This is a genomic window from Kordia zhangzhouensis, from assembly GCF_001005305.1.
Taxonomy (GTDB): Bacteria; Bacteroidota; Bacteroidia; order Flavobacteriales; family Flavobacteriaceae; genus Kordia; species Kordia zhangzhouensis.
In genome coordinates this window covers 115,344-173,014 of the sequence record NZ_LBMH01000001.1, presented here as the reverse complement: position 1 = coordinate 173,014, position 57,671 = coordinate 115,344, and the positions used below count along the sequence as shown (strand labels likewise).

The window sequence follows — 57,671 nt, the reverse complement described above, 5'->3', positions numbered from 1 at the left end:
ACGCTACGTCTTTCTTTGCGCTGTGAAATAAAAACTAGATGAGACAAAAAATATCCCTAACGATTCTCCTATTCTTTACCTTTATAATAGGATATGCACAAACCAACGGAACTATTGTTGGAAAAGTGCAAGATAAAGAAGAAAACAATGCGCCATTACCTTTTGCAAATATTACTATCAAAGGTACAACAAAAGGAACTACTTCCGATTTTGATGGATTGTATCAAATTCCAGAAGTGGCGCCAGGAACATACACACTAGTATTTAGTTTTGTTGGATATACGACACAAGAAGTTCCTAATGTAGTTGTAAATTCAGGGCAAATTACTAATGTTGATGTTATTTTATCTGCAAATGCAGCTGCTTTAGATCAGGTAACTATTGTAGCAACTACCAGAAAAGTATCGGAGGCAGCAACATTATTAGAACAAAAGAAAGCAGTTGATATCAAGCAAATTATTGGAGCAGAGGAACTTTCAAGAAAAGGTGTTAGTGATGCTGCAAGTGCTGTAACAAAAATATCAGGTGTTTCTAAACAAGAAGGTTCTAGTAATGTTTATGTACGTGGGTTAGGAGATCGTTATTTAAATACTACTTTTAACGGATTGCCTTTACCATCAAACGACATCAATAAGAAAAACGTTGAATTAAGCTTGTTTGCTACCGATGTTATTGAAAATGTTTCTATCAGTAAAGCATACTCTTCCAAGCAGTACGGAGATTTTGCTGCGGGGAATGTTAACATCAACTCAAAAGATTATAAAGGGAAAGGATATTTAGAAGCTTTCGCTGGATCAAGTGTCAACACGAATGCTGTTGGTGAAAATTTTGTAGTGAGTGAAGGTTCTGGGTATTTTGGAGATTATGCACGTCACAATCAAAATCCTTTTGCGGTAGTATTATCTCACGGGATTGACCCTGAGTCAGTTGATGCCCCAATTAATGTAAACTTTGGAATTGCTGGAGGAAAATCTTTTGACTTTGAGAATGGTTCACGTTTGAGTGTTTTTGGTACAGTTTCTTTTGAAAATGGATATGAGTATAGATCGGGAGAAGCAACCGATTTTACTACAGTAGAAAAGAAAACATTTAAAGCTGCAGAAGAGTACGAATATAGTACAACGACTACGGCAATGGCAACTGTAAATTATAAAGTTGATGATAAAAATAAATTGAAATTCAACTCTTTGTTTATCAATAGTTCTACAAACGAAGTTGGATACTTTGGTATTGATGGAACTGGTAGAGATAGAGATGCGATTTTAAATACAGACGAAGGATTTTATCAAATGAATGCGCAGTTTGATCAAAATCAGGTGTTTGTAAATCAGTTGATTGGTAATCATAAATCTGGAAAGTTCGAATTAGATTGGGCAGCTGGATATAACTTTGTGGTAGCTAAACAACCAGATCGTAGACGTATCACTATTGAAAATTATCAATTTGCTTTAGATAATGATCCTAGTACCAATCCAACATTTTATAGTAATGTTGATTATGATAATCAGCGTTATTTTCAAGATATCGATGATACAGAATTTAATGGACGAGTGAACTTGAACTATGAGGTAAATGAAAACGTTAAATTGAATTTTGGATACAACGCTAGAAGTAAGGAACGTAACTTTGAAAACATTCGTTATGGATACGACATTATTGATTCAGATTTTCAAATTACAGATGTAAATAACCTGAATGCAGTGTTTAGTCCAGCAAACATTAGTTTGACTTCAGGTGATGGAATTTATGAAATTAAGGTAATCAATGCGATTCCAGGATTAAGTAATACTAATAGACCGGGACTTCCAGAAAACACATACAAAGGTAATTTAGATATTTTTGCTGGATATGTAGATGCTGAGATCAAAACGGGTAAATGGTTATTTGTGCCAGGGGTTCGAGTAGAATCTTTTGATCAAAGTATTGACTACGATGTAATCAACCTAGGAAACAACGGGAACGCAACAGCAAGTGCGTACGAAAACTTAATTTTACCAAGTTTGAACATCAAATACGAACTGAACGAAGAACAAAACTTACGTTTTTCTGCAAGTAGAACAGTTTCATTGCCAGAATTTAAAGAAACAGCACCATTTGTATACATTGATGTCACAAATAGAATAGGAGGTAACCCTGACTTATTAGGTTCTACAAACCCTGATTTTATCAATGTAAGTGACGTATCATATTCAGATGTATTGAACTTTGACTTAAAATATGAATGGTTTTTTGGAAAAGGAGAAATATTTTCTGTAGCTGCTTTTGCAAAACAAATCAAAGACCCAGTAAACAGAGTAGTAGCTTTTGATGCTACTGGAACGCAACGTTACTTCAGAACAGGAGAGCAAGCTGATGTATATGGTATCGAACTTGAATTCAGAAAAAATATTCTTGAAAATGAGAACGAAGAAACATTATTGTCTGCTGGTTTGAATACTACATTAATGCATACAGAGCAAGATTTATTTGATGTAATTCAAGGTACATACAGTGTTAACTTTAGAAACGATTCAGAACAACTACAAGGTGCATCACCATTTATTATTAATGCTGATGTAAGCTACTCACCAACATTTGGAAGCTACAAGCCAACAGGAAACTTAGTGTTCTCATACTTTGCAGATAGAATTGATGCATTAGGTTCTGGTCAATTAGGAAACATCATCGAAAAATCTGTTCCTACGCTAGATTTTATCATGAAAAATGAAATCTCAGAAAACTTTGAAATTAATTTCAGTGTACGCAACATCTTAAATCCTAAAATCAAGTATATCCGTGAAACCACTGGTGGAGATGTTTTGGTAACATCTACTAACGGAAAAGGAGTTTCAGGATATGAAAGAGGAAGAAATATAGGATTACAATTAAAATACAAATTTTAACAAACACAATTTAAAGATTACAATTAAAACACAAAAACAATGAAGAATCGCTTAATATTTGGATTCGCACTATTAGGAGCATTAGTAATGACTTCTTGTGCATCAGACGATACTGCTGATATCAATATTACTGATAACAGTGTAGTAAACAACACGACAACTAACCCTGGAGGAGGGAACAATGGAGGGCAAACAATCTTTTTATCTGGAACTTATACTACAGATTTAGATTTAGATGCTAACAATACTTACAAAGTAAACGGGTCTTTAATCATGGCTTCAGGAACAACTTTACGTATTCCTGCTGGAATGACAATCGAAGCTTTAGCTGGTGGTGCTGACGTATATGTTGCTATTTCACAAGGTGCAAGAATCGAAGCAATTGGAACAGTTGATAACCCAATTGTTTTTACATCTGATGCATCTGCTCCAGAAGCTGGAGATTGGGGAGGATTAATCTTATTAGGAAAAGCTCCAATCAACTCTGTATCTGGAAATGCTACTTCTACATCTGAGATTGCTAGTTTACCTTATGGAGGAACTCAAGCTAATGATAACTCTGGAATTTTACGTTATGTACGTGTACAATATTCAGGTGGTTCTGCTGACGGACAATCTGAAAACAACGGAATCTCTTTTTATGGAGTAGGAAACGGAACTACTGTTGAATACGTACAAGTATTTGAAGGAAAAGATGATGGAATTGAATTTTTCGGTGGAACAGTAAACGTAAGCTATGCCTCTGTTATCAATGCTCAAGACGATTCTATTGACTGGACAGAAGGATACACAGGAACAATTACTGATGCTTACGTAAAGCACGGAGCTGATCACGATAAAGGAATTGAAGCAGATGGATTCAATACTGATATCGGAAACAATTCAAATCCTATTTATTTCTCTAGCCCTACAGTAAACAATCTTACTATCATTGGGTTAGGTTCTGCAACAAGTAGCGAGGCTATTCGTTTAAGAGCAGGAACAAGAGCAATGTTCAACAATGTTTCTTTACAAGGATATGCTGAAGGATTTGATTTAGATGGAAACGATACAGATAGCCCAACTGGTGCTGGCGTAACAAGTGGAGAAACACAAGTAACAGATATTTTATTTACAGACATCACTTTAAAAGTGAAGAACGATACAGGAGTTTCTTTTACAGATGCAGATCTTATTTCAGGTGACGGAAACGGAACAGGAACTGATTATGCAACTTGGGGAGCTGGTTGGACAGTAGGAAACTAATTTCTACAGTAAATAATACACATAAAAAACACCTTCCATTGGAAGGTGTTTTTTATGTGCTATGCAATAACACTTTTGTTATCAAATGGTTAAAATAGTATATTATTGTGTGAGTCGTCTTTTTCAATTCGGCTTCTTTTGTATATTTGTGATATAATTTTATAAATAGTTAAAACAAATCGTATGATTAAAAATTACTTATTATTAGTAGCATTATTAATATCTTCTATCTCTTTCGGGCAGATTTTAGCGGAAGATTTTGATTATGGAATGACAGACGGAGATCTTACAGCAGTAAGTGGAGGAGCATGGGCGCAACACTCAGGAACTACATTGCCAGTTGCTTATATTGCAACTCCAAGTTTGACAATGGCAGGATACCCTTCTTCAGGAGTTGGAGGACATGTAACATTCAATGGAAGTGGTGCTGAGGATGTGAACAGAAGTTTTGCTACAGTATCTTCAGGAACTGTATACGGAAGTGCTTTAGTAAACATTAGTGCTGTTGGTACTGGAAACTATTTTCTTCACTTTAATTCTGGCGGATTTAGAGCAAGAGTTGGAGCAAGAGATGATGGTGGCGGAGGAGTTCAATTTGGTATTGGAGCAAATACTTCTACATTAGTTTATGGAGCAGCTTCATATAGCTTAAATACGACATACTTACTTGTTTTTTCTTTTAATATTGATACAGGAGATTCAAATTTATATGTGTTATCAGCAGTAACGCCAACTGAGCCAGCAATGCCAGAAGCTACAAGTAATGGTGGAGCTGGGCAAGCAATTTCTGCAATTGCTTTTCGTCAGTCAAGTAACATACCTACAGTACTAGTAGATGGTGTACGTGTGGCAACTAGCTGGAATGAAATTATGAATAACTCATCAACTCCTTCTGTAAGTATTGTAACGCCTGCAGATGGTACTACCTTCGATCCAGGGACCAATAGTGTTGATGTTACATTTACAACTCAAAACATTGATTTAATGGTAGCAGGAAACCAAGTAAATATTACGGTTGATGCAAATCCTACAGATGCTGATGTTTCTAGTCCATACACAATCCCAACTACCGACGGTACTACATATAATGTTACTGTTGAGTTATTGGAAAACAATATGGTTGTTGATACACAAATGGTTTCTTTCTCTATTGCAAGTATTACACAAGTTTCTGATATCACAGCATTACGTGCAGGAACTATTGGAGGTTTTTATGAATTAACTGGAGAAGCAATTATCTCTTACATCGTAACTGAAAACACTAGAAATCAAAAATACATCCAAGATAGTGGTGCAGGAATTCTTATCGATGATACAGCAGGAACTTTAAGTGCTCCTTTAAACATTGGTGACGGTATTGTTGGATTACAAGGACAATTATCTCAATTCAGTGGAGTATTACAATTTGTACCAACGGCTAACGTGCCTGGTGCATCAACTACTGGAAATACATTAACTCCAATTGATGTAACTGCTGCTGAATTAGCAACCAATGGAGAAGTATATGAAAGCCGTTTAATCCGTTTACTTAACGTTACTTTTGATGGTATGGATGCTGGAGGAATGTTTGCAGACAACACAAACTACAATGTAACTGAAAATGGAGGAACGGATATGACAGTATGTAGAGTTTCTTTTGGGGATGAAGATCTTATTGGAACAACAATCCCTGCTGATCCAGCAAATATTACTGGTTTAGGTTCTGAGTTTAATGGAACATACCAAGTTTTTCCTAGATATGCTAGCGATATCGATACTACTTTAAGTACAGACGAGTTTGGAACTACTTCTTTTAGTATTTATCCAAACCCTGCTACAGGAAATACAATTACTATTACATCTGCTTCAAACAATACAAAAGATGTTGAAGTATACAGCATCATAGGTAAAAAAGTAATCAATACAACAATTACAAATACATTAGATGTTACTGGATTACAATCGGGAGTATACGTGGTAAAAATTACAGAAAATGGTAAATCAGCTACTAAGAAATTAGTGATTAAGTAATTCTATTACAAACAATATTTCATACAGAAAGCATCTTGATATTCAAGATGCTTTTCTTTTTAATACAACCTACAAAAGAAGAGAAATAAAGAACTTAATATTCCTGTTATTTTTGAGTATTTTTGCGGTCAAGCTCATACGCTCATGGAATCAAATACTATTTTCAACATCTCGAATGATGCTACTTTTGAAAAGCATGCTTTTCATATATTTCGCCATCAATTTGAAAATAACCGTACCTACCGTTCATTTTGTGATTTGTTGTATGTACATCCTAGCGATGTAAAGAAAATCGAAGAAATTCCCTTCCTGCCAATCCAATTTTTCAAGTCTCACAAAATTGTTTCCAATCAAAAAAACATCCAAGAAGTATTTACAAGTTCTGGAACTACCGGAAATAATACGAGCAAGCATTTGGTAACTGATATTTCTCTATATGAAAAAAGTTTCCAAAAAGGATTTGAATATTTTTACGGAGCTATTGAACAGTATGTTGTTTTAGCGCTTTTACCCAACTATTTAGAGCGAAAAGGATCTTCTTTAGTCTACATGGTGAATGATTTAATAAAACGAAGCAAAAGTGTTGAGAGTGGTTTCTATTTGGACAATATAGAAGAACTTACTAAAAAATTAATTCGGTTAGATAACGAAGGGAAAAAAGTATTATTGATAGGAGTTTCGTTTGCATTATTGGATTTAGTGGAAACCACTCAGTTTCAATTGAAAAATACGATCATCATGGAAACAGGTGGTATGAAAGGTCGTCGTAAAGAAATAATTAGAGCAGAACTACACCAGCAACTTCGTAAAGGTTTTGGAGTAAATGAAGTTCATTCTGAATACGGAATGACCGAATTATTATCGCAAGGGTATTCCAATGGAAAAGGAATATTCAAATCGCCTCCGTGGATGAAAATCCTAACACGTGATACAGAAGATGCACTCACAATTCAACCATATGGAAAGTCGGGAGGAATAAATATAATTGACTTGGCAAATATCAATTCATGTGCATTCATTGCAACTCAAGATTTAGGTAAAGTGTATGAGGACAATACTTTTGAGGTTATTGGGCGTTTTGATCATTCAGATATACGTGGTTGTAATTTAATGATTTTTTAACGCTTTCATTATGAAAGTTTTAAATATTTTTTCGAACTTAAGTATATAAGATTCACATCTTAAATAGTTTAGTTATTTAATAGTTAAAAAGCGCAACATTGTATTCCTACTTTACGCAGTGTTGCGTTATTTTTTATCGGTTTAGAAAAATTGAAAGCTAACCAGTATTAAAACCGTATCTTTAAACAAAGTTAATTTTACTCTCTAACCCTAAAAAAGCGACTCAAACTTTATGCTAAAAAAGGTATATCGCTATGTAAATAATGAAAAAGGAGAACGAGTTTGTACCGATATTACAGACGAAGCATGCGAACATGTTCCTAAAAATTACTTTCTAATTCTTGTAAGTAGTGTCTTAATTAAGCTTGGGGATACTATGAGTAACCCTAAAACAATACTAACTTGGCTTATGAGCTATGTGAGTGCACCTGTTTATTTGATAAGTTTAGTGGTTCCCATAAGAGAATCTGGATCAATGGTGCCACAAGTGGTATTGTCAAATTACGTAAGCAAAAAGGCCATTCGAAAATGGATTTGGGTTTTCGGAGCTGTATTGCAATTTGTAGCCATCGCTTCAATTGGGCTTATTGCTCTGTACTTTGAAGGAGTTGCTGCAGGTTGGCTTATTATTGTAGCTGTGATTATATTTAGTATCTCAAGAAGTTTATCATCACTTTCGTCAAAAGATGTCACAGGAAAAACCATTCCCAAAACACGTCGCGGTCGTTTAAAAGGGTATACGGTTTCTGTTTCAGGCGTGTTAGTGTTGGCAGTTGGGTTATACATTTTATATACTTCGAAAGATGCTGCTGATATAACATTTTATAGTTCTTTGATTTTTTTTGCTGCTGTGATGTGGTTGATTGCTGCATTGGTCTACGCGAGAATTAAAGAATTTCCTGGAAAAACTACGGAAGAAAATCCCAAAAATGAAAGCATACTATCAAAACTCAGTCTGCTAAAAACAGATACACAATTCAGAAACTTTGTCATTGCACGTTCTTTACTACTATGTTCGGCATTAACTGCGCCCTATTATATATTATTGGCACAAAAATATGTAGGAAAAGAAAGTTATCTACTTGGATTATTTATCATTTCTAAAGGTATTGCCTCTATTATCAGTTCGCCAATTTGGGGAAAATGGTCAGACCGGTCAAGTAAAGACGTGATGGCTGTCGCTGTATTAATTGCTTCTGCGTTAGGAATTATCATCTATGGAATTGTTTCACTTGAAAACACTCTTAGAAATGCTAATTGGTTGTATCCTATTGCCTTTTTTGTTTTAGGAATGGCACACGAAGGTGTTCGTTTAGGTCGAAAAACCTATATCGTTGATATGGCAACAGGAAACAATCGAACCAATTATGTCTCGGTGAGTAATACAGTGATTGGATTAATTCTACTCGTTACGGGTGGATTAAGCGCATTAGTCTCTTTAATCTCTATTGAAGGAGTTATTTTAGTGCTATCACTTTTCGGTTTGCTAGGTGCGTACCAAAGCTACCGATTGCCGAATGTAGAAGCGTAGTTTTTTAATTTGATGATTTGAAAATGTATTCTATAATATGTGCGAGAAGCGGAGCGACGAAGCAATCCCGTTCTTTGTTTAAAATGCAAGCTTTACGAAGTCTTAAGACTTCGTAAAACCTAAAATTTCACAGAACTTACTTCACAATCAGTAAGAATTGATTCTTTTTACCGTGTTGAATAGTTATAAATTTATTATCAATCAAGTCGTCTGTAGTTATTGTATAATCTTCTTTTACCTTAGTTTTATTTACTGAAATTGAATTTTGCTTCAACGCTCTTCGCGCTTCTCCGTTGGAAGCCAAAAAGTTTGTTTTGGCAGCCAATGCTGCAATCATATCTAAACCTTCTTCAATATCAGCACGGTCAATTTCTGCTTGTGGAACACCTTCAAAAACGTCTAGTAAAGTTTGTGTATCCAAACGTTTTAAATCTTCTGAAGTCGTTTTACCAAAAAGAATTTTTGACGCTTTAATGGCATTTTCTAAAGCTTCTTCTCCATGCACTAATAATGTTACTTCTTCAGCAAGTCGTTTTTGTAATATGTTTCTTCCTTCATCTTCTTTATGCTCTGAGATTAATTCATCAATGTGGTTTTTGTCTAAAAACGTAAAGATTTTAATATATTTTTCCGCATCTTCATCACTTGTATTGATCCAAAATTGGTAGAACTTATATACCGAAGTTTTATCTGCGTCCAGCCAGATATTTCCGCCAGCGGTTTTTCCAAACTTGGAACCATCTGCTTTGGTGATTAATGGACAGGTCATGGCGTACGCTTTTGCACCTTCATCATTCATACGACGTACCAATTCGGTTCCTGTCGTGATATTTCCCCACTGATCAGAGCCGCCCATTTGTAACAAACAATTGTGTTCTTTGTGCAAATGGTAAAAATCGTATCCTTGAATCAGTTGGTACGTAAACTCAGTAAAAGACATTCCGTTTCCAGTATCGCTCAAGCGTTTTTTTACAGAATCTTTTGCCATCATATAATTTACTGTAATGCGTTTTCCTACATCTCGCGCAAAATTGATAAAAGAAAAATCTTTCATCCAATCATAGTTATTTACCAAAATTGGCGCATTTTCTTCTGTTCCTCCAAAATCTAAAAAGCGTGACAACACACGTTTGATTCCAGCTACATTTTTTTGTAAAATATCTTCAGTCAATAAATTGCGTTCGTCAGACTTTCCTGAAGGATCTCCAATCATTCCAGTAGCACCACCGACCAGAGCAATAGGTTTGTGGCCAGCTTTGTGTAAATGCATTAGCAAAATAATAGGAACTAAGCTTCCAATATGCAAGGAATCAGAGGTTGGGTCAAATCCAATATACGCAGTTGTCATCTCTTTATTCAATTGCTCTTCTGTTCCAGGCATGATGTCATGAATCATTCCTCTCCAACGTAATTCTTCTACTAAATTGCTATTCATTTGTACTGTATTTTTTAAAGCTTCGCAAAGATATAAAAGTGAAAAGAAAAAAAGTTATTTTAGTAGCATGATATTAGTAACAGGCGGAACAGGTTTGGTTGGTGCGCATCTTTTGGCGTATTTAGCAAAGACCGAATCACAGATTAAGGCAATTTACAGAACCAAAGACAAGCTCAAAACGGTTGAAAAAGTGTTTGGGTATTATTTTGATGAGGTGTCTACGTTTTTTGAGAAGATTGATTGGCACGAAGCTGATGTAATTGATATTCCTTCATTAGAAGCTGTCTTTCCTGAAGTGACGCAAGTATATCATGTAGCTGCAATGATTTCTTTTGACCCGAAAGACTTTGATGCACTCCGCAAAACGAATATTGAAGGCACTGCGAATATTGTTAATTTATGTATTGCTCGTGGTGTTCAAAAACTTTGTTTTGTAAGTTCAATAGCAGCAATTGGTGAAAATGAAGACGTGACGATTCCAATTACAGAAGAAACTCATTGGAATCCAGAAGCAGATAATAATGTGTATGCCATCTCTAAATATGGTTCAGAAATGGAAGTATGGCGCGGTTCGCAAGAAGGATTGGATGTTGTGATTGTGAATCCTGGAATTATTTTGGGTGCAGGATTTTGGCGTGGTGGCGGAAGCGGCTCGTTGTTTCGAAAAATTGATAAGGGACTTGACTATTATACACAAGGAATTTTAGCATATGTAGATGTGCAGGACGTCGTTTCTGCAATGATTCAATTGATGGAAAGCGATATTACAAATGAACGTTTTGTACTTGTGGGAGAGAATTGGACGCTAGAAAAGTTTAGTAAAATCACTGCAAAAACATTAGGAGTAAAACCACCACAAAAAGAGGCTGGTGCTTTTCTTTTGGGAATGGCGTGGCGATTGGATTGGTGGCGACAACTATTTACAGGAAAACGCCGCCGATTGACACGACTGACAGCAAAATCTATTCAATCAAAAACAGTATATGACAGTAGTAAACTTCAACAAGCATTACACTTTTCATTTACGCCTTTGGAAGAAACAATTGAACGTGTGAGTAAGCGCTATAGAAAAGAACATTGAAAAAGTGTTTATTCGAGATTGTAAAATTCTATAAAAAGGGTTTTAACATATAAACAAACTACTGTTTTTTCGCTTGTTTAAATTTAGGCTTCTTTTCTGTTATGGAATCATTGTTTCTCTCTTTACGAGCTATTTTTTTAGCATCTTGAATAGAATCTCTTCGTTTTTGTTCTAACTCAATTTCTTTACCAATAGCTTTACGTTCTTTGGTAAGTTTTGCTTGAACAATTCCATAAATTTCATCATATATCAAAGGGTTAGCGGCATAATAATTATTGCTAACTAAAAATTGCAAACTATCTATTTGATGTTTTTGATATACGTATGCATCTAAGTGCATGTAACTTTCTTCTAGTTTTTTGTTGTCTACACCTTTAGCAGCATTTATTAATGTAATGTCGTAGAGAATCTCAGCCATTTTTTCTTTAGAAAGTAAATTGTCTGGTTTTGGAACAGCTTCTTCCTTACAAGAAATAATAGTGATACATAGAATGAATAAACTAATTACCTTTTTCATTTATCTGTTAAATTCTAATTGTTTTACTTGACGTTTCTCTGAAATTTTTCCATTGCTGTAGGCTAAGTTTCCATTAACAAATGTATGGGTAATAACAGAATCAAACGTTGTACCTTCAAATGGTGACCAACCACATTTATACAAAACATTGTCTTTGGTAACTTGATATGATTTTTCTAAATCGACCAATACCAAATCCGCATAATACCCTTCTTTAACAAAACCGCGATCTTTTACTTGAAATAAACGAGCGGGATTGTGACACATTTTTTGAGCAATTTTCTCTAAAGAAATTTTTCCTTGTTTATGTGCTTGAATCATTGCATTGAGCGCATGTTGAACTAATGGTCCGCCTGAAGGTGCCGAAGTGTATACATTACTTTTTTCCTCTAAGGTGTGAGGAGCATGATCGGTAGCAATAACATCAATTCGATCATCTAATAAAGCTTTCCAAAGTTCGGCTCTATCATTAGCTGTTTTTACTGCAGGATTCCACTTGATATGTGTACCTTTTTCTTTATAATCAGCATCGGTAAACCATAAATGATGAATACAAACTTCAGACGTAATTTTCTTTTCTTCTAGCGGAATCGAATTGTCAAATAAATGCGTTTCTTTTCCAGTCGATAAATGAAATACATGCAAACGTGCACCAGTTTTTTTTGCCAAAGCAATAGCACGTGAAGATGATAAGTAGCAAGCTTCTTCACTTCGAATAATTGGATGGAGCTCGATAGGAATATCATCGCCGTATTGCTCTTTGTATTTTGCTAGGTTTTCTCGGATAGTTGCCTCATCTTCACAGTGTACAGAAATTACCATATCGGTATTAGAAAATATTTTTTCTAAAACAGCTTCGTTATCGACCAACATGTTTCCTGTAGAGGAACCCAAAAATAATTTCAATCCAGCTACTTGTGTTGGATCAACTTTTAAAATTTCGTCCAAATTATCGTTTGTTCCACCAAACATGAATGAATAATTTGCAAACGATGTTTCTTTGGCAATATTTAATTTTTCTTGCAGCTTTTCTAAAGTTGTTGTTTGCGGATTTGTATTTGGCATTTCCACAAAAGAAGTAATTCCACCAGCAATAGCTGCTTTTGACTCCGTAGCAATAGTAGCTTTATGCGTTAAGCCAGGTTCTCTAAAATGCACTTGATCGTCAATGATACCAGGGAATACATGTTTCCCAGTAGCATCAATCACTTCATCAACAATGTCAGTAAGATTAGTGTCAATTTTTACAATACGTTCTCCTTCAATGAGAATATCTGCTGTTCGAATTTCACTTTCACTAACGATTTGTGCGTTTTTAAGGAGTGTTTTATGCATGGTGTTTGGTTTTAGTAAACATACTTCTAATTTTCATTTTAATAATCCCAAATACAGCTTCAGAAAATATAGAGCTGTTCATTTTAGATTTGCCTTTGGTTCTATCAGTAAAAATTACCGAAACTTCTTTACTATTAAATCCTAGTTTCCAAGCTTTGAATTTTAATTCAATCTGAAAAGCATACCCTACAAATCGAATATTGTCCAGATCAATAGTTTCTAATACTTTTCGGCGATAGCAAATAAAACCTGCGGTTGTATCATGTATAGGAATTCCAGTAATAAAACGAACATATTTTGATGCAAAATAAGACATAAGTACACGATTCATAGGCCAATTGACTACATTGACACCTTTTACATACCGTGAACCTATAGCAACATCGGCACCTTCATCTTTACAGGTTTTTAATAGTCGAACTAAATCTGCAGGATTGTGTGAAAAATCAGCATCCATTTCAAAAATAAATTCATATTGGCGTGCCAATGCCCAACGAAATCCATGAATATAAGCAGTTCCTAAGCCAGTTTTGGCATTTCGTACCTCTAAAAAAAGTTGATCTGTGTATTTTTGCTGAAGCTCAGTAACTTTATTTGCGGTTCCATCAGGAGAATTATCATCAACTATCAACACATGAAAAGCCTCTTTTTGAGCAAAAACGGCTTCAATAATAGCTTCTATGTTTTCAATTTCGTTATACGTTGGTATGATAACAATTGCTTCTGACATCTTCGTGTATTGGGCAAACAAAAGTAAACAAATTATGCCTTTTGTGAATGAGGTCTTAGATTTTGTGTGAATTTTTTATGTATTATTTAACATACTTTCTAATTTTACCAAATGTTACCATCTATAGAAAGGACATTAATCTCAAAAGATTGGCTCACATTATTGTTTGTCACTATTTTGTGCATACTAGTAATTACACGCTTTATTTACAGAAAACGACTCGGTTTGTTTGTAGGATTTCTATTTTCGAATAAATACCAACACCAACTTCAAGCCAAACAAGAAAAAAATATTAATGGATTTACTTCATTATTATTTCTAGTACAAGTCATTTCATTTTCAATATTTACTTATATAGTGGCTCTTTTCTTTAAACCTTACACAGTAAATACGCCTCTTTTATTTATCAAGATTAGTTCATTTATTCTATTTTTCTTAGTAATTAAATATATTATTGAAAAAATAATTGCAGTAATTTTAGATATCGAATCGTATATTGATGCGTATAACTTTCAGAAAATCAACGCAAGAAATCTTTTTGGCTTATTCTTGCTTCCTGTTAATTTGCTTCTAGTGTATAGTTTTGAAGGAAAAAGAGTTGTATTTTTCTCAGTATTTTTTATTTTTATCGTATATAATCTCATCGTATTATTTCTTCTACTAAAGAATTATCAAAAATTGATAATCAGTAAGTTGTTTTATTTTATTTTGTATCTTTGCGCACTTGAAATTGCCCCCTATTTAGTTATCTATAAATTTTTAATTAAATAACGCAACATTAAATACAGGTTTATGAAGGTAAAAACCATTTTAGTTTCTCAACCAGAACCAAAAATTGAGAACTCGCCGTACTCTCGACTTATCGATAAGCAAAAGGTGAAAATCGATTTTAGGCCGTTTATACACGTTGAAGGTGTGAGTGCTAGAGATGTAAGACAACAGAAAATAGATTTATCTAAGTTTACTGCGATTATCTTGACAAGTCGAAATGCTGTAGATCACTTTTTTAGAGTCGCTGAAGAGATGCGCTTCAAAGTGCCAGACACCATGAAGTATTTTTGTCAATCAGAAGCTGTTGCTTACTATCTACAGAAATACGTTGTGTACAGAAAGCGTAAAATTTATGTGGGTAAACGTACATTCCAAGAATTGTCTCCACTTATTAAAAAGTATAAAGATGAAACATTCTTGTTGCCATCATCAGATGCTTTGAAGCCTGCGGTGCCAGAAACACTAGATTCATTGAGTGTAAAGTGGGAACGTGGTATTTTTTACAAGACGGTAGTGAGTGATTTATCGGATTTACGTGATGTGTACTACGATATTCTAGTGTTTTTTAGTCCATCAGGAATCAAATCATTATTAACAAACTTTCCTGATTTTGAACAAAATAATACGCGTATCGCTGTATTTGGAAATTCAACAGTTAAAGCAACTACAGAGGCCGGATTGCGTGTAGATATACAAGCACCGACACCAGAAACACCATCCATGACTATGGCTTTGGCAAAATATATTGATGAAGTAAATAAGAAATAATTATTGCATAAAAAAATACATTAAAAAGCCTCCTAAACATTTAGGAGGCTTTTTTTATTAGGTGGTAATAACTGGTAATGTTTCTGGACGTGTAGCAAATGCAATTCCAAATGCAATTACAGAAGCAATAATTCCAATTACAAAAACCAAATATGTTAACCGCAATATTTTATATTTTTTATCCAATACTTTTCCTAAAAAGTAAAGATCTTTGGTTAAAGAAGAATATAAATAGTCTTTATCTTGCATTACTTCACCAATTGCCCATTCAAAATCAGGAAGGCTCATTTTGTGAAAGTTTCCGAAGAAAAGTAAATTCACTTTTTTATTTTCTACATCTTTTTTGTCAAACTTTCCTTCGGTTACATTTGGACGAGTTGCCAAAATTGATAAAATCATTGAAACAACTGTAAATAGTGTAAAGATAATCGTGGGTACAATTAAATGTGCATTGTCTGCTTTGTCTAATTTAGAAACCAATGTTGACAATACTAAAGAAATGATAATCGCATTTACAGATAAAAGAATATTGGCTTTTGTATCAGCTATATTACTCAATTCAATATGGTTTTTAAGTGTTACACGAAACATAGTTTCAATTCCACGTTCAGGAATATCTCTTTTGGTCTTTTTGTATTTAAGTTCTGCTTTTTTTTGCTTTAATTTTTTAACTTCTCTAGAAACTTTATTTTTTGACTTTAAAAGTTTGGCTAAATTTTTCCCTTTTCGTTTTTGCCAATTCTTAGCGGCATATGAAGTGTGAAATTTATGTTGTTCTGATAAAAAATTGATATTTTCTTGAAGCCATTCAGCTTCAGAAATGGCTTCATCTTGCGTAAGTTCAATTTCCTTGCGAAGTAACTCTGTCAGTTCATTAAAATTTTTGCTACCTACATGACCACAATCTGCATCACTAATGATTTTTTCAAGGAGAGTTTCTGGTTTTTCTCCCATTTTAGTAATCAAAATCAAGTCGCACACTTTTTTAATATCGGTATTTGAGACATTGTGTTTCTGCAAAAAATCAGTTGCAATAGTGACTCCTTTTTCCTCGTGGTTGGCAAATCCTTCTGTATAACCTATGTCGTGAAACCAAGCCGCAAGCAATACAAGTTTAGCGTCTTCTTCAATCACTTCAAGCCCTTCAACAATTTCCTTTGTTTTACTGACTACAGATTTGGTATGCGATAAATTATGATATACATACGCTTTGTCAAGATTTTGATTGAAATAATCAACGACAAACTTTTCTGCCTCTGCGATAATGTCCATAGAAATATTAAAAATAGTTTAAGTAAAAATACAAAACATTAAGCAATGTTTTGTGAGTATAACGAAAGGTAGATTATTTATTGTGATAGTAGATAGTTTTCTAATTTTATAAACGTAAGAAAATTTGAAGTAAACCGACTATAAATGTTATGAAAACGATACCAGAAATACGACTATTTGGCACTGAAAACTGCCATAAAACAAAGCATTATATAGCGTTTTTTAAAAATAAGAATTTACCTTTCTTGTTTTTTGATGTTTTAAAAAATAAAGAAAGTGCAGAAATTTTGCGAAATCTGTATACCAATAAAAAACTCAATTTTCCAACAATTACTATTGGAACAAAGAAATTGCGAAACCCTCAAGATGAAGTTCTTGACAAATGGTTAAGTAAAAGTTTATGATGACTCTTTTAGAACGAATTCAAAAAATACCTATAGGATATTCGGAAGTATATTATAAACAAGTAAAATATGGAGTGACAAAAAGCGAATTTAATCAAGGAAAGAGCTATAAAATTTACGCAAAAGAACTTGGTGGAACACACTTTATTAGTCTTAATTATTACTGTACGAGCACGAATGAATTTTTGAAACCGTGCGAAATGCCAGCAGAAGACGTTCGTCATTTTTTAGAAAACTACCTGTTGATACCTTACCATTTAGAAAATGAATGATTATCTTTAAGCGACCAAAAAAAAAGCAACCCAATGATACAATCATTACGATTTATAATACTCATTTTTTTATTCATTATTTTCAATGCCTGTGCAACGTTTAAAGCACAATATGCAGAGAAAATGAGTATGAGTCCTTTTCCTGTAGATAAAGAAATAAAACACACGTTTTACCTAATCGGAGACGCAGGGAATTCTCCACTTAATGGTAAAGCAGTAGCGTTGCAAATGCTTGAAAAACAGTTGAAAGAAGCCTCGAAAAATAGCACGACAATTTTTTTGGGAGACAATATTTATCCTGCAGGACTGCCAAAAGAATCAAGCAGTAAAAGAGCTTTTGCAGCTCATCAATTAGACGCACAAACAGCTGTTGTTAGAAAATATGCTGGAAGGACAATTTTTATTCCTGGGAATCATGATTGGTACAACAATGGGTTGGAAGGGTTAAAACGTCAAGAAAAATATGTTGAGGATATTTTAGGAAAAAACACCTTTCTTCCAGAAGATGGTTGTCCTCTAGAAAAGATTCATATTAGTGATGATATTGAACTGATTATAGTCGATACTCAATGGTATATTACCAATTGGGACAAGCATCCTACAATGAATGATGAATGTCAAATAAAAACACGAGAAAAATTCCTAGAAGAATATAGTAGTCTTATTAAAAAAGCTCGTGGAAAAACTACAATTGTTGCGTTACATCATCCAATGTATACAAATGGGCCACATGACCGACAGTATACTTTTAAATCTCACTTATCGCCAATACCAATACTAGGTACTATTAAGAATTTAGTGAGATCAACAAGTGGAACTGCCAATGTAGATATGTCTCATAAGCGTTACAATGAGTTAAGAAAGCGTATTATTACACTGTCTCAAGAGAATGATAAAGTTATTTTTGTTTCAGGCCACGAACATAGTTTGCAATATATTGAAGAAGATAACCTTCGACAAATAGTAAGCGGGTCAGGGTCTAAAATGTCAGGAACACGTAATGTTGGAGGTGGACTTTTTTCGTATGGCACTTTTGGTTTTGCCAGATTGGATATTTTTGAAGATGGTTCGTCACATGTACGTTTTTATTCAGCAATTGAAGATAAAATAGTCTTTGAAACTCAAGTAATTCGCCCACCATCACCAGAAGTAAAAGTAGTATACCCTAAAACTTTTCCTAAGGAAGTAACCGCTTCCATATACACAAAAGAAGAAACAGATATTTCTGGTTTTCACAAATTTTTATGGGGCGAGCGCTACCGAAAACAGTTTAGTACCGAAATAACAGCTCCGACTGTTAATCTTGACACACTTTTTGGTGGATTGAAGCCTGTTCGAATGGGAGGAGGAAATCAATCAAAATCTTTGCGATTGGAAGACAAGAATGGTGCTCAATATGTAATGCGTGCACTCAGAAAACAAGCACTGCGATATTTACAAGCAGTACTTTTTAAAGATCAATATATAAAAGGACAATTTGAAGATACTGTTACACAAGAGCTAATACTAGATATATTTTCTGGGGCACATCCTTACGCTCCATTTGTAGTAGGAAAGCTGTCAGATGCTGTTGGAATTTACCATACCAATCCTACCTTATATTATATACCTAAACAACAAGGACTTGGGAAATATAATGAACACTTTGGAGACGAATTATATATGATAGAAGAACATACTTCTGAAGGACACAGCGACAAAGCAAGTTTTGGATATCAGGATGATATAGAAAGCACAGATGATATGTTGAAAAAACTGAATAAAGATGAAGATGTCATTCTTGACGAAGCGTCTTACATTCGTGCTCGTTTATTTGATATGTTAATTGGTGATTGGGACAGACATCAAGATCAATGGCGTTGGATTGAATTCAGAGAAAATGGACAACGTGTGTTTCGTCCTTTACCGAGAGACCGTGACCAAGCATTCTCTAAAATGTCAGATGGATTCGTACTATCTACAGCAGTTGCCATTGTTCCTACGGCACGTTTATTACGTTCTTACAGTGGAGATTTAGAAGATGTAAAAGGAATGAATGTAGAACCTTATCCTTTGGACATGACTTTAATTCTTCAGTCGGGAAAAGAGGTTTGGGATGCACAAGTCAAAATTATTCAAGAGGGCTTAACAGATGAAGTTATTGATGAAGCCTTTTTAGCATTTCCTGAAGCAGTGAGAGATGAAGATATGCATACAATCAAAAAAAATCTTAAATCTAGACGTGAAAACCTACAAGCAATTTCTGATCGTTATTACAAATTAATCAACGAACTCGCAGTAGTTAAAGGAACCAATAAAGATGATTGGTTCGATGTAGAACGTATGCCTAATGGACACACAAAAGTAACGGCTTATCGAATTAAAGACGGTGAGAAAAAAGATATTTTTCATCAAAGAACGTATTCAAAAAAAGAAACAAGTGAAATTTGGATTTATGGGCTTGATGATGACGATGTCTTTCATGTATACGGCAATGGTAATGATTATATAAGAGTACGCTTAATAGGAGGTCAAAACAATGATATTTATGATATAGAAAATGGAAAAAAACTAACGTATTACGATTATAAATCCAAAAAAAACACATTTAAAACAAAAAAGGGTCACAGAGTTCTTACGGATAATTACGAAACCAATGTGTACAATTATAAAAAATTTAAAAATGGCTCTACGCAAATCTTACCAACGATAGGTTTCAACCCCGACGATGGATTCAAAGTAGGTTTTTCGGCAACGCAAACCAATTATGGTTTTGAACGAAACCCGTACACATCACGTCATAGTTTTAGAGCAGCATATTATTTTGCAACTCGCGGTTTCGATATTGGCTATTTAGGAGAATTTAATAATATTATAGGACGATGGAACTTGCAACTAGGAGTTGATTTTAATAGTCCCAATTATGCGGTCAATTTCTTTGGTTTTGGAAGCGATACACCCAATCCTGAAGCAGATGAAAATGATGGTTTGGATGTTACATTAGATTATAACCGAGTTAAAATTCGAACATTTCGATTTTTACCTGCTTTAGTGTGGCGAGGTCAACTTGGAGGAAGTCTTCGAGTAGGAGTTTCTTATGAAAGTAATGAAATAGAACGAACAGAAGGGCGATTTTTAGATCAAACTTTTCCCGCAAATTCTACCGTATTCGATCAACAGGACTTTTATGGGGTAAATGCAAAATATCACTTTAAAAATGTGGATAACGAAGCGTTCCCAACGATGGGGATGGAAGTGAGCCTCGAAACAGGCTACAAAAATAATGTTAGTACCTCAAAAGGCTTTGGATACCTAATTCCAGAGTTTGCTATTGATCACCGATTAATTGATAGTGGACAACTAGTACTTGCTACCAAACTACGAGGACATATAAACTTTGGAGACGGATTCGAATTTTATCAAGGAGCTACTATCGGAGCTCGTACGGGACTTCGTGGATTTAGAAATGAACGTTTTACGGGAAAAAGGGCTTTTGTGCAAACTACAGATCTTCGTTTAAACTTAAGAAAAGTAAGAACAGGATTAATGCCATTGAATATTGGAGTATTTGGAGGGTTTGACTATGGTAGAATCTGGATTAGTGGGGATACATCCGAAAAATGGAATACTTCTCTCGGCGGTGGAATTTGGATCAATGGAGCTGATATTTTGACTGCAAACTTTTCGTTATTCAACTCAAATGATGGAATGCGTTTTGCCTTTGGTTTAGGTTTTGGCTTTTAAAAAAAAGGCTATGAAATTATTTAGAAATCAAAGAAATAAACTATTGAAAAATAAGAAAATAGGAAACTATCTAGCATATGCAGTTGGAGAAATCATTCTAGTAGTTATTGGAATTCTTATTGCTGTGTCATTGAATAATTGGAATGAAAACCGTAAGGAACAAAAGAAACTATTCAATATTTACAATATTATCAAAGATGACTTAACAAATGATTTACAAGAGATTGATAAAATTCAACGTTTCTACAAATCGGTTGATCCTTTATTTACCAAAATCTTAAATGATTCGGTTCGCCGTATAGATTATATGTTGAATCCACAATACACTTATCTTACGATTGGTTTTCCAGAAATTACTTTTAATAAACGTGGATATGACCAATTGGTAACGTATAATACAGATAGTTTTCAAGATAGTTTACCAACTCATATCATTGAGTTTTATACAGAACGTTTACGAGAAATTCAAATTGACGATGAATTGAGAGCGAATGATTTTAAAGAAAACTATTCGCATTATAAAAATAACTATGAATGGTGGTCAGATCTCATTTCTATGAGAAGTAGCAAAGAATTTGTTGAATATGCGTTAAACGATCCTGATTACAAAAACAGAATTGCTAGTGTATATTTTGTAGCATACAAAGTATTTCTTCCCGAATTGACTGTTTTTAAAAAGCGGGCAGAACGAATTTTAGAAGAAATTGAAAAACGAAAAAAATAGTTTATAGATATTTCGTATTCTTTACGAATAGTTTTTAATGGATTTTATATTATTGAATTTAAAACCGCTCGTCATAATCTATAATCCGTTCATCATAATTTGTAATGTCAAAAGATAAAAACAATCTACTTTTACATTGTAATCAAAAAACAACAGACATGCAATCACTCAGTAAACTTATATTTAAACTAGCACTTTTCTTAGCAGCAATCATTGCGTCCGCTCAAGACATTTCAGGAACATGGAAAGGAGCGTTAAGTGTACAAGGAATGGAACTTCCTTTAGCGTTTAATATTTCAGTAGCCAATGGAGAATACACGACAACTTTAGATAGTCCATTGCAAAATGCGTTTGGAATTCCTATCGATAAAACAACTTTTGTCGATAATAAACTAACCATTACACAAGCACAGATGGGAATGGAATATACCGCAACGTTTTCTGATGGAACTTTTAAAGGAACCTTTAAACAATCTGGGCAAACTTTTCCGTTAGACTTAAAGAAAGGAGAAAAAGCAGTAAAAAAAGAAAAACCTCAGGAACCTAAAAAGCCATATCCATACGCTTCAATTGAGGTTACTTTTGAAAATCCCAAAGCAGATCATATTAAACTTGCAGGGACATTAACTTTACCAAACGATGTAAAAAATCCTCCGGTGGCGATACTAATTTCAGGTTCAGGACCACAAAATCGAGACGAAGAATTATTAGGACACAAACCATTTTTGGTGCTAGCAGACCATCTAACACGTAACGGAATTGCCGTATTACGTTATGATGATAGAGGAACAGCAAGCTCAGAAGGTAATTTCTCTACAGCAACATCTTTTGATTTTGCTACAGATGCTGAAGCTGCAATGACATACTTGCAAACTAGAAACGATGTTGATGTTCAAAAAATTGGCTTTATAGGACATAGTGAAGGTGGATTGATAGCACCAATTATTGCAGCGAGAAACAAGGACGTAGCTTTTTGTGTATTACTAGCTGGACCAGGAGTTGATGGAAAAGAAATTTTATTGACTCAAGGAAAAAGAGCCGCAGAGCTTGAAGGCTATCCTGCTGAAGATATTGCTGCTTCACAAAAAATTTCTACAAAAGTTTATGACATATGTAGAAATTACCAAGGAGAAGCTTCCAAAAACGAAATAGCAGCTTTGTATGCACAATTGCGAACAGAAATGATTTCTGAAAAAGCACAAAAAGAAATGACCAAAGAAGCGATGGACAGACAAGTTGAAATGATTACATCGCCTTGGATGTTGGCATTTTTAAAATACGACCCGCAAACATCTCTGCAAAATGTAACTTGTCCTGTGTTGGCAATCAATGGAGAAAAAGATTTTCAAGTGTTGCCAGAGCCTAATCTTATGGCAATCCAAAAAGGATTAAAACATAATAAAGATGTAACCATCAAACAATTTAAAGACTTAAATCACTTGTTTCAAACATCTACAACAGGAGCATTAAGTGAATATGCTGAAATTGAAGAAACTTTCGCACCAATAGCACTAAACTTCGTTTCTCAGTGGATTAACAAACGATTCTAAAAATCAATCAAAAAGTAAATACGCTTTCTCTTATTGAAAAAGCGTATTTTTTCATCCTATACTTTTCATCCTATGGCGATTTCAAAAAAAATAAATTCACTCATTTTCTGGGTATTACAAATATCAGGTTGGGGATTTATAACCTTTGTCAACATTTGGGTAAAGGCATTTCTCGTTCCAGCAGATAAAGTAAAACCTAGTTATTTTTTCTTAGAAGGAATTTTATTTTTACTTTTTTCGATTCTCCTAACGACTCTTTATAGAAACTATCTAAAACGAATTGATTTTGTTGAAAATCAATCGCAAAAAAACTATATAAAAGCATTTGCCGGATATGTAATCGTTGTATTTTTATTTTCGTTTCTATTACTTTTAGGTTCTTACATAGGATTTGAAGCCATTAATGAAAAGCCTTTAGAACTGTCATTACTAATTGTGCTTTCTACAACATTAAACATTGCTATATTTATCTTTTTCTGGATAGTGATTTATATTTCAGTGAAATTGATAGCTAGAAATCAACGCAATAAAATAGATCGCCTTAAACTAGAGGCTTCCCTAAAAGAATCGCAATTAAATACATTAAAAGGGCAGTTAAATCCACATTTTATGTTTAATAGTTTAAACAATATTCGTGGGTTAATGTTAGAAGATGTTGACAAGGCTCGTGAAATGCTTACACGATTATCTGAAATGCTTCGTTATTCACTTAACATGAATAAAGTAAATGCCATTCAGATTAAAGAAGAACTTGAAACGGTTGATAATTATATTGCACTTTCTAAAATTCAATTAGAAGACCGATTGCAATACGAAAAAAAGATTGATGAATCCTTGCTACAGTTAAAAATTCCTCCCATGATTTTACAAATGTTGGTTGAAAATGCAATAAAACATGGTGTGTCCGATCAAAAAAATGGAGGAAAAATAACCGTAATTGTTACTGATAATACAGAAGAAATTGTACTTCAAGTCAATAATACGGGAACATTAAAATCAGATTCCAACTCTACAAAAATTGGCATAGAAAATATAGAAAAACGATTGGAGTTACTTTATGGAAAACGGGCAGCACTGGTGTTAAAAGAAGTTGAAAATGAAGTACAAGCCATTATTAAAATACCTGTAGATTAAGTATGGAACATATCACAGCAATTATAGTAGAAGACTCGCGTTTGGCACGAAATGAACTAAAGGAACTTTTAAAAAAGCATCCTAAAATTGAGCTAGTTGCTGAAGCAGAAAATGTTGACACTGCTTTTGATTTAATTCATACTAAGCAACCACAAATAGTATTTTTAGACATTAATATGCCAGAAAAAAACGGTTTTGAATTGCTGGAAATGCTAGATAATGTGCCATTGGTGATTTTTACAACTGCATATGATGAATATGCAATCAAATCGTTTGAATACAATGCATTTGATTATTTACTAAAACCAATCAGCCAAGAACGTTTTTCTAAAACAATAGAAAAAGTAATTGTAACCATTGAAAAAGAAAAAACCACAGAGAAACCTTTTGAATTGCATCGTCAGATTTTCATTAAGGAAGGTGAAAATTGTTGGCTTATTCGAGTTTCTGAAATTGCTGTTTTTGAAATTGTTGGAAATTATACGCGAGTGTATTTTGAAAAAAATAAACCGCTTATATATAAATCTCTTAATCAAATTGAAGCGAAATTACCAGAGGAGACATTTTTTAGGGCAAATAGACAACAAATTATCAATTTGAACCATGTTGATAAAGTTATTCCATGGTTTAATGGAAAGCTTAAAGTAGCTATAAAAAATAGCGAACAAGAGATAGAAATATCCCGCAGACAATCATATAAATTTAAAGAATTGTTAGGGTTTTAATCAAAAGCACAGAAATTAATTTTTATGTGTTTTTTTAGAGTCACTTGTAGAATTGTTAATTTCCATCAATTCTTCTTTCGTCAAACGACGCCATTTTCCAACCGGAACATCCAAAGAAACATTCATAATACGTGTGCGCTTTAATTTTACAACGTTATAATCTAAATATTCACACATTCTTCGAATTTGACGGTTCAGTCCTTGAGTTAAAATAATCTTGAATGTATATTTTGTTAGTTGTTCAACTTTGCACTTACGAGTCATTGTTCCCAAAATAGGAATTCCACTCCCCATTTTTTTAATAAAATCATTTGTGATAGGCCTATCTACGGTGACTTCATATTCTTTTTCGTGATTGTTTCGAGCACGCAAAATCTTATTCACAATATCACCATCACTCGTCAAAAAAATCAATCCTTCACTCGGCTTATCTAGTCGGCCAATAGGAAAAATACGAGTTGGATAATTGATATAATCTATAATATTATCTTTTTCAACACGCGTATCTGTTGTACAAACAATACCAACTGGTTTGTTGAAAGCTAAATACACGTGTTCTTCTGTTGCATTAGAAACCAACTTGCCATCTACTCGAACCTCGTCACCTGGGGCAATTTTTGTACCCATTTCAGGTACTTTTCCATTAATAGTTACTCGTTGTTGCTCAATCAATTTATCAGCAGCTCTACGAGAACAGTAACCGGCTTCGCTCAAGAATTTGTTGATTCGTGTTAGTTGTGTATCGCTCATTTATTATGAATAATTCAGTTTGCAAATTTAAGAAAATAAACAGCAATAACGGAACTTGAAGAATACACTAATTTTTCGCAATAAAAGCCTTTAATTGCACGATATTGCCGTTAAATAAATCATAATCATTCGCAGTATCTCCAATTTTATAATTGTCTGATTGTTGCCAAAGGATCCATTCTGTTCCTTCCCAAGCTCCAGGCATAGTAGGTGCAGAAGCAGAGGTGTAATTAGCAATCCACAAAGGATATTTTGCAAAACGAGCATCGTTTAGGTAAGCATTACCTATATTCACATCCGTATAAATCATTGGGACACGATCATATTTTTGTTCCAAAATAGTTAAGAAAGAAAGCAAATCAGATATAATTTGATCTTTTGAAGTCGCTTCAACAATACTTCCTTCCTCAAAATCTACAATGGGAGAAAAAGCAGTTGTTGGCAAATCTCCTAATGCGTTTAAAAAATTATCTGCTTGCGGTTGCGGAGCATCGTTGGTTCGGTAAAAATGATACGCACCTTTAATAAATCCTTGTTGCGTAATAGTGTTCCAATTTTCAGAAAAATTAGGATCTGTGTAGGTAATTCCTTCGGTAGCTTTACAAATCACAAAACTCAAATCCGTATTGTTTGTATTGATATCGTTGATTTCATGTCCTTGAAATTTAGAGATGTCGATTCCTTTTGTAAGTGTTGCCATGTGTTGAAAATTAAGTAGTGATTAACACTCGTGAAGTTACGTAAAATAGAGCGTGTTAGAAAGAAGAAAGAGTTAATCGAGGGTAAATACGTATAAATTTCTTCCTTCTCCGTGCGATTCTTCATCTGTTATGTACACTGTTGAGTCATTTTTAAAACAAATTCCCTCTTTTTGGGATTCGTGATTAAGATCAAATTGTGTTGCTTTTCCACTAAAGAAGTCATCTCCAGTAAAATCTGTGAATTGAAGAATAGTTGTGTGCGATAATAAAACGACTTTTGAACCATCAGGACTTATAGCCGCTGAAGTAATCCAACACTCATTTTTATCACAAGAAGTATACGTGCTAATAAATTTGGCTTCATGCGTACCGGGTTGAGCAGGAATTTTGTACAAATTTGTACGACCATAGTCTTTCTTTACACGACTTTTAGTGAATAAATACAAGTATCCTTGGTAGTAAAAAAAAGATTCTACATCAAAATGGCGATTTTTCTTTTTAGGAGGAAATTTTTTCTGATTGGGAAACGAAAATTCTATTTTTTGAGGAGTTATGTTTTTTTGCCCCTCAAGATCTTCTGCTGCAAGAAAATATATTTTCAAATCTTTTCTTCGATTTCTATTATTTCCGAAATCTCCTATATATACATTTCCTATAGTGTCTTTGGTTAAATCTTCCCAATCCTCATTTTTTCCTTCTATTTCTATAGTTTTGGAAATTTTTCCTGAATCATCCAATACATACAATCGTGATTTATCTCCACCATCATTAATCATATAAAACCCCTCAGTTGTATTTGAAACTTCTACACCTGAAACTTCTTCTAAATCGCCTTGTAAATGGGCAACTAATGTAAGCTGACCATAGTTTGCAGTACAATTTGTAAACAATATAATTATAAATAAGCGTTTTAAAAGTGTTTTTATCATATAATAGAGGGTTTTTCGTAAAAATACAGCTTTCCTTACGGAAGCGGAAATTTTGTAAGTCAATTAAGAATAGTTTAAGATTTGACGAAATCGTACATTTGTCAAAAAATAAGGTATAATTCAGCTTTTCAGAAAAACATTCCTTAATACTAATCAAAAATGACAAAAATGCAGAGTGTTGATGTTCTTATTGTAGGTGGCGGCGCAGCAGGTTTTTTTACAGCAATTAATATTGCAGAAAAGTATCCTGAAAAATCAGTAGTTGTTTTAGAAAGAGGAAAAGAGTTTTTAACAAAGGTTAGGATTTCTGGAGGCGGAAGATGCAATGTGACGCATGCTTGTTTTGACCCAAAAGAGCTAGTGCAATATTATCCACGTGGAGAAAAAGAGTTGCTCGGTCCTTTTCATCAATTTTGTTGTGGCGATACCATGGGTTGGTTTGAAGAACGTGGCGTAGCTTTGAAAATAGAAGAAGATGGAAGAATTTTTCCTAAAACAGACTCTTCTGCGACTATTATTGATTGTTTTTTACGAGAAGCAAAAAAGTACCAAATAGACTTACGAAAGAATTATGCTGTAAAAAAAGTTTCAAGAAACAATGATTATTGGGAAGTATCTACCAATCAAGAAACAATTAAAGCAGAAAAATTAGTATTGACCACTGGAAGTAATCCAAAAATGTGGAAAATGTTAGAAACATTGGGACATACGATTGTTCCAGCAGTTCCATCACTATTTACATTCAATATAAAAGATCCACGAATCAAAGATTTACTCGGAGTTGCCACCGAAGCAAGTGTACAGGTAGTAGATACCAAATTAATGTCAAATGGACCGTTACTCATTACACATTGGGGAATGAGCGGTCCAGGAATTCTAAAACTTTCAGCATGGGGTGCACGACTTCTGGCAACAAAAAATTATCACTTTCAAATTCAAGTGAATTGGTTAAACTATACAGAAAGAGCAGCATGTTTGGACCAAATCAAAGAATATAAACTAACATTAGCCAAAAAAACAGTTCAAAAAAACAATCCGTTTGATATTCCTAAACGCTTGTGGCAACGTATTGTAGAAGCTTCAAACATAAAAGATACAATGCGTTGGGCAGATTTGAACAAGTCGCAAAGTGAGACATTAGCAAGTCAGCTGACAGAAGCTATTTTTGAGGTTACAGGTAAAAGTACATTCAAAGAAGAGTTTGTAACTGCAGGTGGAATTGATTTAAAAGAAGTCAATTTTAAAACATTTGAGAGTAAAATACACAACAACCTTTACTTTGCAGGAGAAATTCTAAATATTGATGCGATTACTGGTGGTTTTAACTTTCAAAACGCATGGACGGGAAGTTATATAGTTGCAAATCATATGTTTGCATAACAAGAACTTTGTAAAATAGCGACTTAGCTCTCGGAATTCAAAAAAATAGCATATCTGAAAAAGTCTTATACAATAACTGTATCTTTGCACAAATTTTGAAATCATTCATGGAAATAGCAGCATTTCTACCTAAAACGTACACGCATACTAAAGAGCAAGGAAGTGTAACTTGGAAATCCCCTAGTAATATTGCATTGATTAAATATTGGGGGAAAAAAGATTCACAAATTCCTCAAAACCCTTCCATAAGTTTTACATTGGATGCATGTGCTACAACTACAAAGCTTTCGTATACAAAAAAGCCCATAAAAAGTAATGATTTTTCTTTTGATTTGATTTTTGAAGGAAAGCAAAAAGACGATTTCAAACCTAAAGTTCATACATTTTTTCAAAGAATTGAGTTGTATCTCCCTTTTTTAAAAGAATACCATTTCACAATTGAGACTTCGAACTCATTTCCTCACAGTAGTGGAATTGCTTCTTCAGCTTCAGGGATGAGTGCTTTAGCCTTGTGTTTAATGAGTTTGGAGAAAGAATTGAATCCAACAATGACAGCCGAATTTTTCAAGCAAAAAGCATCATTTTTATCGCGATTAGGTTCTGGAAGTGCAAGTAGAAGTATTGAAGGAGATATAGTTGTTTGGGGAACGCATAAGTATACTGAAGGAAGTTCAGATTTGTATGGAATCAAGTATCCGTATAAAGTACACGATGTTTTTAAAAACTATTATGATACTATTTTATTGGTTGATAAAGGAGAAAAACAAGTTAGTAGTACAGTCGGACATAATTTAATGCACAATCATCCGTTTGCTAAACAACGATTCGATCAAGCGCATGAAAACTTAACCAAGATACAATCAATCTTAGCAGAAGGAAACTTGGATAAATTTATCAGCCTTGTAGAAAGTGAAGCGTTGACCTTACATGCTATGATGATGACTTCTACACCGTATTTCATTTTGATGAAACCGAACACGCTAGAAATCATCAATCGAATATGGAAGTTTCGCCAAGAATCAGGTACGCATGTGTGTTTTACATTAGATGCAGGAGCCAATGTGCATGTGTTGTATCCTGAATACGAAAAAGATACTGTGTATCCATTTATTCAAAAAGAATTACTAAATTTTTGTCAAAAAGGACATCATATCTGCGATAGAGTAGGTTTTGGTGCAAAAAAAGCGTAATTTTACATTTATAAAAGCCTCAAACTGAAGTGCAAATGAAAGGACCACTTTTCTATTCTAAAATATTACTTTTCGGAGAATATGGAATCATCAAAGATTCAAAAGGATTATCTATCCCTTATAATTTCTATAAAGGAGCATTAAAAATTGATGAGAATCTTTCTGTGGAAGCGGAGAAATCTAACGAAAGTCTTCAAAAATTCGCAAATTATTTAGAAGCTTTGGATGCTCATCTTGTTCAATTCGATATTGAAGCATTAAAAAGTGATTTGGACAAAGGAATGTACTTTGATTCGTCTATTCCTCAAGGATATGGAGTAGGAAGTTCTGGAGCTTTAGTTGCATCTATATATGATAAATATGCTTTTGATAAAATTACGGTTTTAGAAAATCTCACACGCGAGAAACTACTCAAACTAAAAGAAATTTTCGGAGCAATGGAATCATTTTTCCATGGAAAGAGTTCTGGATTGGATCCTTTAAATAGTTACTTGAGCCTTCCAATTTTAATTAACTCTAAAGATAATATAGAGCCAACAGGAATCCCTTCTCAAAACGAGGCTGGCAAAGGAGCCGTGTTTTTATTAGATAGTGGTATTATTGGAGAAACTGCTCCAATGGTACATATCTTTATGGAAAATATGAAGCAAGAAGGTTTCCGAAAAATGCTAAAAGATCAATTTATTAAACATACGGATTCGTGTGTAGAAGATTTCTTAAAAGGCGATATCAAGTCACTATTTGGAAATTTAAAATCATTATCTAAAGTAGTATTCAACAATTTTAAACCAATGATTCCTACACAATTTCATGAACTATGGAAAAAAGGAATTGAAACGAATGAATATTACTTAAAACTTTGCGGTTCTGGTGGAGGCGGATATATCCTTGGATTTACCGAAAACATCGAACAAACAAAACAAACACTAAAAGATTACAAACTCGAAGTAGTCTATAACTTTTAAAGTATAGACGCACATGCTATCAAGGAAGCAAAAGCTATTTATCTACAAACTATTCAGCTTATTTTCCGTTGTAAGAGGTTACAATATTTTGATTATTGTAATTGCGCAATATTTAGCAGCAAGATATATTTTGGCGCAAGGAAGGACATTCTCAGAAATTATTTTTGATATTCACTTTTTTGCTTTAATTCTTGCTTCTGCTGTAGCCATTGCTGCAGGTTACATTATCAATAACTTTTATGATGCGGAGAAAGATTTAATCAATCGTCCTAAAAAATCAATGCTAGATCGATTGGTGAGTCAACAAACTAAACTCAGCGTTTACTTTACGCTTAATCTAATCTCAGTTATCATTGCAAGTTTTATTTCAATACAAGCAGTCATATTTTTTTCAGCGTATATTTTTGGAATTTGGTTTTACTCACATAAACTAAAAAAAATTCCACTGATAGGCAATCTTACTTCGGCAGTATTAGCTATTACACCTTTTTTTGTCGTATTTATCTATTACAGAAATCTAAATAGTGTCATTTTTGTACACGCTACATTTTTATTCTTGCTGATTCTAATTAGGGAATTCATCAAAGATTTAGAAAATTTAAAAGGAGATTTAGCTCAAAATTATCAAACGATACCGGTTCTTTATGGAGAAAAAACCTCTAAAGCTATCATTACTTTTGCTGCAAGCATAGCCGTTTTAGTAACCATTTATCTCATCTCTATGTATGATACAGGATATATGCTGTATTATTTCTACGGAAGTAGCATTTTATTAATTAGTTCAGTATTTATATTGTATCGTGCTACTACCAAATCACATTACTTATTACTTCACAATATTTTAAAATTCGTTATAGTTTCAGGCGTTTTTAGTATTCCTCTCTTAAATATCGATGTGATTTTAGACAAAATAACTACTGTTTTGTGATATCATATTTCTTGTTTATCAATTTTGTTAAAGCAAGATAAGTGTATGCATTTTCTAGTTGAAAAATGGTAATTTGTAATAAAAACATCGCATGTCATTATCACACGAACTTAAAGTTGCATTGGCACAAATTGCTCCCGTTTGGTTAGATAAAAACGGAACCTTACTAAAAATCAAACACGAAATTAAGAATGCCGCTAAAAATGGTTGTGAATTGATTGTTTTTGGAGAAGCTTTGTTGCCGGGTTATCCTTTTTGGATAGCTCATACCAATGGAGCTGAATTTAATAGTACAGTTCAAAAAGAAATTCATAGACACTATGTGCAAAATTCAGTGCAAATAGAAACAGGAGATTTGGATGAAATTTGTGAACTTGCCAAGTTACACTCTATAGCAATTTACCTAGGAATTATGGAACGTGCTGCAGATCGAGGAGGTCATAGCATATATTGTTCATTGGTTTATATTAATCCTACTGGAGAAATACGATCAGTTCATCGAAAATTAATGCCAACCTATGAAGAGCGACTTACTTGGGCAAGTGGTGATGGAAATGGTTTGCAAGTACATGCGTTAAAAGATTTTACAGTTGGCGGACTGAATTGTTGGGAAAATTGGATGCCTTTGCCAAGAGCTGCTTTATATGGAATGGGCGAAAACTTACATATTGCTGTTTGGCCAGGAAGCGATGTAAATACCAAAGATATCACGCGCTTTATTGCTCGCGAATCTCGTTCGTATGTAATTTCTGTATCTAGTTTAATGCGAAAAACAGATATTCCGGAAACCATTCCAAACGTTGACAAAATTTTAGCCAACATTCCAGATGAACTCGCTAATGGAGGATCGTGTATTGCGAGTCCAGATGGAGAATGGTTGGTGGCTCCAATACTGCATGAAGAAGGGTTAATCATTGCTACTTTAGATTTTAATAAAGTATTGGAAGAACGTCAAAATTTTGATGCTGTAGGTCATTATTCAAGACCAGATGTAACGCAGCTTATTTTAAATAGAGAACGTCAAAGCACAATTAAAATTAAGGGATAGTTTATATTTTGATTTTGAGTAAATTAAGAGATTATAATTTGCTTGTAGAATAATTGAAACTACATTCGTTTATCGCAAATTAAAAAGTATCTTTGCAAAAAATTATAGTATATATACAATGGCAAAAGAACGACAAGGAAAGAGCAAAGCTACCTCTGGAAAAAAAGAATATAGCGAAAAAAAATCTTTTCAGGGAAAGAAATCTGTAGATGGAAAAAGGCCAGTTTACAAGAAAAAATCAACAACAAAACCGAAATCTTCAAGTAATCCTGATGAGGTGCGGTTGAATAAATATATCTCAAACTCAGGTGTGTGTTCTCGACGTGAAGCTGATATGCACATCTCTATTGGAAGTGTTACCGTTAATGGGAAAGTGGTTACAGAAATGGGATATAAAGTGAAAATTACAGATGAAGTTCGCTTTGATGGACGAGTAATTAACCCTGAAAAACCTACCTATATTTTGTTGAACAAACCCAAAGGTTTTTTGGTCACAACAAAAGATGAAAAAGGAAGAAAAACGGTCATGGATTTGATTGCTCAAGCAACAACTGCGAGAGTAGTTCCAGTAGGACGTTTGGAACGACAAACAACAGGCTTATTGCTGTTTACAAACGATGGAGAGCTTGCTCGAAAATTAACAGATCCACAAAAAAATGTACGTAAAATATTTCATGTAGAGCTAGATAGAAATTTAAGTCAGGCAGATTTCAATAAAATCAAAGATGGTATTCGTATTAGAGGAGAAAAATTGGAAGTTGATGAAATTTCTTGGATTCAAGGAGCAACCAAAAGAGAAGTTGGAATCAAAGTAAGTTCTGGAAGCAATGGAATGATAAAAGCAATTTTTGAAAGTTTATCGTATACAATATTGCGTTTAGATCGTGTAGTTTTTGCAGGCTTAACGAAAAAAGATTTGCCGCGAAGTCATTGGAGAAATTTAACAACTCAAGAAATCATTAATTTAAAGAACATATAAATAAATTGTAGTCAAATTTATTGCTGAAACCTCTCAATTTTTGGGAGGTTTTTTTATTGTCAATAGGTTTCGCAAATGTATTTTTTAATCATGTGGGGAGTAATTTTTTTTAGGGTTTTTCCTGTCTCTGGATGAAGTCCGAAGGAAGTAAAAAATTCCAGTTCTCCACTAGCGGATTTTTGATACCATAAATTTTCGCTTCCGTCTGGCTTAAAAAAAGCATATTCACAATCAGGATTTACTTTTCTAAAATACCGAACCCGATCTTTTTTGAACAATTTTAAATTTGACAATCCGTACTTCTCAACATCAAAAGGAACTTCCACATATCGGTCATTTTCCCAAACCATCCATCGTTGTTTATTAATAACTACCAAAGAAAAAAAACCGATAATCACAAACAGGCAAAAAATCAAAGTCACCTTATTCTTCTGAATGACAATTTTTAATTTTTCTCCCATTGACACCTCTTTTTTTATTTTCTTTTTTAGAAATCCGCTATCAATAAAACGTTCATTCTCATGTAACTCCTGAGTTATTTGATTGGAATTCTTCATCACAAAATCAGCATAATTTTCATAATCTAAATACTTACATAAACAGTTTGCTACAGGAGCTTTCAATTCAACAGGTTCATCTTTTTGCGCTGCCTTTAACTTATTCCGTAGACTTTTTTCATGATACTGAAAGTGGCATTCTTCCAACATAAAATCTGAAATTCTCTTCGACAGTCCAGTGACGGACATATTCACTCCAGTTTCTTCTTTCTCATCTTTTTTGGCTTTATCAAAAGCACTAATTATTAAATCTCTATGCATGACTTATAGTTTTAGGTTTTCATATCTATCCGTAAAAGTGAGCATACATTTTGTGTAAAAAACAGGGAAATTAATTTCTACAATCTTTCCCAAACCTTTCCTCAGTCTTTCCATTTTTTCCTGTGATTCCTCCTTTAATTTGCTTCAGAAATATTTCTCAAACTGAGGATTAAATCAACTTGATCTCCTGCATTTAAGACTCAGTTTACCTTAGAGACAATCTGTACTAGAAGAACTTTCTGGAAGTAGTTTTTCTGTTGCAATCATCTCTTCACTTCCAAGAAAACACAAGAAATCGGCGCCATTTCAATTTCGCTGTGTTGCTGAATCTATGATACGCTGAGTATACCTCGGACGGCAACACGTATGTCCAATTTTAAACTCTAACAAAATGAAAAAATTCAGTTTAATTATACTTACGGTTTTCCTCAATTGCGCATTATTTTCTTGTACACCAAACTCGGTTGCAGAAGATGAAATTCACTTTGAACAGCAAGCTACAGAAGGCGATGATGGAGAAGTTTCAGATGATGGTGGAAACGAAAAACCAACGGGAAGTTAATATATAATGTAAATATATTTTTACTATTTTAGAAGGATGAAACTACTGCCAGCGACATCCTTCTTTTTTATTTTAATCGTATATATAATCACAGGTTGTGAGAGAGAATTAAAGCAAACAACGAAGAAATCTAAAATAGTATCTTACTATGAGAATAAGTCTTATAATAGTGTAGATGTTAAAGAATATGATAGTGCAATTGTATACGCACAAAAAATGCTCTATCACGCAAGAAAAGAAAAATCAAATACTTCAATTAGAGACGCATATTACAGACTTTATTTGGCATTTAACAGAAGCAACCGAAAGGATTCCGCAAAACAGTATGTAGATAAATATTGTGATATAAGTATAAAAAATGCTGATACGCTTCAAATAGCAAAGGCTCTCTATTATAGAGGGTTATTTTATAGAGATGTTGACAGTGTTGATTTAGCATATCAAAATTTAGCTGAAGCTAAGAAACTATATGCGAAAAAGAAAGATAGTATATACGCAGGGAAAGCTTCTTTAGAAATCGCCAATATTCAAAAAAGGATAGGAAATTTTTATATAGCACAACTCGTGGCACAAGACGGGATTAAGTACCTTGAAAATTTAAACGATGGGAAAACTCTTAGCGGATTATACCACGTTCTTGCAGTAATTTCAAAGGAAAATAACGAATATGAAGAAGCTCTAAAAAAGAACGATTCCTCTTTAAAAATTGGACAAGATACAACCTATACAATCAGAGCAAGAGCAACTAATATTATTGTTTATAAAGAAACCCGTGCAAACATATTTACACTTCAACAAGAGCCAGATAAAGCGATTGCAATTTATAAATCACTTTTAAAAGAGGTTAAAAATAGTAAAGCAATTCCTCGTATAGAAAGTAACTTAGCTAGAGCTATGTATATAAAATTAGGGTTTAATGCTATTTCAGATTCACTGCTTGAAAAAGCGTTAGATTCAGCTAAAAAGACGGACAACCTTTCTTTACAAATTAGTGTCAATAAAAAATTAGCAGAACTCTACAGTGAGAAAGATATTTCTGTTTTTATAAACTATATCGATGAGGCTATTAACAAGGCTAAAGAATTGGGAAATTTATCATCAATTTATGAGATGATGGAATTTAAGCTTGAAAAATTACCTCAAATTCAGATAAAGGAAGATTTTAAAAATGAATTTTTTAAAGTCAAGCGTAAATTAGAAAACAAGCGTAAGTTCTTTAATTCGTTATATATTAGTAATAAATTTGATTTTGATGATTCAGAAAGCAAAAGAATTCGAGCTGAAAGAGAAGCGATGGAAGAAAGGCAAAGAGCTACTGATAACCAAAATAGCATCTTAATTCTGGCTCTAGTTTTAATACTTGTTCTTGTTGCAATCTTCTTCATCTATCAAAAAATTAAACGTCAACATAAGATAGAAAAAGTGGATACTGTTCATCAAACTGAAGCTCGAATTTCAAGCAAAGTACATGACGAATTGGCGAATGATATTCATAATTTAATGGCGCAATTGGAAACATCCGATCCAGAAAAAGAGTTTGTGTTAGACAAGCTAGATACTATTTATAATAATGCACGCGATATTTCAAAGCAAAATAGAAGTGTGGAAACCGGTGAAGGATTTGCAGAAGAAGTCACAAATTTATTCCGAAGCTATCAATCAGATGAGGTAAATGTACTTTTAAAACGGTATGATATCGCAATTTGGACACAAGTGTCTTCTCATATAAAAGTTACTATTTATCGAGTATTACAAGAATTGTTGACAAACATGAAAAAGCATAGCAATGCCGGACTTGTAGTGGTTTCAATTGAGAAAAAAAACAAAGAATTATTCATTCAATATATCGACAACGGAAAGGGCTTTTCTAAGAAGATTTCAAAAAATGGATTACAAAATGCGGAAAACCGTATTCATGCCATTCAGGGAACTCTTACTTTTGATACACAACTTGAAAAAGGTTGTAAGTTTAGTATTAATGTTCCAATATGATAGATAACTTATGTTTACAAAAGTTTTAATTGCCGAAGATATGGACGATATTAACGCTGGTGTCTTGAAAGCACTTTCCGAATTGGAAATAGCTACAATAGATCAAGCTCAATATTGTGATGATGCAGACTTAAAAGCAAAAAGAGCCCGAAAAGATAATGTTCCTTATGATTTACTCATTACCGATTTATCGTTTGTAAAAGACCACAGAAAACAAAAATTAAGTTCTGGGGAAGAATTATTGATTAAACTTAAAGAAGAACAACCCGCATTAAAAGTCATCGTCTATTCTGTGGAAGACAAATTACAACGTGTTCGTAGGCTTTTTCAAGAATACGACATTGATGCTTATGTATGTAAAGGCAGAAAAAGCTTGTTAGAACTTAAAAATGCCATAAAAGCAATTTCAGGAGGCGATACGTATCTGTCGCCAAAAGTACGTAATGCATTAAGTCCTAAAACCGCTATGGAGATTGACGACTATGATATTGGCTTATTAAAACTACTATCCAAAGGAATGAGCCAAGACGAAATCGCTTCTGATTTGAAAAAAAGAAGTATTTCGCCTAACAGTTTAAGTTCAATTGAAAAACGCCTTAGCAAACTCAAAATTTACTTTAAAGCAAATAATGCAATTCATTTAATAGCCAATGCTAAAGATCTTGGGCTAATCTAAAAAAATCTTTATAAAGAGGCTACATAATTAATCAGCTTTGCAAAATCGTCTGCATTCTTAAGCTTTAATTTTTGTGCTTTAATGTATTTTTTGATTTCTTTTTCTTTCTGAGGAAAAAGCTCGATAATGTCTTTTTTTCGCGGATCAACTTGAGTCAATTCTCCGTTCTGAACAATATAAAAATAATCGTACTGTGTGAATTTTGCCTTTCGATCTGCTTGATTGGCAGTTTGTGCTTTTTCGTTTGGTGAAAACACACATTTTTTACGAAGCAAAAGTTTTACATCATCTTGATCGCTTAACACAACAAAATACCCTTTTTTTGTCGCACCTTCTTCATTTGTAAACTCAAAGATTTCTATGGTAGTATCTTCGTATACAATTTTGGAATCGTCTAATTTCATTAATGCTTCCGATTCTTTTCCTTCTCTAGGATACAATTCAATTTCATTGGTATATGTATTAAAGCGCATCATGATATTTCCATAGGATGTATCTCCCACATATAACTTTGCCAGTTTATAGTTTTCGTCTAAGTAAGGACTTCCTTGTACATTGTTCCAATCAATTTCATAAGGTATTTTTTCTCTAGTATTCATAATCTTGAATAATTGATCATATATCTGAGAGGTAGTTTCAAATTGTCTTGGAGAACCATCAATCTGTGCAAATGTGGTTGTTGTAAAAGCAAAAAGTAATGTAATTGGTAAGAGACGTAATGATTTCATGATCTGGTAATTATAATGGTTATAACATAAAATTACAGAAAAAAAATGAAAGAAGGTTTATGAGGATTGCTTTATGTTTCTTTGGCAGTAGTCTTAAATAATACTTCATATATTAAATAGCCATACATGAGGATGTACTCTAAAGCTACAAAAATTAAGTTTTCTTGGTAAGAATCCTTACTGTAGGCGGTATAGCTAAGCATGATAGTAAAGGACCAAACTACTGTAAAGCGATATTTTGTATAAACACTTAAAAACAATAGCGTAGCTAAGTACCAGGGATGCATGGTAGTGGTGGCAAAAAAATAAAAAGAAAGCCCTAAAAGCATAGCTGTTATTGTTTTTTGAAAATTCGTATTATCTCTAAAAAAACTCAGAGTAAGTACGAGCAGCAGCACTATTATCGGTGTGATTTTTCCGATTGTTGCGATGGTATTCCAACCTACTACCTGATAGCCAATCCAACGGGCTATATAATAGAAACTAGCGTTAAATTCGAAGTTTTGAAACCACAAGCCTACTGTTTGCTGGTAGTTTTCTATAAATTGAAAAGAAATAAAAGGCAAAAACAATAGAAAAATAGTGCCAATTACGATGAGATAAAATATACTAAGATTAAAAACTCCTTTTATAATAAACTTGAAATTTTTTTTATAAAATGCTGAAACTTTGTATTTGGTAAACCATTGAAAAAATAATGGTAAAAACAGTAATGGAATTAATTTTACAGAAACAGAAAAGGCGAGTAAGATTGCTGCTAATTTCCACCAACCTTTGTGAAGCCAATATAAACTCCATACTAAAAAGAAAATCATTACGCCTTCAAAATGTAAGTTTCCTGTAAGCTCAATGATAATAAAAGGATTGAGCATATATGACCCAATGCTTTTTACTGGTAAATTAAGACGTTGCAATAATTTTGTGCCAACATACAAGGTTCCGATATCTGCTAATATGATAATTACTCGTAGTACTATAACTGAGCCTAAAATACTTTTTCCAGCAAAAATTCCTGCAATAGCAAAACATAATTGATTGATAGGAGGATAATTAGTATAATGAGAGGCGCTTAATTCGCCCATGCCATTAAAAAGTTCATGAGCTTGCGCAATTGGTGCTGAATCACTTGCTATCAAATCTTTTGGTAAATATAAATAGGGATTCCAACCTTCTAACAACATTCTTCCGTCCCAAATAAAACGATAAAAATCTTGTGATAAGTTGGGAATACTTCCTATAAAAATTAACCGAAAAAAAACTGCAATACCTGCAAGTCCTAAAAAGGATAGTTTTTCTATGCGAAGTAATCCTAAAAAACATGCAAATACAATACTGTATAAAGATAGTAGTAATGTCGTATTCGTTCGCTCTAATGGATAGCCAATATAATAATACACAAAGACACTGAGTAGTACAAAAAGACCAGTGATTTTATGATATTTTACCAAAGATGCAATCACACTTTGGAACGAATCGAATTAAAAAACACAAAAGCAAAACCTAAGAAAAGCATCAAGTGAAAAGGGAACAAACCAAAATCATTCAACGGATAAGCACTGTACATGCCAAATAAAAAATAAATCATTAATAACGCTTCAATGATAGTATTGGCAGAAACTTTTTTCTTAATGTATTTATTGTTTTTCCATGAATCTTTTAAGCTCTTAATGTTGAATTTTGGCGTTCGTACAAATTCACTGCGTTTTCCCATATGACCTTCTAAAACAGCTACAGAATTATGAACTGAAAACCCCATCGCTACAGAAAAGAAGGTAAAGAACATTTTGATATAATCTATAAAATTAACAAATCCGCCACCTTGTACACGTTTGAATGGAAACCAAAAGCAAACAAAAAAGATGATAGTACTGATAATAAAAAAACTAGAAATCGTAAAGTAGATTTCTAAGTGACCATACGAGTTTTTAATATACAACATTGGAATACTCAAAATACCTACAATCAATACATTCAAGAACATAGTACTATTTAACAAATGTAAGATTCCATGAACTTTGGTTTTAAAAGATATGTTTTTTGAAGAAATAACACGTTTTACCATCTTTCGAAAGTTTTCTGCGCCACCTTTATTCCAGCGAAATTGTTGAGAACGTGCTGCACTAATCACAACAGGTAATTCTGCAGGTGTTTCAACATCTTCCAAGTATTTGAACTTCCAGTTTTTCAATTGCGCTCGATAACTCAAGTCTAGGTCTTCCGTTAGCGTATCGCCTTCCCAATTTCCAGCGTCAATGATACAGGTTTTACGCCAAATTCCAGCTGTCCCGTTAAAATTGATAAAATGCCCTTTAGAATTTCTTCCTACTTGTTCCAATGTAAAATGGGCATCAAGCGCAAATGCTTGAATTTTGGTAAGTAATGAATAATCTCTATTCAAATGTCCCCAGCGTGTTTGCACAACCCCAATACTTTGATCTTTAAAATAGGGAATGGTTTGCTTTAACCAGTCACTTTTTGGTAAAAAATCAGCATCAAAAATGGCAATAAACTCTCCTTTGGCATCATTTAATCCTTCTTTTAACGCACCTGCTTTAAAACCAGTTCTATTTTCTCGGCGAATATGTTGAATATCCAATCCTTGTTCTTGAAGTTCTTTAATTTTTTCTGCAGTTGAAATTACAGATTCATCAGTAGAATCATCCAATACCTGAATTTCTAATTTATCTGTTGGATAGTCAATCAGAGCAATATTATCCAACAAGCGTTCCATTACATACAGTTCATTAAACACAGGAAGTTGAATGGTTACATAGGGAACTTCGTTTGGATTGTTCAAATCAAAACGTGGTGCGTTATCATTTTTTTTCTTTGCTTTTAAATAATTGATAAGCAAGTTTAATTGTGCTAAACTATACATCAATATCATAATCAAAGCAATTCCATAAATAGCCATTACGACAAATGACAGTGCTAGTTTGAAAAATTCTGCATCAAAATCCATCTATTTAAAACTATATTTAAATATCCAACCTAAAATTTTTACGCCAGCAAATATAGTACCTTTTACGGTTCCTGAAACTTTTGAGACACCAATTCTCCTTTTGTAGCGTACAGGAACTTCAATATAAGATAATTTCTGTTTCAAAGCTTTAAGCTGCATTTCAACTGTCCAACCATAGGTTTTGTCTTCCATGTTTAGTTGTAAAAGCTTTTTATATTTAATTGCTCTAAAAGGGCCTAAATCTGTGAATTTTGCTCCAAAAAATAATGTCATCAAAAAAGTGGCTAACCAATTACCAAATACTTGTTGCGGTGTCATAGAGCTACTTTCTCGTAACGATTTTACACGTGCACCAACCACAAAATCGATATCATTTTCAATAATAGGTTCCACAATTTTTGTCAAATCTTCAGGATAATCCGAATAATCGCCATCTAAAAAAACGACAATGTTCGGTTGCTCACTTTGAGCAGCAATATAGTCCATTCCTTTGAGACAGGCATATCCATAGCCTTTTTGTGGCTCTTTTAAAACAGTGGCACCTACAGCTTTGGCATTAACTTCAGTATTATCGGTTGAGTTATTACTTACCACAATAACTTCGTGTACTTCTTTGGGGATTTCCTGAATCACACTTGCAATAGAATCTTCTTCATTGTACGCAGGAATGATAACTTTTATGATCATATTTTATTTTTTGGCTGTTGACCTCATAGTTTTAGGAATTTACATGTTCCAGTACCTTTTTATATAATTTTCTATGTAAAAAAACTATATTCAGTTTAAGTGCACCAATAGTACTTACCATTTTAAGAAAATTGAGATGTAGCGATTAATTTTTCAATTCTACCGTAAGTCCCAAATGCTGTTTTCTTTTTTAAAACTTGCTAAATCGGTCCATTCACCTATTTTTTTTCCGTTTAGATATTTTTCTGCTCTAACTAATTCTTCATTTTTATAACGTAAACAGTAACCATTTTTTTGATTATCTTTTAGCTGACATTTATGGTTAACCTTTTCATTTTCATCATAAAAAAGCCACCATTTGCATTTTTGGCCTTCTAAAAAATGTCCTTCACTTAATTTTTTACCGTTTTCGCGATAAAAGTACCAATATTTAACAGCTTTTCCATCTTTGTAATGGCCTTCTTTGGAAATTACACCATTTGTATGATAAAATTTCCAGTATTTGATTCGTTTTCCATCCCGAACCCATCCTTCTGCTTTTAGCTTTCCATTAGCATGATAGCTTTTTTTATATTCTTTTTCAATGCTTCCGCAGATAGAGATGCTGATACAAAAAATGAGGAGTGCATATTTCATAATGTGATACTTTTAGTTTTAACTCTTTTTTGAAGATTGAAAACAGTGTTGGTTTTTCCTATTTATTTTCCTCAAGCATTTCAAACAAATTCACATCATTTCCTAAAATTACTTCAGGAATTTCATGACGTGTTTTTCCATCATTTGGAGCATTTTCTAATTTTAAAACACCACGAGGACAAACCGCACTACAAATTCCGCAACCAACACAAGAAGCACGAACAATATTTTGTCCTTTTTGAGCATAAGAGCGTACATCAATTCCTTGTTCGCAGTATGTGGAACAGTTTCCGCAGGAAATGCATTGCCCGCCATTGGTCGTAATCCTAAACTTTGATTTGAATCGTTGAACGATGCCCATATAGGCAGCTAGAGGACAACCAAAACGGCACCAACTACGGTTTCCAAGAATTGGGTAAAAACCTGTTCCTATAACACCTGCAAAGATAGAGCCGATAAAGAAACCGTACCATTCGTTAATTTTATATGCATTAATTCCTAAAAATGTATGATTATTTGGATTGTTTGGTGTAGCAATAATGTCATACGTATTCATTCCAACAACAATTGTCATCACAATTGCAAATATCAAAATTGGATAAATGGTCCAGCGTTCAATTTTCCAAGCAATTAAGCGTTTGTCAGATAATTGTCTGTACGGGTCGCCGAGTGTTTCTGCCAATCCTCCGCAGCCGCAAACCCATGAACAATACCAACGTTTTCCATAAAAATAGACCAATACCGGAACCACGACCAACGAAAGAATAAAGCCCCAAAAAAATAAAAACTTTCCTAAATGGCCTGCTTCTAAGTAGTTCTTGACATTCCAATCGGTTAAAAAGTTATAATCTAGTGGCCAAGCATTTTTTAAGTCTACGCCAGGAAGATCAAATAATGGTAAAATTTCAACCAATAAAAAGGCAAATATAATTTGGAAAAAGAGTACGCTAGCTGTTCTAACAATTTGATATTGATTATGACGATACTTAATGAACATACGAATACCCATAACAATCATTGAAACGGTATATAAAATTCCATATAAAAACCATTGGGAAGCAGAACCATTTTTAATGAAAATACTTTTTAGTGGATCTACAATATTTGTCCAGTTTGCAATGATATAAGGATAAAAGTATAGCAAAACGTAAAATGATACTAAAAACCCAAAAACGATGATACCAACCCAACCACGGTTGATGGCATTGTTAAAATAAATTCCGTTGTTTTTAATACCGGGAATTGGTTTTAAAAATAATCCTGTAATGATATACATCAAGGAACCTATAACACCCAAACCAAATGTGAGAAATAAAAACAATACTTTGTTGTTCGTTATAATTCCAGTAGCAGAACGTTCAGTAATGTCAAAACGAGTATATTTATTATCATAAAGAACATATTCTCCTGCCAGTTGACGGTTAATTTCGTTTATTTTATCAGTAAGATCTTTTTCAAAGTTTTCTTCGTATTCATAAGTTTTATTGGAGGTATACATCCAATTTGTTCCATCATGTAGCAACTTTGCCTTATTTTCAGAAAGCGATTGATTTATAATTTCTTGCGAATATATAACCTTGCCTTCTTTGGTAGCTGCAGAGAGTACACGTTCTTTTTCTACAGAAGAAATTCCACGCTCTTTTGTAAGATCGTCTGTAATGCGAGTATTGTACTTATTTAAAAGTATTTTTACATCTTCCATAAAGGAAAATTGATTTGGATAAGTTTTATTGAGCAATCCATTTTCTTTAGCAACAACAGTAAGTGTCTCGCTAACTCGAGATTTTTTGCCGCTAAATGCTTCTTCAATGGAAGAAGAAGTTAGCGTATAAGATCCCATAAAAAGTGTTGTGATAGATAATAACACAGACACAATGAATATATAAAGGCCAGTAATTCGAATGAATTTCATAACGTGTTTTTTAGGTAAGATTAGTAGCTGAATATGCGTTTCCAGTTTCTTTTTTTAAGTGTAATTTGTGTTTGTTGTTCAGTATTGAATTTTGTAATAATTTCTTTCTCATGTTGTTTGTAGAATTCGGGATCAAAATTTGCATCAGCTAAGTGTTCTAAAACATAATCTACAGAACGTTTTTCATTAAGCCATGTATTAAAAGAGTGGTGACGCAATCGAATTCCGAATGTATTAATACCAATAAATTCTCTGGAATTTTTATCAAAACTGACGTGAATGCACTTTTTTCCATCTTTGTGCTCCCAATAAAAACGAGCTTCGTTTTCCTTCGGTTTGGCCCAAACCCAACCATACGTTTGGTACTCAATATCCAAAAACTTAGCCGAATTAAACCAATGTCCTGGAGTATACTCTTTTGGGTTTCCACAAATAGTTTGAGCCAATGTTTCTCCCATCATTCGTCCTGTGTACCAAACTGCTTCAATAGGTCTGCGCTCGCCAATAGCTTCATGTTGTTCAGCACAATCACCAATTGCATAAATATCTTTAACATTGGTTTCAAGCATACGATTCACTTTGACACCACGACCTAATTCAATATTTGACCCTTTTAGAAAATCTATGTTGGGAGAAACACCAGCAGTAAGACCAACAATATTACACTCAATTTCCTCTCCAGTTTCTTTAATGATGATAGATTTTACTTTACCATATTCATCAGCGTTAATTTCTTGTAAGTTTACACCCAAGCGAAGATCGATATGATGTTCTCTGATATGTCTATTAATCATTTCTGATTCTTCCGCGGGTAATACGCCGTTCCAAAAACTTTGTTCTCTCACTAAAAAGGTAACAGGGATATTTCTGCTTTGTAACATTTCAGCAAGCTCAATTCCAATTAAACCACCGCCAACAATGACAGCTCGTTTACATACTTTATTATTTGGAGCATATTTTTCTAAACTTTCTAAGTCTTGTTTATGATACATGCCCATAACACCTTCCAAATCTTGTCCTGGCCAACCAAATTTATTTGGTTTAGAACCAGTAGCAATGATAAGTTTATCATATTTCATTGTTTCTCCAGTATCAAAAACCAACTCTTTGGAAGTTTCATTTACTTGTGTAACGTATGCTTTTTTTAGTTCGATTCGATTCTTTTTCCAAAACCAATTTTCGTAAGGTTGTGTATGTACAAACTTCATGTGTCCCATATAAATGTACATCAATGCAGTACGAGAGAAAAAATATTCAGTTTCAGCAGAAATAATAGTAATTCGTTTATCGGAAAGCTTTCGAATATGTCTAGCAGCTGTTACACCAGAAATTCCATTCCCTATAATTACAATATGTTCCATAAAATAGTGGTTGGGTTTTTAAATTCAGCTTACGCAGAAATGATTTGTAACGTGAATTCTGTCGTCTCTAAAGTTAAGAACTTAAATTCGACAAGGAATTTAGAATAATTATAAATTAAAATTCAATTGTAAGGAATTTGATAAAAGTACAACCTGTTTTGTTTTTGAAAATCAGCGTAATAGCTAAAAAAATAATTTTGAAAACTTTGTAAGTTATCGGAAGTTTTATGGACTTACATTTCATCACAAACTCAAAAAATGATTCAAAAAAATGGCTATGAATTATAAAAAAATCACATTTATTTTACTGTTTATCACTAGTATTGGGTGGACGCAGAATATCACAAGCTTCTTTAAAGAAACAGATGCTTTTTTTAAAGAATATGTGCAAAATGGTCGTGTTAATTATAAAGCAATCAAAGAAAATCCAGAATCATTGCAGAAAATTCTAGCAATGACCAATTCGCTATCTGTTACTAAAAATGATGCAAAAACCTATCAAGCGTATTGGATTAATATTTACAACTTGTCTGTAATTAAAGGAATTATAGATAATTACCCTGTAAAATCTCCCTTAGACATCAAAGGTTTTTTTGACATAACAAAACATGTTGTAGGTGGAAAAAAAATCACATTGAACGATATTGAACATACATTATTACGCAAACAATTTCATGATGCACGTTTTCATTTTGTATTGGTATGTGCAGGATTAGGTTGCCCGCCAATTATTAATGAAGCGTATATGCCAGAAACACTTGAGTTGCAATTAGAAAGACAAACTCGAATAGCTTTGAACAGAGAAGATTTTATCAAGGTGAATACCCAAAAAAGACGTGTACAACTCTCTGAAATTATGAAATGGTATAAAGAAGACTTTACCCAAAATGGAAATGAAATCAAATTCATAAATCAATATCGCACAGATAAAATTGATGAAAAATCAAAAATAAGTTACTATCCCTATAATTGGAACTTGAATGAAATTGAGTAGTCTGTAAAGCTATAACTACATTCAAGTTTAAAAAATATACAAACCAAAAAACTATACTAAATTAATTCAAAATGAATCCACAAAAACTATTCACAATCGTATTATCTTTATTGTTTATAAATGTCATCTTTGCTCAAGAACAAGAGGAAGAAACGACCGATAATAAAACAAACATTCAAGAATATACGCCTTCTAAACTTTTAAAAAAGGGACAATGGGATATTAAATTCTTCAATAGTATTTATACACAAACGGAACGAACAGATGCAGGAAGTAATTCTGTTACGATTCCAAGAGAAACCTTTTTTACAAATACTACAGAAATCTACACAGGAATCAGTGACAATCGTCGCATAAATATTGGATTTATCTTTCAAGTGCGATCTAATACGTTTGGAGGTGCGGGAGCATTAGATGTATTTAACTTTAGAGATAATAACACTTCTCGAAGCGGATTAACAACCATAGCTCCTTCTATTCGAGTACAACCTTTCAAAAATATATCAACATTTTCTTTTACAAGTTCTGTATACTTCCCTGTATTTAAAGACAAAGCGAATGCACCTTATTTAGACAAACGAAGTATTTTTTGGGAAACAAAGTTCTTTTATGATAAAACTTTTGGGCAAGACAAGTGGCAACTGTTCACTCAAATAGATTTTGGATTTAACTTTGGAGAAAAAGCATCGGATGCTGACCCAGCTTCAGAGAATGTTAGTGAGCGCTTTGCTAATAATAGTTTATTTGTACCTTTTGGAGTATTCTTGAGTTATTTTCCTTCTACTAAATCAACTGTTTATGTAAACACAAAGCAAGCTTTTTTAATTGATCTTGGAAACGACTTTTCCCAAAACTCTACCTCTTTAGGAGTTGGTACAAAATACCAGTTAAGCGAAGTGTTAAACGTTGAAGCTTCTTTTGATAAATTTGTAAGAGGGCATAACTTTCAAGGATTAGGACAAACTTTTAGCATCGGATTGAGAGCTATCTTTTAAGAATATAGTACATTAGGAGTCTAAAGCTATTGATATGAAATTTAGACTCCTCTGTATATTTTTTGGCTTATTACAAATGTCTTGTACAAGCCAAATACGAAAAGTAAATGGCGTGAGTTTTGTCGCTTCTCGCGATACGATTACACAGACACATGTTACGCCTGTAATTAATGTAAACGCCAATTATGCTGCAATCATGCCTTTTGGTTTTATGCGAGAGCTATCAAGTACAGAAATTATTCATAATACTGATAGACAGTGGTTTGGAGAAACTAGAAAGGGAGCCAAACAATATGCTGAACTACTTCAAAAGAATGGGATTAAGATTATGATTAAACCACAAATTTGGGTATGGAAAGGTGAATTCACAGGTTTTATTGAAGCTACATCAGAAGCAAATTGGAAGCAATTAGAATCTTCATATGAAAGTTTTATTCTAGAATATGCTCGCTTGGCTCAAGAAATTAATGCAGAAATGTATTGTATAGGAACCGAATTGCACAAATTTGTCGCAGCTCGACCAAAATTCTGGAGCGAACTCATTACAAAAGTAAAAAAAGTGTATACGGGAAAATTAACTTATGCAGAAAACTGGGATTCGTTTGCAAAAGTTCCTTTTTGGGAACAATTGGACTTTATAGGAATTGACGCTTATTTTCCATTAAGTGAAGCTCAATATCCTTCCATTGAAGACCTGCAAAAAGGATGGCAGCTACACAAGGAAAATATACAAAATTTGGCACAAAAAGTACAACGAAAAGTATTATTTACTGAATATGGATACCGAAGTATTGAGTATACCGCCAAAGAGCCTTGGGATGCTTCTCACAAGGGAAAAACACTAAACTTAAAAAATCAAGAAGTAGCATTGCAAGCCCTGTACAATGAATTTTGGAAGGAAGAATGGTTTGCCGGTGGTTTTATTTGGAAATGGTTTCATCACTATGAAAGATCGGGAGGCAAAGAAGATTTTTTCTTTACTCCACAAAATAAACCTGCAGAGGAAATTGTACGAAATACATATAAACTACATCAGTAATTTAAAAAATGCTGTTAATTAAAAAATCATCTTGTATCATCCTATTTTTTTTGTGGTTCATCTGTAGCTTTGCTCAAGAAAAACCACAAGAAATTGTGTACGATGTCAAATTTCAAGGACATAAAAAAAATAAGGAACATTTTCTTAAACGATATGTTAGTGTTCGTAATGGTGATGTGTTAGATTCTGCACGATTAGAAAAAGATGTCATTTTATTAAAACGTTTGGCAGGTGCTTCACATGCTTATTACCAAGTTTTCCATTCACACGATAATTTATACAATGTATTTTACAATGTAGAAGAAAATTTTACTCTGATTCCCAATGTGAATTTTTGGACAACAACCAACGAGCAATTTGCATATAAAATTGGGTTGTATGATTACAATTTTTTAGGAAGAAATATCGCTTTTGGCGGATTTTATCAAAATAACGGTTTTGATTCGTACGGAATCAATTTGCGAGCGCCCAATCTTTTCACAAGAAATGTTGGTGTCGCTATAAATTTTCAAAATTGGACAAGCGAAGAGCCTTTGTTTTTTAATGGAGGTTCTGCCAATTATAAGTACAGTAATACATCATTTGAAGTATTAGCGTTGTATCAGCTCAACTTTAAACATCGTTTGCAGTTTGGGATAAACATATTTACAGAAGAATATGATTATTTATCAGGACTTACGTCAGATATGATTCCGAGAAATTTAACTTTAGACAAGCAGATGTTAAAACTTGTTTATGAATATGACAATTTAAACTATTATTATCAGTATATAGAGGGAGTTAAGAATACTTTTTATGCTCAACATGTAATTACTGAAAATGACTTTCAAGATAACTTTTTAATTGCTTGGAGCGATTTTTTATACTTTAAGAGAGTAGGAGAAAGAGGAAACTGGGCCAATCGTATTCGTTTTGGAGTAGCATCTAACAATTCAAGTCCGTTTGCTCCTTTTTCGGTTGATAATAATTTGAATATTCGTGGAGTTGGAAATATTATTGATCGCGGAACTGCCAGTTTGGTGCTAAATACAGAATATCGATATACACTATACGAAAAAGACTGGTTCATTATGCAAGGAAATACATTTGTTGATGCAGGAACATGGCGAAATCCAGGAGGAAGTTTTAGTGATTTTACCGATAGTAGAAATCTACGAATATATCCAGGTGTTGGACTGCGTTTTATTCATAAACGAATTTTTAATGCTATTTTTCGAATAGATTATGGTTACGGAGTTACTAAAAATGCTAGCCGCGGAATCGTTTTTGGAATTGGACAGTATTTTTAAATGAAAACTTTAAAAAGCAAATTCACTAAATTTGTTAGAAACCAAAACTTCGACGATGAAAACTATCTTTTCTTTATATGTACTATTGCTACTAATTTTTACAAGCTGCCAAATTTCCAGTGATAACAACCGTCAAAGCGACATTATCTTTCACCCGTCACATTTGAAAGAACGGAAAAATACACCTTTTAGCGCTGCAGTAGAAACTCAAAATTTATTGTTTTTGTCAGGTCAAATTGGGAAAGATCACCTCAAAGGAACACTAGTAGAAGGTGGTATTGAAGCGGAAACCAAACAAGCAATTCAGAACATAAGTGAAGTGCTGGCACGACACAATTCATCGCTTGATCGTGTGGTAAAATGTACCGTAATTTTGTCTGATATAAACGATTTTGCAGCATTCAATAACATTTATGTACAGTATTTCCCTAACAAACCTGCTCGTACTACATTTGCTGCAGGCGGATTGGCGGCTGGTGCAAAAATTGAAATTGACGTAATCGCAGCAAAGTAAGATGCAACTTATGTAGCTACATATTTTTTATAATATGAATGTAGCTCTTCCGGTGAAGCACCTTTAGATTTTTTGAAATGGATTATGGCAAAATGATATTGTAATTTCCAAGTGCCTTTTTCACGATATTTTCTAGCAGAAGTTATTACATTTTTGGGAATCACTGTAAATTCATCTTCTGCATATAAGCGATGAATAAATTCACAGTCTTCGTAAATAGAATACTCTTCATTAAACCCTTTTAACTCGTGAAATAAGGATTTTACGATGAATAATGATTGATCACCTCCACGACACCAAGAAACGTTGAAACGCGTAAAGAATTGCGAAACGAGTAACACAGGATGCCATGAGTCGAATTTCATCCGAAAACAACCTGCTTGGTGCCCTTTAGATACTTTTTGAAGCATATATTGATCAAAATGTTTGGGAGGAAGTGTATCTGCATGTAGAAAGTACAGGATTGTAGCGGTTGCTTTATGTGCGCCATAGTTCATCTGTTTGGCACGTCCTTTTTCAGATTGAAAGAGTTGTATGTGTGTAGTTGTAGTGTCTGTTTCAACTAGTTGATCAATACAGCGTTTTTTATGATGATTGTTTGTTCTATTGTAGTGAGAAATAAAGTCTGAAATAATTTCCACAGTTGTATCAGTACTTCCACCATCAATCAAAAGAATCTCATGATGTTTGTATCGCATTCGCAATAGTAATTGTTCAAGAAGCGTTGCAATGTTTTTTGCTTCATTGAACACTGGAATGATGATAGAGATTTTTTCTAAAGGCATTTTCATTGTTCATTCAAACTCCAATTGTATTCTTTGTATGATATAGTTGCGTTTGTATCAATTTGAAGAGAACTGTATTGATTAAGAAAATCAATTAAAGAACCATTTTTTTCGAAATCTTTTTTAAACCACTTAAAAATTTTAGAAAGTTCTAATTGATTCTTTGTAATGGTATTTCGTTTAGTATCAGCTACAAATTTTTTGGTAACTGTTGTTAATTGTGTTTCTAACTTTGTTGCTGTAAATGCTTCATTGAGTAATGGTGGGCATGAAAAAGAAGCACAATTGATTGCAAAATGAATTCTTGGTTCGTTCATGTTGCGAAGTATATCATGTTCTATTTCATCCAAATTATATACTTTGTCTCCAATTTTCCATCGACGTTGTTTCCAAGGATTACGAATTTCTTTGATTCCTTTTCGAGCTGGATAACTATCCAAAATCAAATCGATGGTCATCGCATTGTACGCATTGATCCAGTATGCGAGTTTCTCTTCTTTTGTCCAAACGTCTGTCGGTTGGTTGTCACCCAAATCATATAAATAGATCTGTAGTTTTCTGCGATCTTCTTTTAATCCTGCATAATTTACCAAACCTTCTGAAGAAACATATTTTTGAAGAAGTTCATTCCAAACTGTATGACTAAAGTGTGTGTTTTCAAAAGTTGTTGTAAACTCACGAGTTCCGTTGTAAACAATACTATCTGGAGTCGTTATTGTCTGATTATTTTTAATATTGAGAGCATCATTCTTTGCGGTTTTGTCATGTTGTACAGTAACAGAATCAATAATAGTTTTAGTGACCTCAGAGGTTTTTATGGTTGAATTTTCAATTGTTTTTTGTTGTGTTCCGCAAGAAATTATAAACATCAAACAGAAAAAGAGGAAACTATATTTCATGTGAATCTTTTTTTAAACGGATTGGATACATTTCTTGTTGAAGAAAATCTTTTGGGAAATTTTCATCATTGGTAAAACCTAACTCAATATCACGCCCATTTTTCGGAATGTAATCAGTACCAAACAGATAATCCCAAACGCTTAAGGTTAGACCAAAATTTACACCATATTTTTTCGGTAATTTTTTGCTGTGATGCCAGATGTGCATTTTTGGATTGTTAAATATGTATTTAAGCAAACCATAATCCCACCCTAAATTAGCATGATTCAAGTGTCCAATAGCAATCGTGAAAAAGTATACAAATGCAGCATGTTCTATATTGAAGCCACCTATAATAGTTATGGGAATGTATAGTATAGATTTGTATACAATAGTTTCCATCCAATGATAACGTAAATGAGCTGCAAAGCCCATTTCTTTGACAGAATGATGTACTTTGTGAAAATTCCATAGAAAATCTACCCTATGCAATAGTCTGTGCGTATTCCACTGAACAAAATCAGACACAATGAAAAAAATTGACAACGCGGCCCAAGTAGGGAGTTGTTTCATATCAAAAAGTTGAAAATCGTTAAAAGATAATCCAACAATTCCTAAAAAATCATTCATTATGGCGACAGTAGTGTCAGAGAGAGCGGCATAGAGAATAATGTTGAATATGAAAAAGTTAAAAAACATGTAGAAAGTATCTAGCCAAAAATCTTTTCGAAAAATAGATTGATTTTTCCGCCAAGGAAACAAAATTTCCAAAATCCAAATAATCAAAGAAATTGCAATCAGACCGTAGAAGTAATTTTCTACATCTTGAAAAAATATTTGTCCTTGAAAGTAATTCCAGTAATCGCTATACGATTTTTGTATGATTTCTAAATACTTTTCCATAGTCTTACAAAGATACAGGTTAAAATTGATACTTTACACCAAATTGTGCTTTCCAACGAGAGTTCTCAGTATCAACTACCCAAGGTGTAGTGTCTTGTATATTAAATTGATATGTTGGTTGGTTGTTTTCAATTCCTTGGAAGTTTAACAAGCTAAAGCTAGAGTTAACAACATTAGGAACAAATACGAGTTTTCCCCAATCTCTATTAATTAAGTTTAGGACATTAAATACATCTAGCGATACACTGATTCGATGTGTCCCTTTAAGCTTAATTCCGTATTCAAAACGTGCATCCAATCGATGATTCCAAGGAGTTTTAGCTCCATTTCGCTCTGCGTATTGTCCGCGACGCGAACGTAAGTAATCATTGTTATTAATGTAGTTATTTAAATTTTCCCATTGCTCTTCAGCGGAAACAAGTACGGTTCCATTCCCATCTGTTATGTCTATTAAATTGATTTCACTTTGGTCATTCGGAATATACACTAAGTCATTTCTTGAAGAACCATCTCTATTTACGTCTCCTTGATTTACAAATGAAAAAGGGCTTCCTGAAGTACCGTTATATAACATAGATACTAGTAAATCGCTCTGATTGGAGATGTTAAACTGATAATTGTGAGCAGAAACAATTTTATGACGAAGATCAAAGTTTGAAAATGAAAGTTCGGGATTATTAGAGTTAATTGCCTGATTCCACTCAAAGTTAGCCGCAGGAGAATTTCGTACTGTACTTGAAATATCTTTACTTTTTCCGTAAGTGTACCCTAAATAACCATTATACTGATCTGTTTTTTTGGTTAGACCAAGTGTAAAGTTATAACGATATCCTTTGTTTGTATTGGTAAGTAAAAATACATTAGTAAAATTAGGATTGATTTTAATAGTTTCTCCTGTCGCAGTATAGTACGAACGATTATCTGCACCAGAAAATGTTGCGGTTTCTTCTTTTCGGTTGATGGATTTAAAGAAAATTCCATTAATCACATTGGTGTAGCTTCCTTCTACAGAGAGCCCGAAATTATGAGGCAACTTAAAATCTATTGCCATATTACTTTTCCATTCACGAGGGAGTTTAAAGTCGTTGTCTATGAGGTTAATTTCTGTTAATCCAGGTTGTTGACTTGCCAAATCTTCTACGTTTTCAACGATAGGCGTTTCACCAGTAGGACGAATATCAACATTAAAATAATCAGTTCCTGAAATATATTCTGCATAAGCAAACCATAAGTATGGAATGCGACCTGTGAAGAATCCTGTTCCGCCTCGTACTTTTATATTTTTGCGATCGTTTATATAATAATTAAATCCTATTCTCGGATTAATTTGTGGAGTTGTATTGATTGTATTTTCAAAACGACTAAATTCAGGTGTGTTTTTTACTTCCTCACTTATTGGCAACTCATCTAATAGTATTTGGTTATCCAAACGAATTCCAGCAAAAACACTTAAGTTGTCATGAAAGCGGATGCGGTCTTGTATGTAAAAACCAGTCGTAAGAATGTCTAAAGTTGCGGAAGGCGTATTGCTTACAAAGTCAAAATTATTATTTGAAGTTCTATATACGCCTCTAATTCGTGAAGGTCTGTCGTTTATAAAATTTTCAACGGATGAATATTGCCAACGTCCATTCCAAGCAGATAAAAATCCGTAATCAATATCGTTGTATTGCAATAAAGCTCCTATTGAAAATGTGTGTTTGTTTTTAATGTATGTGAATTTATTTGTTATTTGGAATGTGTTAAGGTTTGTGTTATATACAGAAGCTTCTCGGTATGTTCCTGCAAAAATTCTATTGGAAGCATCTTGAATTAAGAGATGCGGAAACACACGCCCGTCAAATTCTCTATCTTCAGTTACTTTGTTGTATCCCAAGGATAAAGTATTTGAAGTGTTGTTATTAAAGTTTGCATTCCATTCTGTAGTTAAACTATTCGCAATGCTATTGTGGCGATATCCTTGATTTCCAAAGTTAAATATTGATTCGTTCCATTCTAGATTATCAGAAAAACTGTTTACATAGTTATTACGTATTGTAAGTTTATGTTTGTCTGAGATGTTGTAATCTAAGCGAGCAAAAATTTTAGTGCTTGCTGTTTTTAAATCGGCATTTGTATATGTTCCGGGATCGTAATTGTAACGAGATTGTAACGTTTCGGAGATTAATTGAACTGTAGCAAAGTCAATATTGGAAGTAGAACTGCCAGGAGCATTTAAAAGAGGAAGGCTGCTTAATGCTTGCTCTACATTGATAAAATAAAAGAGTTTGTTTTTTTTAAGAGCTCCGCCAATACTTGCGCCGATTTGTAGGTCATAAAAGTTATTTACTTCTTGGCGTGCTCCATTGGCGTATTTTCCAACAAATATTTGATTATTTCCAAAACCATAAATATCTGTTTTTGTAGTATTTGTTCCATTTTTAGTAACTAAGTTAATATTAGCTCCTGTAAAGTTTCCAATACTTACATCAAAAGGCGTTGTTTTGACAGAAAGTTCTTTAATTGCTCCAAAAGCGATTGGTTGAGTTTTAGATAGGCTTCCAGGAGTTCCATTGGCAGAAGATCCTGCAGCACCACTTGCAGGCTCTTGAAAACCAACAACATCATTATTCGCAACACCATCAATGTTTAAATTATTGAATCGGTTGCTCGCACCGGCAAACGAATTTAAGTTTGCTTCAGGAAGTGTTCGGGTTAAGTCTTGAATGCTTCTGCTGATAGTAGGTGTTTGTGCAATTGTCTTTTTAGATATTAGCTGTTCATTATCTTTTTTTAGAGTAGATTTATCTACTTTTAAAGTAATAGTAGCGAGTGCTTCATCTTCTTCTATAAGTATAAAATCTTTTGTAGTCGTTGCTCCTAAACTTATAGTAATGTTTTCTAGAGTTTCTGAACGATACCCTAAAAAGCTAACTTCTATTTTATAGGTGTTTCCAGGAGGAAGATTCGTAACCGCATAAAATCCAGATTCTTGAGAAATGCTTCCGTATTTAAAGTTGGTGGCAGTGTCTGTTATACTAATATTAGCAAAAGCAATTGGTTGATTTTTTGAATCACTTATTTTGCCTTCTAAACGGCCAGTGGTTTCTTGAGAAAATAATGCAAAAGAAAAGAGTAAGCATAACATTGTTATGCGTATAGTAACGTACTTCATGTAATAATGTAATTTGTAGCCTATAGTCTATTCGTAAACGTTTACCTTACAATTTTGAAGCGTTTTATTTGCATAAAAAGAAAAATAGAGAATAGGCTGTAAGAGAAAAAGCTCTTACCAGTAATTTAAGTATGCCTTGATAAGAGCTTTCTTGATTTTTTAACAGCATCCGCCGCCATCGTAGTGATAGGTAGACTCTGAGATGAAAATATCATCTCTTCCCAAATCGGCCAATGCCTGTGCAGTTTTATCACAAATAGCAATTGGTTGATTTTTTAATAAAACATGCCCTTTTTTGTCGTCAAAGTACTCTTCAGAGCCAAAGTAAATAGCAGCTCTTCCAGTAAATATACATGGTCCGTCGGCTGGCATAGGATCTTTAATTGCAGCAACTTCGATAGACTCTATATAAATCAACTCATCTGTTGGATAATTTTTCGGATCAAGAATACGATATGGTTTTCTTGCGCGAATTTCAATAGTTCCAAAACCAGCATCTGTAAGCATTTTTACATATTCAGCAATCGGCAAACTTCCACTGAGACATAAAGCACGTAGGCGTTCGTCATTACGCAGGGTTTCATTCATTGGTTGTTCGCAAGTTGGATCACTCATAACAAGTTTTCCGTGCGGCTTTAAAACTCGATACATTTCTGAAATCGCTTTTTTTAGGTCGTCTGTTTT

50 protein-coding genes (1 of these 50 only partly in view) are annotated in these 57,671 nt (G+C 33.5%); 29 read left to right on the top strand and 21 right to left on the bottom strand.

What is annotated here, in order from left to right:
- Nucleotides 1–38 precede the first annotated feature (38 nt).
- The 5 genes from AA088_RS00810 to AA088_RS00790 all read left to right on the top strand — a co-directional run bounded on the left by AA088_RS00810 (nucleotide 39) and on the right by AA088_RS00790 (nucleotide 8,790).
- Entirely contained in the window at nucleotides 39–2,882 is a 2,844-nt protein-coding gene (locus tag AA088_RS00810) for a TonB-dependent receptor (protein WP_046743029.1), read from the top strand.
- Nucleotides 2,883–2,921: 39 nt separating this feature from the next.
- Nucleotides 2,922–4,127: a multidrug transporter gene (locus AA088_RS00805; RefSeq protein ID WP_046743028.1), complete on the top strand. Its 1,206-nt coding sequence runs from the start codon at nucleotides 2,922–2,924 to the stop codon at nucleotides 4,125–4,127.
- A 183-nt stretch (nucleotides 4,128–4,310) separates the two neighbouring features.
- Nucleotides 4,311–6,137, top strand: coding sequence for a T9SS type A sorting domain-containing protein (locus tag AA088_RS17500; protein ID WP_052752736.1), 1,827 nt, complete (start codon nucleotides 4,311–4,313; stop codon nucleotides 6,135–6,137).
- Nucleotides 6,138–6,281: 144 nt separating this feature from the next.
- Entirely contained in the window at nucleotides 6,282–7,259 is a 978-nt protein-coding gene (locus AA088_RS00795; RefSeq protein WP_046743027.1) for a LuxE/PaaK family acyltransferase, read from the top strand.
- 232 nt (nucleotides 7,260–7,491) lie between these two features.
- Entirely contained in the window at nucleotides 7,492–8,790 is a 1,299-nt protein-coding gene (locus tag AA088_RS00790) for an MFS transporter (RefSeq protein ID WP_046743026.1), read from the top strand.
- Nucleotides 8,791–8,926: 136 nt separating this feature from the next.
- Here AA088_RS00790 and tyrS read toward each other — a convergent pair whose 3' ends face one another.
- A complete protein-coding gene (gene tyrS, locus AA088_RS00785; protein WP_046743025.1) occupies nucleotides 8,927–10,225 on the bottom strand; it encodes a tyrosine--tRNA ligase in 1,299 nt (432 codons plus the stop codon).
- 67 nt (nucleotides 10,226–10,292) lie between these two features.
- Here tyrS and AA088_RS00780 point away from each other — a divergent pair, with 67 nt between their 5' ends.
- Nucleotides 10,293–11,306 carry an NAD-dependent epimerase/dehydratase family protein gene (locus AA088_RS00780; protein WP_046743188.1) on the top strand — a complete coding sequence of 338 codons (1,014 nt, stop codon included), beginning with the start codon at nucleotides 10,293–10,295 and terminating at the stop codon, nucleotides 11,304–11,306.
- Nucleotides 11,307–11,364: 58 nt separating this feature from the next.
- Here the strand turns inward: AA088_RS00780 and AA088_RS00775 are convergent, their stop codons facing one another.
- From AA088_RS00775 to AA088_RS00765, 3 genes are read right to left on the bottom strand one after another with little or no spacing between them, the layout of a single operon-like run.
- A complete protein-coding gene (locus AA088_RS00775; protein ID WP_052752735.1) occupies nucleotides 11,365–11,823 on the bottom strand; it encodes a DUF4296 domain-containing protein in 459 nt (152 codons plus the stop codon).
- Nucleotides 11,824–13,158, bottom strand: coding sequence for a dihydroorotase (locus AA088_RS00770; protein ID WP_046743024.1), 1,335 nt, complete (start codon nucleotides 13,156–13,158; stop codon nucleotides 11,824–11,826).
- Complete coding sequence (locus AA088_RS00765; RefSeq protein ID WP_046743023.1) at nucleotides 13,151–13,888, bottom strand: polyprenol monophosphomannose synthase; 738 nt, start codon at nucleotides 13,886–13,888, stop codon at nucleotides 13,151–13,153. The genes AA088_RS00770 and AA088_RS00765 overlap by 8 nt, the downstream gene beginning before the upstream one ends.
- A gap of 111 nt (nucleotides 13,889–13,999) precedes the next feature.
- On the opposite strand from AA088_RS00765, the gene AA088_RS18805 reads away from it, so the two are divergent.
- Together AA088_RS18805 and AA088_RS00755 are read left to right on the top strand one after the other, a co-directional pair.
- The gene (locus AA088_RS18805; RefSeq protein WP_046743022.1) at nucleotides 14,000–14,659 is read left to right on the top strand and encodes a DUF4271 domain-containing protein; all 660 of its coding nucleotides are present in this window, start codon (nucleotides 14,000–14,002) and stop codon (nucleotides 14,657–14,659) included.
- Between the two features lie 21 nt (nucleotides 14,660–14,680).
- Nucleotides 14,681–15,427 (top strand): uroporphyrinogen-III synthase, encoded by a 747-nt coding sequence (locus AA088_RS00755; protein WP_046743021.1) that lies wholly within the window; start codon nucleotides 14,681–14,683, stop codon nucleotides 15,425–15,427.
- 57 nt (nucleotides 15,428–15,484) lie between these two features.
- Here AA088_RS00755 and AA088_RS00750 read toward each other — a convergent pair whose 3' ends face one another.
- The gene (locus AA088_RS00750) at nucleotides 15,485–16,699 is read right to left on the bottom strand and encodes a Pycsar system effector family protein (RefSeq protein WP_046743020.1); all 1,215 of its coding nucleotides are present in this window, start codon (nucleotides 16,697–16,699) and stop codon (nucleotides 15,485–15,487) included.
- Nucleotides 16,700–16,848: 149 nt separating this feature from the next.
- On the opposite strand from AA088_RS00750, the gene AA088_RS00745 reads away from it, so the two are divergent.
- The 7 genes from AA088_RS00745 to AA088_RS00715 all read left to right on the top strand — a co-directional run bounded on the left by AA088_RS00745 (nucleotide 16,849) and on the right by AA088_RS00715 (nucleotide 25,231).
- The gene (locus tag AA088_RS00745; protein ID WP_046743019.1) at nucleotides 16,849–17,103 is read left to right on the top strand and encodes a glutaredoxin domain-containing protein; all 255 of its coding nucleotides are present in this window, start codon (nucleotides 16,849–16,851) and stop codon (nucleotides 17,101–17,103) included.
- A complete protein-coding gene (locus AA088_RS00740; RefSeq protein ID WP_316931665.1) occupies nucleotides 17,100–17,375 on the top strand; it encodes a peptide methionine sulfoxide reductase in 276 nt (91 codons plus the stop codon). Before AA088_RS00745 ends, AA088_RS00740 begins: the two co-directional genes overlap by 4 nt.
- Before the next feature lie 33 nt (nucleotides 17,376–17,408).
- Nucleotides 17,409–21,098, top strand: a complete 3,690-nt coding sequence (locus tag AA088_RS00735; RefSeq protein ID WP_046743017.1) for a metallophosphoesterase — start codon at nucleotides 17,409–17,411, stop codon at nucleotides 21,096–21,098.
- A gap of 10 nt (nucleotides 21,099–21,108) precedes the next feature.
- Entirely contained in the window at nucleotides 21,109–21,822 is a 714-nt protein-coding gene (locus tag AA088_RS17495; RefSeq protein WP_156168336.1) for a DUF6090 family protein, read from the top strand.
- 158 nt (nucleotides 21,823–21,980) lie between these two features.
- On the top strand, nucleotides 21,981–23,372 hold the full coding sequence (locus AA088_RS00725) for an alpha/beta hydrolase family protein (protein ID WP_046743185.1): 1,392 nt from the start codon (nucleotides 21,981–21,983) through the stop codon (nucleotides 23,370–23,372).
- 72 nt (nucleotides 23,373–23,444) lie between these two features.
- The gene (locus AA088_RS00720; protein ID WP_046743016.1) at nucleotides 23,445–24,506 is read left to right on the top strand and encodes a sensor histidine kinase; all 1,062 of its coding nucleotides are present in this window, start codon (nucleotides 23,445–23,447) and stop codon (nucleotides 24,504–24,506) included.
- Between the two features lie 2 nt (nucleotides 24,507–24,508).
- Nucleotides 24,509–25,231: a LytR/AlgR family response regulator transcription factor gene (locus tag AA088_RS00715; protein WP_046743015.1), complete on the top strand. Its 723-nt coding sequence runs from the start codon at nucleotides 24,509–24,511 to the stop codon at nucleotides 25,229–25,231.
- A 15-nt stretch (nucleotides 25,232–25,246) separates the two neighbouring features.
- Here the strand turns inward: AA088_RS00715 and rluF are convergent, their stop codons facing one another.
- The 3 genes from rluF to AA088_RS00700 form a co-directional block, all read right to left on the bottom strand.
- Nucleotides 25,247–25,981: a 23S rRNA pseudouridine(2604) synthase RluF gene (rluF, locus tag AA088_RS00710; protein ID WP_046743014.1), complete on the bottom strand. Its 735-nt coding sequence runs from the start codon at nucleotides 25,979–25,981 to the stop codon at nucleotides 25,247–25,249.
- A gap of 67 nt (nucleotides 25,982–26,048) precedes the next feature.
- Entirely contained in the window at nucleotides 26,049–26,681 is a 633-nt protein-coding gene (locus AA088_RS17490) for a GH25 family lysozyme (protein WP_052752733.1), read from the bottom strand.
- 72 nt (nucleotides 26,682–26,753) lie between these two features.
- On the bottom strand, nucleotides 26,754–27,611 hold the full coding sequence (locus AA088_RS00700) for a hypothetical protein (protein ID WP_046743013.1): 858 nt from the start codon (nucleotides 27,609–27,611) through the stop codon (nucleotides 26,754–26,756).
- A 168-nt stretch (nucleotides 27,612–27,779) separates the two neighbouring features.
- Between AA088_RS00700 and AA088_RS00695 the strand changes: the two genes are divergently transcribed.
- From AA088_RS00695 to AA088_RS00670, 6 genes are all read left to right on the top strand, one after another.
- A complete protein-coding gene (locus tag AA088_RS00695) occupies nucleotides 27,780–28,991 on the top strand; it encodes a BaiN/RdsA family NAD(P)/FAD-dependent oxidoreductase (protein ID WP_046743183.1) in 1,212 nt (403 codons plus the stop codon).
- 107 nt (nucleotides 28,992–29,098) lie between these two features.
- Complete coding sequence (locus AA088_RS00690; RefSeq protein WP_046743012.1) at nucleotides 29,099–30,181, top strand: diphosphomevalonate/mevalonate 3,5-bisphosphate decarboxylase family protein; 1,083 nt, start codon at nucleotides 29,099–29,101, stop codon at nucleotides 30,179–30,181.
- Between the two features lie 35 nt (nucleotides 30,182–30,216).
- A complete protein-coding gene (locus tag AA088_RS00685) occupies nucleotides 30,217–31,146 on the top strand; it encodes a mevalonate kinase family protein (protein ID WP_046743011.1) in 930 nt (309 codons plus the stop codon).
- Between the two features lie 13 nt (nucleotides 31,147–31,159).
- Entirely contained in the window at nucleotides 31,160–32,074 is a 915-nt protein-coding gene (locus AA088_RS00680) for a geranylgeranylglycerol-phosphate geranylgeranyltransferase (protein ID WP_046743010.1), read from the top strand.
- Nucleotides 32,075–32,165: 91 nt separating this feature from the next.
- Complete coding sequence (locus tag AA088_RS00675; RefSeq protein WP_046743009.1) at nucleotides 32,166–33,122, top strand: carbon-nitrogen hydrolase family protein; 957 nt, start codon at nucleotides 32,166–32,168, stop codon at nucleotides 33,120–33,122.
- Between the two features lie 118 nt (nucleotides 33,123–33,240).
- Nucleotides 33,241–34,101 (top strand): pseudouridine synthase, encoded by an 861-nt coding sequence (locus tag AA088_RS00670; RefSeq protein WP_046743008.1) that lies wholly within the window; start codon nucleotides 33,241–33,243, stop codon nucleotides 34,099–34,101.
- Between the two features lie 59 nt (nucleotides 34,102–34,160).
- Here AA088_RS00670 and AA088_RS00665 read toward each other — a convergent pair whose 3' ends face one another.
- Complete coding sequence (locus AA088_RS00665) at nucleotides 34,161–34,919, bottom strand: hypothetical protein (protein WP_046743007.1); 759 nt, start codon at nucleotides 34,917–34,919, stop codon at nucleotides 34,161–34,163.
- Between the two features lie 391 nt (nucleotides 34,920–35,310).
- Here AA088_RS00665 and AA088_RS18120 point away from each other — a divergent pair, with 391 nt between their 5' ends.
- Genes AA088_RS18120 through AA088_RS00655 form a run of 3 tightly spaced genes read left to right on the top strand, consistent with a single transcriptional unit; the run spans nucleotide 35,311 to nucleotide 38,149 of the window.
- Nucleotides 35,311–35,481 (top strand): hypothetical protein, encoded by a 171-nt coding sequence (locus AA088_RS18120; RefSeq protein WP_156168334.1) that lies wholly within the window; start codon nucleotides 35,311–35,313, stop codon nucleotides 35,479–35,481.
- Between the two features lie 36 nt (nucleotides 35,482–35,517).
- Nucleotides 35,518–37,473, top strand: a complete 1,956-nt coding sequence (locus AA088_RS00660; RefSeq protein ID WP_046743006.1) for a sensor histidine kinase — start codon at nucleotides 35,518–35,520, stop codon at nucleotides 37,471–37,473.
- Between the two features lie 10 nt (nucleotides 37,474–37,483).
- The gene (locus tag AA088_RS00655) at nucleotides 37,484–38,149 is read left to right on the top strand and encodes a helix-turn-helix domain-containing protein (RefSeq protein WP_046743005.1); all 666 of its coding nucleotides are present in this window, start codon (nucleotides 37,484–37,486) and stop codon (nucleotides 38,147–38,149) included.
- Nucleotides 38,150–38,157: 8 nt separating this feature from the next.
- Here AA088_RS00655 and AA088_RS00650 read toward each other — a convergent pair whose 3' ends face one another.
- The 7 genes from AA088_RS00650 to AA088_RS00620 form a co-directional block, all read right to left on the bottom strand.
- Nucleotides 38,158–38,877: a hypothetical protein gene (locus AA088_RS00650; RefSeq protein ID WP_046743004.1), complete on the bottom strand. Its 720-nt coding sequence runs from the start codon at nucleotides 38,875–38,877 to the stop codon at nucleotides 38,158–38,160.
- 71 nt (nucleotides 38,878–38,948) lie between these two features.
- Nucleotides 38,949–40,337 (bottom strand): mannosyltransferase, encoded by a 1,389-nt coding sequence (locus tag AA088_RS00645; RefSeq protein ID WP_082106496.1) that lies wholly within the window; start codon nucleotides 40,335–40,337, stop codon nucleotides 38,949–38,951.
- Complete coding sequence (locus tag AA088_RS00640; protein WP_046743003.1) at nucleotides 40,334–41,839, bottom strand: cellulose synthase family protein; 1,506 nt, start codon at nucleotides 41,837–41,839, stop codon at nucleotides 40,334–40,336. Before AA088_RS00640 ends, AA088_RS00645 begins: the two co-directional genes overlap by 4 nt.
- Complete coding sequence (locus tag AA088_RS00635) at nucleotides 41,840–42,526, bottom strand: glycosyltransferase family 2 protein (protein WP_046743002.1); 687 nt, start codon at nucleotides 42,524–42,526, stop codon at nucleotides 41,840–41,842.
- Nucleotides 42,527–42,685: 159 nt separating this feature from the next.
- Complete coding sequence (locus tag AA088_RS00630) at nucleotides 42,686–43,162, bottom strand: toxin-antitoxin system YwqK family antitoxin (protein ID WP_046743001.1); 477 nt, start codon at nucleotides 43,160–43,162, stop codon at nucleotides 42,686–42,688.
- Nucleotides 43,163–43,220: 58 nt separating this feature from the next.
- Nucleotides 43,221–45,074, bottom strand: coding sequence for a 4Fe-4S binding protein (locus AA088_RS00625; protein ID WP_046743000.1), 1,854 nt, complete (start codon nucleotides 45,072–45,074; stop codon nucleotides 43,221–43,223).
- Nucleotides 45,075–45,094: 20 nt separating this feature from the next.
- On the bottom strand, nucleotides 45,095–46,435 hold the full coding sequence (locus AA088_RS00620) for an NAD(P)/FAD-dependent oxidoreductase (RefSeq protein WP_046742999.1): 1,341 nt from the start codon (nucleotides 46,433–46,435) through the stop codon (nucleotides 45,095–45,097).
- A gap of 277 nt (nucleotides 46,436–46,712) precedes the next feature.
- On the opposite strand from AA088_RS00620, the gene AA088_RS00615 reads away from it, so the two are divergent.
- From AA088_RS00615 to AA088_RS00595, 5 genes are all read left to right on the top strand, one after another.
- Nucleotides 46,713–47,429 (top strand): DUF547 domain-containing protein, encoded by a 717-nt coding sequence (locus AA088_RS00615; protein WP_046743181.1) that lies wholly within the window; start codon nucleotides 46,713–46,715, stop codon nucleotides 47,427–47,429.
- Nucleotides 47,430–47,500: 71 nt separating this feature from the next.
- A complete protein-coding gene (locus AA088_RS00610) occupies nucleotides 47,501–48,424 on the top strand; it encodes a hypothetical protein (RefSeq protein WP_046742998.1) in 924 nt (307 codons plus the stop codon).
- 34 nt (nucleotides 48,425–48,458) lie between these two features.
- Nucleotides 48,459–49,463 carry a glycoside hydrolase family 113 gene (locus tag AA088_RS00605; RefSeq protein WP_046742997.1) on the top strand — a complete coding sequence of 335 codons (1,005 nt, stop codon included), beginning with the start codon at nucleotides 48,459–48,461 and terminating at the stop codon, nucleotides 49,461–49,463.
- An 8-nt stretch (nucleotides 49,464–49,471) separates the two neighbouring features.
- Nucleotides 49,472–50,752: a POTRA domain-containing protein gene (locus AA088_RS00600; RefSeq protein WP_046742996.1), complete on the top strand. Its 1,281-nt coding sequence runs from the start codon at nucleotides 49,472–49,474 to the stop codon at nucleotides 50,750–50,752.
- Between the two features lie 55 nt (nucleotides 50,753–50,807).
- On the top strand, nucleotides 50,808–51,266 hold the full coding sequence (locus AA088_RS00595; protein WP_046742995.1) for a RidA family protein: 459 nt from the start codon (nucleotides 50,808–50,810) through the stop codon (nucleotides 51,264–51,266).
- A gap of 8 nt (nucleotides 51,267–51,274) precedes the next feature.
- Here the strand turns inward: AA088_RS00595 and AA088_RS00590 are convergent, their stop codons facing one another.
- The 5 genes from AA088_RS00590 to arsM form a co-directional block, all read right to left on the bottom strand.
- Entirely contained in the window at nucleotides 51,275–52,051 is a 777-nt protein-coding gene (locus AA088_RS00590; RefSeq protein WP_046743180.1) for a TIGR04283 family arsenosugar biosynthesis glycosyltransferase, read from the bottom strand.
- A 2-nt stretch (nucleotides 52,052–52,053) separates the two neighbouring features.
- Nucleotides 52,054–52,950 carry a DUF547 domain-containing protein gene (locus AA088_RS00585; protein WP_082106494.1) on the bottom strand — a complete coding sequence of 299 codons (897 nt, stop codon included), beginning with the start codon at nucleotides 52,948–52,950 and terminating at the stop codon, nucleotides 52,054–52,056.
- On the bottom strand, nucleotides 52,940–53,833 hold the full coding sequence (locus AA088_RS00580; protein WP_046742994.1) for a sterol desaturase family protein: 894 nt from the start codon (nucleotides 53,831–53,833) through the stop codon (nucleotides 52,940–52,942). Before AA088_RS00580 ends, AA088_RS00585 begins: the two co-directional genes overlap by 11 nt.
- Before the next feature lie 19 nt (nucleotides 53,834–53,852).
- Nucleotides 53,853–56,987: a TonB-dependent receptor gene (locus AA088_RS00575; protein ID WP_082106492.1), complete on the bottom strand. Its 3,135-nt coding sequence runs from the start codon at nucleotides 56,985–56,987 to the stop codon at nucleotides 53,853–53,855.
- Between the two features lie 159 nt (nucleotides 56,988–57,146).
- On the bottom strand, nucleotides 57,147–57,671 hold the 3' portion of the coding sequence (gene arsM, locus AA088_RS00570) for an arsenosugar biosynthesis arsenite methyltransferase ArsM (RefSeq protein ID WP_046742992.1). Its footprint extends 444 nt past the window's final position; 525 of the gene's 969 nt are visible here — the last part of the coding sequence; its start codon lies off the right edge, out of view; its stop codon occupies nucleotides 57,147–57,149.

Bases quoted from the DNA above. Each gene is read 5' to 3' on its own strand.
- AA088_RS00810 (WP_046743029.1), top strand. From the start codon at position 39: ATGAGACAAAAAATATCCCTAACGATTCTCCTATTCTTTACCTTTATA.
- AA088_RS00805 (WP_046743028.1), top strand. From the start codon at position 2,922: ATGAAGAATCGCTTAATATTTGGATTCGCACTATTAGGAGCATTAGTA.
- AA088_RS17500 (WP_052752736.1), top strand. From the start codon at position 4,311: ATGATTAAAAATTACTTATTATTAGTAGCATTATTAATATCTTCTATC.
- AA088_RS00795 (WP_046743027.1), top strand. From the start codon at position 6,282: ATGGAATCAAATACTATTTTCAACATCTCGAATGATGCTACTTTTGAA.
- AA088_RS00790 (WP_046743026.1), top strand. From the start codon at position 7,492: ATGCTAAAAAAGGTATATCGCTATGTAAATAATGAAAAAGGAGAACGA.
- tyrS (WP_046743025.1), bottom strand. From the start codon at position 10,225: ATGAATAGCAATTTAGTAGAAGAATTACGTTGGAGAGGAATGATTCAT.
- AA088_RS00780 (WP_046743188.1), top strand. From the start codon at position 10,293: ATGATATTAGTAACAGGCGGAACAGGTTTGGTTGGTGCGCATCTTTTG.
- AA088_RS00775 (WP_052752735.1), bottom strand. From the start codon at position 11,823: ATGAAAAAGGTAATTAGTTTATTCATTCTATGTATCACTATTATTTCT.
- AA088_RS00770 (WP_046743024.1), bottom strand. From the start codon at position 13,158: ATGCATAAAACACTCCTTAAAAACGCACAAATCGTTAGTGAAAGTGAA.
- AA088_RS00765 (WP_046743023.1), bottom strand. From the start codon at position 13,888: ATGTCAGAAGCAATTGTTATCATACCAACGTATAACGAAATTGAAAAC.
- AA088_RS18805 (WP_046743022.1), top strand. From the start codon at position 14,000: ATGTTACCATCTATAGAAAGGACATTAATCTCAAAAGATTGGCTCACA.
- AA088_RS00755 (WP_046743021.1), top strand. From the start codon at position 14,681: ATGAAGGTAAAAACCATTTTAGTTTCTCAACCAGAACCAAAAATTGAG.
- AA088_RS00750 (WP_046743020.1), bottom strand. From the start codon at position 16,699: ATGGACATTATCGCAGAGGCAGAAAAGTTTGTCGTTGATTATTTCAAT.
- AA088_RS00745 (WP_046743019.1), top strand. From the start codon at position 16,849: ATGAAAACGATACCAGAAATACGACTATTTGGCACTGAAAACTGCCAT.
- AA088_RS00740 (WP_316931665.1), top strand. From the start codon at position 17,100: ATGATGACTCTTTTAGAACGAATTCAAAAAATACCTATAGGATATTCG.
- AA088_RS00735 (WP_046743017.1), top strand. From the start codon at position 17,409: ATGATACAATCATTACGATTTATAATACTCATTTTTTTATTCATTATT.
- AA088_RS17495 (WP_156168336.1), top strand. From the start codon at position 21,109: ATGAAATTATTTAGAAATCAAAGAAATAAACTATTGAAAAATAAGAAA.
- AA088_RS00725 (WP_046743185.1), top strand. From the start codon at position 21,981: ATGCAATCACTCAGTAAACTTATATTTAAACTAGCACTTTTCTTAGCA.
- AA088_RS00720 (WP_046743016.1), top strand. From the start codon at position 23,445: ATGGCGATTTCAAAAAAAATAAATTCACTCATTTTCTGGGTATTACAA.
- AA088_RS00715 (WP_046743015.1), top strand. From the start codon at position 24,509: ATGGAACATATCACAGCAATTATAGTAGAAGACTCGCGTTTGGCACGA.
- rluF (WP_046743014.1), bottom strand. From the start codon at position 25,981: ATGAGCGATACACAACTAACACGAATCAACAAATTCTTGAGCGAAGCC.
- AA088_RS17490 (WP_052752733.1), bottom strand. From the start codon at position 26,681: ATGGCAACACTTACAAAAGGAATCGACATCTCTAAATTTCAAGGACAT.
- AA088_RS00700 (WP_046743013.1), bottom strand. From the start codon at position 27,611: ATGATAAAAACACTTTTAAAACGCTTATTTATAATTATATTGTTTACA.
- AA088_RS00695 (WP_046743183.1), top strand. From the start codon at position 27,780: ATGCAGAGTGTTGATGTTCTTATTGTAGGTGGCGGCGCAGCAGGTTTT.
- AA088_RS00690 (WP_046743012.1), top strand. From the start codon at position 29,099: ATGGAAATAGCAGCATTTCTACCTAAAACGTACACGCATACTAAAGAG.
- AA088_RS00685 (WP_046743011.1), top strand. From the start codon at position 30,217: ATGAAAGGACCACTTTTCTATTCTAAAATATTACTTTTCGGAGAATAT.
- AA088_RS00680 (WP_046743010.1), top strand. From the start codon at position 31,160: ATGCTATCAAGGAAGCAAAAGCTATTTATCTACAAACTATTCAGCTTA.
- AA088_RS00675 (WP_046743009.1), top strand. From the start codon at position 32,166: ATGTCATTATCACACGAACTTAAAGTTGCATTGGCACAAATTGCTCCC.
- AA088_RS00670 (WP_046743008.1), top strand. From the start codon at position 33,241: ATGGCAAAAGAACGACAAGGAAAGAGCAAAGCTACCTCTGGAAAAAAA.
- AA088_RS00665 (WP_046743007.1), bottom strand. From the start codon at position 34,919: ATGCATAGAGATTTAATAATTAGTGCTTTTGATAAAGCCAAAAAAGAT.
- AA088_RS18120 (WP_156168334.1), top strand. From the start codon at position 35,311: ATGAAAAAATTCAGTTTAATTATACTTACGGTTTTCCTCAATTGCGCA.
- AA088_RS00660 (WP_046743006.1), top strand. From the start codon at position 35,518: ATGAAACTACTGCCAGCGACATCCTTCTTTTTTATTTTAATCGTATAT.
- AA088_RS00655 (WP_046743005.1), top strand. From the start codon at position 37,484: ATGTTTACAAAAGTTTTAATTGCCGAAGATATGGACGATATTAACGCT.
- AA088_RS00650 (WP_046743004.1), bottom strand. From the start codon at position 38,877: ATGAAATCATTACGTCTCTTACCAATTACATTACTTTTTGCTTTTACA.
- AA088_RS00640 (WP_046743003.1), bottom strand. From the start codon at position 41,839: ATGGATTTTGATGCAGAATTTTTCAAACTAGCACTGTCATTTGTCGTA.
- AA088_RS00635 (WP_046743002.1), bottom strand. From the start codon at position 42,526: ATGATCATAAAAGTTATCATTCCTGCGTACAATGAAGAAGATTCTATT.
- AA088_RS00630 (WP_046743001.1), bottom strand. From the start codon at position 43,162: ATGAAATATGCACTCCTCATTTTTTGTATCAGCATCTCTATCTGCGGA.
- AA088_RS00625 (WP_046743000.1), bottom strand. From the start codon at position 45,074: ATGAAATTCATTCGAATTACTGGCCTTTATATATTCATTGTGTCTGTG.
- AA088_RS00620 (WP_046742999.1), bottom strand. From the start codon at position 46,435: ATGGAACATATTGTAATTATAGGGAATGGAATTTCTGGTGTAACAGCT.
- AA088_RS00615 (WP_046743181.1), top strand. From the start codon at position 46,713: ATGAATTATAAAAAAATCACATTTATTTTACTGTTTATCACTAGTATT.
- AA088_RS00610 (WP_046742998.1), top strand. From the start codon at position 47,501: ATGAATCCACAAAAACTATTCACAATCGTATTATCTTTATTGTTTATA.
- AA088_RS00605 (WP_046742997.1), top strand. From the start codon at position 48,459: ATGAAATTTAGACTCCTCTGTATATTTTTTGGCTTATTACAAATGTCT.
- AA088_RS00600 (WP_046742996.1), top strand. From the start codon at position 49,472: ATGCTGTTAATTAAAAAATCATCTTGTATCATCCTATTTTTTTTGTGG.
- AA088_RS00595 (WP_046742995.1), top strand. From the start codon at position 50,808: ATGAAAACTATCTTTTCTTTATATGTACTATTGCTACTAATTTTTACA.
- AA088_RS00590 (WP_046743180.1), bottom strand. From the start codon at position 52,051: ATGCCTTTAGAAAAAATCTCTATCATCATTCCAGTGTTCAATGAAGCA.
- AA088_RS00585 (WP_082106494.1), bottom strand. From the start codon at position 52,950: ATGAAATATAGTTTCCTCTTTTTCTGTTTGATGTTTATAATTTCTTGC.
- AA088_RS00580 (WP_046742994.1), bottom strand. From the start codon at position 53,833: ATGGAAAAGTATTTAGAAATCATACAAAAATCGTATAGCGATTACTGG.
- AA088_RS00575 (WP_082106492.1), bottom strand. From the start codon at position 56,987: ATGAAGTACGTTACTATACGCATAACAATGTTATGCTTACTCTTTTCT.